Below are 57,671 nucleotides of genomic sequence, written 5' to 3'. Positions count from 1 at the left end.
GGGCGTCTTCAAGATCGACTACGCGCTCGACGGGCCGGTGCCGTGGACCGCGAAGGAGGCCCGCGCGGCCGGCACGGTGCAGGTCGGCGCGGACCGCAAGGAGATCGGGACCGCCCTGCGCGCCGCCTCCCGGGAGGAGCGGGCCCCCGACGCGCCGTTCCTGATCACCGTGCAGCCCAGTGTCGTCGACCCGTCCCGCGCACCGGCCGGAAAGCACGTGTTCTGGGCCTACGCGCACGTCCCGAGCGGCTGGACCGGAGACCTCACCGAAACGATCGAGCGCCAGCTGGAGCGGTTCGCACCCGGCTTCCGCGACCGGGTCCTCGCCCGTGCCACGGCGGGACCGCCCGAACTCGCCGCCCGCAACGCCAACTACGTGGGCGGTGACATCGGTTGCGGCGCGGCCTCCGGCCTGCAACTGCTGCTGCGGCCCACGCTGTCGGCGTACCCGTACAACACCCCGCACCCGGCGGTGTTCATCTGCTCCTCGGCCACCCCGCCGGGTCCCGGCGTGCACGGCATGTCCGGGCACAACGCGGCGAAGGCCGTATGGAAGAGGCTGCGCCAGACATGACCGGTATCGAACTCGTCCGCGGCGACATCACCCGGCAGAGCGTGGACGCCATCGTGAACGCGGCGAACTCCTCGCTGCTGGGAGGCGGAGGCGTGGACGGCGCCATCCACCGGCGCGGCGGACCCGAGATCCTCGCCGAGTGCCGCAAGCTGCGCGCCTCGCACTACGGCAAGGGCCTGCGCACCGGACAGGCCGTCGCCACCACCGCCGGCCGGCTCGACGCGCGCTGGGTGATCCACACCGTCGGCCCCGTCTTCAGCGCCGACGAGGACCGGTCCGAGCTGCTGGTCTCCTGCTACCGGGAATCCCTGCGGGTCGCCGACGAGCTGGGCGCGCGGACCGTCGCGTTCCCGGCCGTCTCCGCGGGCATCTTCGGCTGGCCGATGGACGACGCGGCGCGTGTCGCGGTCGGGACCGTGCGGGACACGGAGACCGCGGTGACCGAGGTCAGATTCGTCCTCTTCGACGAGCCGGCGTACGAGGCGTTCGCGGCGCGCGTCGGCTGACCGGACCGAGGGAGCCCCGGCGAGCACCTGACAGGAAGGGCATCCATCAACGCGGGAAGCCATCAGGACGAGCACCCGTCAGGACAGGCACCCATCAGGACCCGCACCCATCAAGGCGGGTGCCTCCGGACGGTTGCCCCTGCGGCGCAGCCCTCAGAAACACACAGAGTTCGACAGGGTCATTGCCGCTGTTGTGTTCGGGTTCTAGGGTTTCTGTGGCTCACCACGTGCCTTTGTGCCCAGTAGTCGCTTTACGCCCCTCAGTTCGCGCACCCCACTGTCGTACCGAGGAAGGGCCCCGCCATGCCGCACCCGCGCCCGTACCTGCCTCCGCACACGACTCCCGTCAGCCGTCGCCGACTTCTTGAGGGAGGGGCCGTCGTCCTCGGCGCGCTCGCCCTTCCCTCGTCCGCCTCCGCGGTCCACGCGGCCGACCGGCCCGTCGCGGCGGACGGTTCCCCGGAGTGGAACGGCGCCATCGACGTCTTCCAGGTCGGCACCGAGCCGCCGCACACCACCCTCACCCCGTACGCGGACGTGGCGCAGGCGCTGGACGGCGACCGCACCCGCTCGCCGTACCGGATGAGCCTCGACGGGAAGTGGAGGTTCGCCTACGTCGACCGCCCCGACGACCGTGACCCCGACTTCCACCGCACCGACGTCGACGACAGCTCCTGGGACACCATCCCCGTCCCCTCCGTCTGGCAGCTGCACGGTTACGACTTCCCGATCTACATCAACATCACGTACCCCTACTGGGGCCCCAACGGCCTGGGCGAGGAGCCGCAGCCACCGGCCGCCCCGACCCGCTACAACCCCGTGGGCCAGTACAGACGTACCTTCACCGTCCCGAAGGGCTGGTCGGGGCGGCGGACGTTCCTGCACTTCGAAGGGGTCAAGTCCGCCCACTACGTGTGGATCAACGGAGAACTCGTCGGCTACCACGAGGACTCCTACACCCCTGCCGAGTACGACATCACCCCGCACCTGAAGCCCGGCACCAACCAGATCGCGGTGGAGGTGTACCGCTATTCCGACGGGGACTGGCTGGAGGACCAGGACATGATCCGGCTGAGCGGCATCTTCCGCTCGGTCCACCTCTACTCCACCCCGGCCGTGCACCTGCGCGACTTCAAGCTGGACACCCCGCTGAGCGACGACCACCGGACCGCCGAACTGTCGGTCACCGCGAGCGTGCGCGCCTACGGCGACCGCGAGGGGGACGAGGGCGCCACGGGCTCGTACTCCGTCGAGACCCAGCTCTACGACGCGCGCGGCCACGCCGTCTGGCCCCGCCCGCTGCACCGGGCCGTGGACCTCGGCTCGGCCCCGGCCGGCGAGGACGTGACCGTACAGGCCGCCAGGTCCGTGCCCGCGCCGAAGCTGTGGTCGGCCGAGGACCCGTACCTGTACACGGCCGTGCTGCGGCTGCGCGATCCGGCGGGCAAGGTCGTCGAGACGCTCTCGCACCGCGTCGGTCTGCGTGAGTTCGCGCTGAAGGACGGGCTGATGCGCATCAACGGCCGGCCCGTCTCCCTGCGGGGCACCAACCGGCACGAGATGCACCCCGACCGCGGCACCGCGCTCACCCGCGCGGACCTGGTCAGGGACATCGAGATCATCAAGCGGACCAACATCAACACCGTCCGCACCTCGCACTACCCGAACAACATCCACTGGTACGAACTGGCCGACGAGTACGGCCTGTACCTGGTGGACGAGACCAACCTGGAGACCCACGGCATCCGTGACGAGTACCCGGGCGACCACCCCGACTGGAGCAGGGCGTGTGTGGCCCGCGCGCGGAACATGGTCCACCGCGACAAGAACCACGCCTCCGTCGTCATCTGGTCGCTGGGCAACGAGGCCGGCGGCGGCAGCACCTTCGTCGCCATGCACGACTGGATCCGCTCGTACGACACGACCCGTGTCATCCAGTACGAGGGCGACGACCGGCCCGCGATCAGTGACATCCGCTCCGAGATGTACGACAGCCCCGCGCGCGTCGAGGCCCGTGCCGAGGACACCTCCGACACCCGCCCGTACGTCATGATCGAGTACTCGCACTCGATGGGGAACTCGACCGGCAACTTCAAGAAGTACTGGGACCTCATCCGCCGCCACGACGTGCTCCAGGGCGGCTGGATCTGGGACTTCGTCGACCAGTCCCTGACCACGCCGGTCCCCACGCGCACCCTCTTCACGGAGACCGGGCCGGGCGCGGTGCGCGGCGAGATCCAGGCCGCCGCCGCGACCTTCGACCGGCGGAAGGGGCTGTCCGGCAGCACCGTCTTCGCCCGCGACCCCGGACTCGACCTCACCGGTTCCCTGACGCTGGAGGCCTGGGTCACCCCGGAGGTGACCGGCTACCACCAGCCGCTCATCACCAAGGGCGACACCCAGTACGCCCTCAAGCAGAACGGCGAGAACCTGGAGTTCTTCCTCTACGGCGACGGTCAGTGGATCAGCGCCACCTGGGCCCTCCCGGACGACTGGACCGGCCGGGAACACCACATCGCGGGCGTCTTCGACGCGGCGGCGGGCACCCTGACCCTGCACGTCGACGGCACGGTCCGGGCCACCCGCACCACCACCCGGCGGCCCGCGGTCAACACCGCGCCGCTCTCGCTCGCCACCGACGTCGACAACCCCACCCGGGAGTTCAGCGGCACGATCCGGCGGGCGCGCGTCTACGCCCGCGCGCTGTCCGCGGCCGAACTCGCCTCGGACGGACGCGGCCCCGGCGACGACGGCGTGCGGTTCTGGTTCGACGCGGCCACCGTGAAGGTGACGGAGAAGCGGCCAGGGAACCGCCCCGAGAGCCGCGACTTCTTCGCGTACGGTGGCGACTGGGGCGACCACCCGAACGACGGGGCCTTCGTCGCGGACGGCATCGTCACCGCCGACCGCGGACACACCGGCAAGGCCGCGCAGGTCAAGCGGATCTACCAGGCGATCAACGCCGCACCGGCGGCCTCCGGGAAGTCCCTGGCCGTCGGCGCCGCCGGAGTGGCCGTCACCCTCACCAACGAGTACCTGTTCACCAACCTCCGTGATTTCGACGGCAGTTGGACGCTCGTCGCCGACGGCCGGACCGTGCGGCGCGGACGGCTGAGCCGCGCCCAGCTGGACGTGGCGCCGCTCAGCAGCAAGAACATCACCGTGCCCGTCGGGCTGCCGGCTGACCCGGCGCCCGGCACGGAGTACTTCCTGCGGCTGTCCTTCACCACCAAGGAACGCACCAAGTGGGCCGAGGCCGGCTTCGAGGTGGCCGCCGAGCAACTGCCGGTCGACGCCGACAGCCCCGCCGTGCGGCCCGTTCCCCTGACCCGGGTGCCCGCCCTGCGCCACCAGGACGGCGAGCGGTCCGTCACGGTCCGGGGCGACGGCTTCTCCGTGACCGTCGACAAGAGGACCGGAGTCATCACCTCGTACGAGGCCCGGGGCGCCCGGCTCCTCACCTCCGGGCCCGTGCCGAACTTCTGGCGGGCACCGACCGACAACGACCGGGGCAACGGCCAGCACGTCCGCAACCAGACCTGGCGCGACGCCGGGACCCTGCGCAAGGTGACGGACGTCAGCGTGGACACCCTGCGCGACCGGGCCGTCCGGATCAAGGTCACCGGGACCCTGCCCACCAGCACCGAATCCGTGTACACCACCACCTACACGGTCTTCGGCAACGGCGAGATCAAGGTCGACAACACTCTCCACCCGGGCGCGGCCAACCTGCCCTACATCCCGGAGGTCGGCACCCTGCTCTTCCTCCCGGGCCGGCTGGAGCACCTGCACTACTACGGCCGCGGCCCCGAGGAGAACCACTGGGACCGCAACGACGGCACCGACGTGGGGCTGTACTCCGGGACCGTCTCCGAACAGTGGACGCCCTACATCCGCCCCCAGGAGAACGGCAACAAGACCGACGTCCGCTGGGCCGCCCTCACCGGCCGCGACGGCACCGGGCTGCTCGTCTCCGGCGAACCGCTCATCGAGGTCAACGCCTCGCACTTCACCCCCGAGGACCTGTCCGTCGGCACGCGCCACGACTACCAGCTGACCCGGCGGGACGAGGTCGTCCTGCGCGTCAACCACCGGCAGATGGGCATCGGCGGCGACAACAGCTGGGGCGCGCACACCCACGACGAGTACAAGCTCTTCGCCGACCGGGACTACGCCTACACCTACCGGCTGCGCCCCCTGACCGACGTCGACAGGGCGACGGCGGCCTCCCGGCGACCCACGGCCGAGGAGTGAGCCCCGGGGCCCGGGGGAGGGAACCGGGCTGAGGCAGATGTCGCATTCCCGCCAGCCATCGCCCTGACCGAGGGCGATGCTGGTGGCATGCAGAACGGGATGCACGCCGAGACCGAGCGCTGTGTGCGCGCCGTCCAGTCGAAGGACGCCCGCTTCGACGGATGGTTCTTCACCGCGGTCCTCACCACGCGGATCTACTGCCGGCCCAGCTGCCCCGTCGTGCCTCCGAAGCCGGAGAACATGACGTTCTACCCGAGCGCCGCCGCCTGCCAGCAGGCCGGGTTCCGGGCGTGCAAACGCTGCCGCCCCGACACGAGCCCCGGCTCACCCGAGTGGAACCAGCGCGCCGACCTCGTGGCCCGTGCGATGCGGCTCATCGGCGACGGGACCGTGGACCGCGAGGGCGTGCCGGGGCTCGCGACCCGCCTCGGCTACAGCACCCGGCAGATCGAACGCCAGCTCCTCGCCGAACTGGGCGCCGGCCCGCTCGCCCTGGCCCGCGCCCAGCGCGCCCAGACCGCACGGCTGCTCATCGAGACGACATCGCTCCCGATGGCCGAGATCGCCTTCGCGGCGGGCTTCTCCTCCGTCCGCACCTTCAACGACACGGTCCGTGAGGTCTTCGCCCTCGCCCCGAGCGAGTTGCGCACCAGGGCACCCAAGAACCGCGCCGACCGCGCCGACCCGACCGGCACGCCTGGGGTGTTGACGCTCCGGCTGCCCTTCCGGGCGCCGCTCAACCCCGACAACCTCTTCGGCCACCTCGCCGCCACCGCCGTACCCGGGGTGGAGGAGTGGCGCGACGGCGCGTACCGGCGCACCCTGCGTCTGCCGTACGGCCACGGGGTCGTCGCGCTCACTCCGGAGCCCGACCACATCGGCTGCCGGCTCACCCTCAGCGACCTGCGCGACCTGACCGTCGCCATCAGCCGCTGCCGCCGCATGCTCGACCTGGACGCCGACCCGGTCGCGGTCGACGACCAGTTGCGTACGGATCCGGTGCTGGCACCGCTCGTCGACAAGGCACCGGGCCGCCGGGTGCCCCGTACGGTCGACGAGGCCGAGTTCGCCGTACGGGCCGTGCTGGGGCAGCAGGTGTCCACGGCCGCCGCCCGTACGCACGCGGGACGCCTGGTCACGGCGCACGGGGAGACGGTCGACGATCCCGAGGGCGGCCTCACCCACCTCTTCCCGTCCGTCGAGGCCCTGGCGGCACTCGACCCCGAAGCCCTCGCCATGCCGGCCACCCGCCGGACCACCCTCACCACACTCGTGGGCCAACTGGCCGACGGCACCCTCCAGCTGGGCGTCGAGGGCGACTGGACGGAGACCAGGGCCCGGCTGCTGGCGCTGCCCGGCTTCGGCCCCTGGACCGTGGAGGTCATCGCCATGCGTGCCCTCGGCGACCCCGACGCCTTCCCGGTGACCGACCTCGGAATCCGTTACGCGGCACGGGACTTGGGCCTGCTGTCCACACCGGCCGCGCTGACGGCACGCGCCGCGGACTGGCGGCCCTGGCGCGCGTACGCCGTCCAGTACCTGTGGGCGACGGGCACCCACCCCGTCAACTTCCTCCCCGAGCAAGCAGCTCACGCACCGAAGGACACACAGTGAAGCAGCACACCGTCGTCGACAGCCCGTACGGCCCGCTCACGCTGGTCGCCACCGGAGGCGTCCTCTCCGGGCTCTACATGACCGACCAGCGCCACCGCCCGCCCGAGGAGAGCTTCGGCGACCCCGGCGACCCGGACGACACACCGTTCGCCGAGGTGGCCGAGGAACTACGGGCCTATTTCGCAGGCGAGTTGAAGGACTTCTCCGTCCAACTGCACCTCCACGGAACCCCGTTCCAGCGTTCCGTCTGGGCGGAACTCCGCAGAATCCCGTACGGCGAGACCCGTTCGTACGGTCAACTCGCCGACGCCCTCGGCAATCCGAACGCGTCACGCGCGGTGGGCCTCGCCAACGGCAAGAACCCACTGGGGATCATCGTGCCCTGCCACCGCGTGGTGGGCGCGGACGGCAGCCTGACGGGCTACGGCGGCGGCCTGCAACGCAAGCAGCAACTGCTGGACTTCGAACGGGGCGGACAGGGAGCGGGACAGGAGGGGCAGGAAGGAACCCTGGCACTCTTATGAGCCGCTGCGGGAGAGACGGCGGGGCGCGTCAGCCGACCGGGTCGCCGTTCTCCAGTTCCGCCGTGCCCCTGCCCTCCGTCAGTACGTCGAGTGCGGTGAGCACGCGGCGGCCCAGGGAGCCCGGCATGTGGTCCGCGAGTTCCTCGCGCGGGACCAGGCGCCAGGACAGCAGTTCCGACTCCTGGAGGCGGATCGACTTGAACTGCTCCTCCGTGAGGACTCCACCGTCGTACAGGTACGCCACGATCGGGGGCCGCTCCGTACCGGGCACCCAGTCCACCGCGAGCAGCCTGCCGATCTCCAGGTCGAGGCCGATCTCCTCAAGGGTCTCCCGGTGTGCCCCCTGCCTCGGGGTCTCCCCGGCGTCCGACTCCACGGTCCCGCCCGGCAGCGCCCAGCCCGCACGGTAGTTGGGCTCGACGAGCAGCACACGGCCCTCGGCGTCACGGAAGAGGGCGGCGGCGCCGACGAGCACTCGGGGGAGGCCCGCGATGTACGTGGCGTAGTCAGGGGTGGTCATCGGGCCAGCGTAGCGAGATCGACGGGAGGTTCCGCAAGATCGTCAACGCGTGGAGGACTTACACCCGGTCTGTCGAATTCCTCTCGGTCTCAGCTGTTTTGCATACGTACGGCACCGCACCACATGAGAAGGTCGTCAGGTTTTATTCGTATTGCGTGTTGGGAGTCCCATGAAGTCGTTGAGTCGTACGACGGCCCTCGCGGCCGGTGCCGTCGCGGTCGCCGCCGTCCTGTCCGGCCCCGGTGCCGCCGTCGCCCAGGCCGCTCCGGCCGAGCCTCTGGTCACCACCGGGGACGTCGGTGTGCGGACCGGGGACCTCGACCTGCTGGAGGATGTGCTGGAGCACATCAGCATCCCGTTCGGACACAAGGGAACGCTGACACACCAGCTCTACGACTCGCGCGGCACCGACGCCGGCTGACCCGCCGCCGTCCCGCCCAGCCTGTCCGACCGCTGTCCGGGTCCTGAGAACCGCCCTGGGCAGCGGCCCCCTCCTGCGGTTAGGGTCGCAGCGGCGCGACTGCCTTGACATGCGCAAGGCCCGAAGAGCAAGGGGAACACAAGGTGGCTGACGCTGCAGTGAACCGGACCGGAAGCCAGATCCAGCGCGTACTCGTCGCCGCGGACAAGTTCAAGGGCTCGCTCACGGCCGTCCAGGTGGCCGAGCGGGTCACCGCGGGACTGCACCGGATCGCGCCCCGGGTCGAGGTCGAGTCGCTCCCCGTGGCCGACGGCGGCGACGGCACCGTGGCCGCGGCGGTCGCCGCCGGGTTCGAACGCCACGAGGTACGGGTCGCCGGGCCGCTCGGTGACGAGGTCACCGCCGCCTTCGCCCTGCGCGACGGGACCGCGGTCGTGGAGATGGCCGAGGCCAGCGGGCTGCAGCGACTGCCCGCCGGGACCTTCGCGCCGCTCACGGCGTCCACGTACGGGTCCGGGGAACTGCTGCGGGCCGCGCTCGACGCCGGGGCCCGGACGATCGTCTTCGGCGTCGGCGGCAGTGCGACCACCGACGGCGGGGCCGGGATGCTGGCCGCGCTCGGGGCCCGGTTCCTCGACGAGGACGGCGAGCCCGTACCGCCCGGGGGCGGTTCCCTCGGAGAACTCGCCACGGCGGACCTGACCGGTCTCGACCCCCGCCTCGCCGATGTCGACGTGGTCCTCGCGAGCGACGTGGACAACCCGCTGACCGGGCCGAAGGGCGCACCGGCGGTGTACGGGCCGCAGAAGGGCGCCTCCCCGGACGACGTCGCGGTGCTCGACGCGGGGCTCGCCCACTTCGCCGCGATCCTGGAGAAGTCGATCGGGAGCCGGGCCGCGGAGTACGCCGTCGCGCCCGGGGCCGGGGCCGCCGGTGGCATCGGGTACGGGGCCCTGGTCGGCCTCGGCGCGAGTTTCCGGCCCGGTATCGAGGTCATGCTCGACGTGCTCGGGTTCGGGCCGGCGCTGGAGCGGGCGACGCTCGTCATCACGGGGGAGGGGTCGCTGGACGAGCAGACCCTCCACGGGAAGGCTCCCGCGGGGGTTGCGGCGGCGGCTCGTGCCGCCGGCAAGGAGGTCATCGCCGTGTGCGGGCGGTTGGCTCTTGCTCCTGAGGCGCTGGGGCGGGCGGGGATTCGGCGGGTGTATCCGCTCACCGATGTCGAGCCGGATGTGGGCCGATGCATCGCTGACGCGGGCCCGATCCTGGAACGGGTGGCCGAACGGATCGCACAGGATTTCCTGACCTGAGGGCTTTTCTCGCCCCCGCCGCCCCTACCCGTTCCCGTCCATGTATGGGGGCTGCGCCCCCTCGCCCCCCTTTGTCCTCAAACGCCGGACGGGCTGGAGGTATCCGCCGGTCCGCGAGGTTTTCAGCCCGTCCGGCGTTTGAGGACCGGGGGTTCGGGGGCAGCGCCCCCGAGTCAGTGACGGGAACGGGTAGGGGCGGCGGGGGCGAAAACAAGGCGCTCCCCCCTACCCCCCAACCCCCGCCAAGCGATACGCATCCAACGCCAACGTCATCTCGATCAGGTCCCGCGGTCGCGCCAACGACCGCGACGTCAGTTGTTCCAGCCGTCGCAGGCGGTTGAAGACAGTGTTCCGGTGGCAGTACAGCCGCCCCGCCGCCCGCCCGGCAGACCCCTCACAACTCAGCCACGCGTCAAGCGTCTCCAACAGCACGGCCCGATCCGGCGGTTCGAGTTCCAGCAGGGAACCGAACACGTCCGCCACCAGCCGCGACGCCAGCTCGGGCTGGCTGACGACGAGCGCGGTCGGCATCCGCTGATCGAGCCGCACGACGGCACTGGCGTCCGGCGGACACGTACGCAGGGCCAGTTCGGCGAGCCGCCGCGCCCGCCCGAGCTCGGCGAGCCCGGCGACCACGGGGCTGATCCCGCCGGGACCGGAACACCGCCCGTCGAGCGCGCGGGCGACCCCGTCGAGCCCCTGTCCGGGCCCGAGCGCCACCACTCCGACCTCGCAGTCGGCCCGCATCCGCCAGACGAACCGCAGGCCCGCCCCCTCCACGGGCCGCCGCAACGGCTCGCGCCGCTCCGAGCGCAGGACGACCACCGCGTAAGGACCCCGCTCGGGAAGGTCGAGACCGGCGGCGGCGCGCGCCGCGAGGCCGGGCGCCTCCTGGCCCTCCAGGAGCGCGTCGAGGAGCGCCTGGAGCCGTTCGTCGGTACGCCTCCGCAGCTCCATCTCGGTCGCCCGGTACGCCTCGGTCGCCGTCGCGGCCTGCGCGTCGACGGCGGACCACACCATGGTCGCCGACCGCATCAGCACCCCGAGACGCTCGGGCTCCCTGCCGGCCGCCGCCTCAAGCAGCGCGTCCCACACCAGATAGCCGGCGGAGCGGTACGCGTGCACCAGCAGCTCCAGCGGCAGGCCCTGTTGGGCCCGGCGCCGGCCCGCGTCCTCCGCGTACTCCAGATCGCGGCGGGGCGAGTCCCGGGGCGCGGAGATCGTCTCGATCCCGATCCGCATCGCGTCCTGGGCCTCCCGCCACTGCTGGTCGTACGGCAGGAACTCCCCGTAGACGGGGGAGTGTTCGGCCAGTTGCCGCATGTGCTCGTCGACGAGTTCCGGCAGCCGCTCCAGCAGCGCCGTGCAGGACTCGGCGAGCAGCTTCCAGTCATGACCGGTACGCCTTCTGCGGGCTCCCATGGCCGGAGGATGCCACCTGTGTGCCGCCCCGCACAGGCCCCTGACACGCGGTGTTGTGCGCGCGCACAACGCCTGCCCGCACCCGCTGGTCACCCGCAGCGATTCGCCCGCGCCCCGTGGACGGACGCCTCCACCGGTGCTGTGGTGAGCGCCACACCGGACGTGAACACGTCGGGTGCGAGGCGATCAGGAGCGCGATGACCGCGATGACAGGGGGAATGCCATGGGTGGGTCGGGGCTGGCCGTACGGGACCTGTCGGTCGGATACGGGCCCGTACGAGCACTGCGCCAGGTGTCCCTGGAGGTGCCGGAAGGAGCCGTCGTCACGGTCCTCGGCGGCAACGGCGCGGGCAAGACGACCCTCCTGCGGGCCATCTGCCGGACCCTGTCCTTCCACGGCGGCGCGGTCACCGGCGGCACGGTCGAGTTCGACGGCCGTCGGATGGACGGCCTCGCACCGGACCGGGTGGTGGCCGCCGGGATCTCCCAGATCCCGGAAGGGCGGCGGGTGTTCGCCCGGATGACCGTCGCCGACAACCTGCGCGCCGGGGCGCTCGGTGCCACCGGCGGCCGTGCCGAGCGGGCCGCCGCCCTGCGCCGCGTCCACGAACTGTTCCCCGTCCTCGCCGACCGCGCCCAGCAGCACGCCGGTCTGCTGTCCGGCGGGGAACAGCAGATGCTCGCGGTCGGCCGCGCCCTGATGGCCGCCCCGAGGATGCTGCTCCTCGACGAACCGTCCCTGGGGCTCGCCCCGTTGATGGCGGCGCGGATCGCCGAGACGGTACGGGAGATCAACACCCAGGGCACCTCGATCCTGCTCGTGGAGCAGAACGCCGCTCTGGCCCTGCGCCTGGCCACCCGGGCGTACGTCCTGGAGGTCGGCGAGGTCACCCTGTCGGGGCCGGCCGACGAACTGGCCGCCTCCGACGAGGTGCGCCGCCGCTACCTGGGCGTGGTCGACGAGGACGCGGCGGCCGACGCCGAGCGGGCCCGCACCTCGCACCCGGCGCTGACCCGATGGAAGGGGTGAGCACCTCACCATGACGAACGACGCGCCACCGCAGCCCACTTCACCCGGCTCCGACACGGACGTACCACCGCTTCAGGTACGGGACCTGACCGTGCGCTTCGCCGGTCTGACCGCCCTGGACGCCGTGAACTTCACCGTGCGCCCCGGCACCGTGCACGCCCTCATCGGCCCCAACGGGGCTGGCAAGTCCACCTGCTTCAACGTGCTGTCCGGCGTCTACCGCGCCACCTCCGGCAGCGTCCGCTTCGGCGAGCACGAACTCACCGGCATGCCTCCGCACCGCATCGCCGGTCTGGGCGTCGCCCGCATCTTCCAGAACCTCGCCCTGCCCCCGCTCGCCACCGTCGAGGACAGCCTCCTGCTGGGCCGCCACCGGCTGACCCGCACGGGCTTCCTCGCCGCGGGACTGAAGCTGCCCTCGGCGGCCCGTGAGGAGCGCCGTCACCGTGAACGCGTCCGTGAGATCGCCGAGTTCGTCGGCATCTCGTCCTGCCTCGGCCGTCCGGCGGGTTCGCTGCCGTACGGGCAGCAGAAGCTCGCCGAACTCGCCCGCGCCCTGTGCATGGAGCCCCGGCTGCTGCTCCTGGACGAGCCGGTCGCGGGCATGACCGCCGACGAGCGGATCCGCACCTCCGCCGTGATCGCGGGGGTCCGCGACAGCCTCGGCATCTCGATCGTCCTGGTGGAACACGACATGGGGGTGGTGATGCGGCTCGCCGACGCGGTGACCGTACTCGACTTCGGGCGCCACATCGCGGACGGCGCCCCCGCCGACGTACAGAACGATCCGGCGGTCGTACGCGCCTATCTGGGGGAGCGCTCCGAGGAACCCGAAGGGGCCGGGCGCTCCGGGAAAGAGGAGAGCACGCCGTGAGCACCTTCGCCGAACTCCTCCTCAACGGGCTGTCGATGGGGTCGGTCTACGCCCTCATCGCCCTCGGCTTCGTGGTCATCTTCCGGGCCACCGAGGTCGTCAACTTCGCCCATGCGTCCCTGCTGCTGGCCGGCGGGTACATCACCGCGGTCCTCCACGACGACATCGGCTTCTGGCCCGCCCTGCTGGCCGGGATCGCCGGGGCCGCGCTGGTCGGGGCGGCCGTCGAGTTCTTCGTGATGCGCCGCTACCGGGGCTCCGACCACAGCGTCCTCGCCATCGTCACCATCGGCGTGGACATCCTCCTCACCACGGAACTCACCCGCCGGATCGGCACCGACGTCCTGCCGCTCGGCGACCCGTGGGGCGACGACGTCCTCACCATCGGCTCCATCTCGCTCGCCCACACGCGCATCGCCGCCTTCGTCACCGCGGGCCTGCTCATCACGGCCTTCCTGCTCACCTTCCGGTACACCTCCTGGGGTGTGGCCATGCGGGCCGCCGCCGAGAGCACGGAGACGGCGGCGCTGATGGGCGTACGGCTCGGGCGGGTGTCGCTCGGCGCCTGGGCCGTGGCGGGCGGGCTCGCCGCCGTGGCCGCCCTGTTCCTGACCGTCTTCCCCACCCCGGGCCTGGAGCGGGCCACCTCGCTCGCCGCCCTCAAGGCCTTCCCCGCCGCGATCCTCGGCGGCCTCGACTCCACCACCGGAGCACTCGTCGGCGGTCTCATCGTCGGCGTCACGGAATCCCTCGCGACCGGCTACCAGAGCGAACTGTCTTTCCTTGGCCGGGGGTTGGGCGATGTCGCCCCCTACCTCGTGATGACCGTGATCCTGCTCATCCGGCCCGCCGGGCTGTTCGGCACGAAGGAGCTGGCCCGTGTCTGAGACACCCGTCTCCGAAGCACCGGTGTCCGAAGCACCCGCATCCGAGACCCCCGCCCGCCGCCCCCTGCGGCTCCCCACCCGCGCCCGTACGTACGTCTGGGCCGCAGGCAGCCTCCTGCTGCTCGCCCTGCCCTTCTACCTGGACCGCTTCTGGCTCCAGGCGGGTCTGTTCGCGATGGCCGCGGCGATCGGCGCGATCGGGCTCAACCTGCTCACCGGCTCCACCGGCCAGCTCTCCATGGGGCACGCCTTCTTCCTCGCGGTCGGCGCGTACGGCTACTGCGTGTTCGCCGCGGACGGCGGTGACGGGCTGACCGGCCTGGGCCTGCCGACCTGGCTCGCGGCCGTCCTCGCCGTCCTGGTCGCGGGCCTGGCGGGCGGCGTCTTCAGCCCCATCGCGGGACGCCTGCGCGGCGCCTATCTGGGCATCGCCACGCTCGCGCTGATCTTCATCGGCCAGCACGTGCTGTTCAACGCCAAGGACCTCACGGGCGGCTTCAACGGCCGTGACGTACCGCCCCTGAGCCTGTTCGGGCTGACCTTCGACGACAGTGAACTCCTCGTCGCCAACGTCCCGTTCGGCTCTGCGGAGAAGCTCTGGTACGCGGCGCTCGTGATGCTCCTCGGCGGCGCGCTCTTCGCCCGCGGGGTGCTGCGCGGGCGCCCCGGACGCGCCATGAACGCCATCCGCGACCACCGCATCGCCGCCGGTGTCATGGGCGTCCCGGTGGCCCGCTACCGGGCCGCCGTCTTCGTCCTGTCCTCCATGTACGCGGGCCTCGCGGGCGTCCTGCTCGCCCTGGTCTTCCAGCGGACGGTGCCGGACTACTTCGGCATCACGCTGTCGCTCGAATACCTCGCCATGATCGTCATCGGCGGGCTCGGCTCGGTCTCGGGGGCGGTGATCGGCGCGGTGTTCGTCTCCGTGCTGCCGCAGCTGCTGACCCGCTACAGCGATGCGCTGCCCCTGGTCTCCGCCCCCGGTACGGGCGGGATCGCACCGGGGGAGGCATCCCGGTACCTCTACGGCGCCGCCATTGTCGTGGTGGTGCTCTTCCTTCCCGGCGGCCTGGTCAGGGTGGCCGCCGGACGACGCTTCAGGACCGATCCAGGGGAGGAACGATGAGCACGTTGAACACGACCCGCACGACCAGGGTGGCCGCCGGTGCGATCGCGGCGCTGCTGCTGCTGTCCGGCTGCAGCTCCAAGGCCAAGGATGACGACAAGAAGGGCGACACCGCCGCGGGAGAGGTGAAGACCGGTGAGGGCATCTCCGGCAAGACCATCTCGCTGGGCGCCCTCACCGACATGACGGGGGTCTACGCCACCCTCGGCAAGAGCGTCACCCAGGCCCAGCAGCTCTATGTGAAGCAGCTGAACGACGGCGGGGGCGTGTGCGGCTACAAGGTCGAGCTGACCGTCCGCGACCACGGCTACGACCCGCAGAAGGCCGTCTCCGCGTACACCGAGCTGGCGCCCAAGGTGCTCGGGTTCGCCCAGTTCATCGGTTCGCCGTTCGTCGCCGCGGCCAAGCCGCGCATCGACGGCCAGGACAAGGGCCTGGTCCTGCCGCAGGCCTGGTCGTCCGCCCTGCTCGGCAGCCCGTACATCCGGGTCATCGGGTCCACGTACGACATCGAGACGATCAACGCCGTCGACTTCCTGATGAAGGAGAAGGGCCTCAAGAAGGGCGACAAGCTCGGGCACGTCTACTTCGAGGGCGACTACGGCGAGAGCGCGCTGGCCGGCTCCAAGCACATCGCGAAGGAGACCGGGCTGACCGTCGTCGAGCAGAAGATCAAGCCGACCGACAACGACATGACCGCGCAGGTCGCCGCCCTGAAGAAGGCCGGTGTCAAGGCGGTCGTCCTCAGCGCGGGCCCCCGCCAGGCGGCCTCCCTGGTCGGCGTCGCGGCGGCGGGCGGCTTCAACGTCCCGATCATCGGCAACAACTCGGCCTTCGCCCCGCAGCTGCTCGCCACCCAGGCGGGTCCGGCCCTGGCGAAGAACTACTGGGTGGCCTCGCCGTCGCTGCCCATCGGAGCGGACACCCCGGGCGCCAAGAAGCTGGTCACCGACTACCAGAAGGCGTATCCCAAGGACTCCCTGGACAACGGTGTGGTCGCCGGCTGGACGGCCGCGTCCGCCTTCGGTGAGGCGCTGAAGAAGGCCTGCGCGTCCAAGGACCTGACCCGTGAGGGCGTGGACAAGGCCCTGCTCACCATCGACGCCCTGGACACGGGCTTCGGCATCCCGCAGAACTTCACGGACCCCAAGGCCCCCTCCTCCAAGGAGAGCGTCATCCTCCAGCCGGACAAGTCGGTGACGGGCGGCATGAAGGTGGTCCAGGAGCCGGCGGCCTCGACGGTGGCGGAGGCATACACACCGAGCGCGTAGGACCCCTGGGGGCCCGCAGGGGCCCCTCAGGGGCGCGGGGAACTGCGCGACCGGCCCCCACGCACCCGCACCCGACGGCACTCCACACGAAGGGCCCCGAACCGATAAAGGTTCGGGGCCCTTCGACGTCACATCACGCACCGCCCGCTAGGGCAACTGCGCCGCCCGTGCATCCCGCCGATTGCCGCGGAAGTTGTTGACCCGCCGAGCAGTGGCGAAGAGGGGGATGACGGCCCCCATGACCAACTGCAACGCGCACCCGGTCTGCAGCAACAGCTGCCCACCCGGCGCATCGAAGGCCCACGCCGCCAGCAGCGCCATGCTGAGCACGATCCAGGAGAGCATCGCCCCCGCGAGCCGCCCGCGCGGCTTCGGGTACTCGACCCGGCTCACCATCAGCCACGCCGTACCGATGATCGCCATGAGCGTGGCGACGAACGGCAGCTCGAGCAGCACGATCGAGACGACCGTCAGAGCGCCGAACGGCGACGGCATGCCCTGGAAGGTGCCGTCCTTGACGGTGACGCACGAGAATCTCGCCAGCCGCAGCACGACCGCCAGCAGGACCACGATCCCGCCCACCGCCGCGACCCGCTGGTGCGCGTCGTCGGCGACCATGCCGTAGACGAGCACGAAGTACGCCGGCGCCAGACCGAAGCTGATCAGGTCCGAGAGGTTGTCCAGCTCCGCGCCCATCGGGGACGATCGCAGCTTGCGGGCGACCAGACCGTCGAACAGGTCGAAGACCGCCGCGCAGAGCATCAGGATCACGGCCGTGGCGGCACTGTGCCGCGCCATGCCGGTCTCCTGGCTGCCCGTGAGGTGCGGGATCAGGATGCCGGTGGTGGTGAAGTACACCGCCATGAAGCCGCACGTGGCGTTACCGAGCGTGAGCGTGTCCGCTATTGAGAGGCGGAGAGAGAGGGGCATCTCCTCCTCGTCGTCCAGCTCGTCGGCATCCGGCACCCAGCCGGTCTGCGTCTCGGGATCAATCACGGTCAATGCGAGTCACCCCCGCCACGGTCTTCTGACCGACCTCCACGTCGACCTCCACGCCCTCGGGGAGGTAGATGTCGACGCGCGACCCGAAACGGATCAGGCCGATCCGCTCGCCCTGCTCGACCTTCGTGCCCTGCGGGATGTACGGCACGATGCGCCGCGCGACCGCACCGGCGATCTGGATCATCTCGATGTCACCGAGCTCGGTGTCGAAGTGCCAGACGACGCGCTCGTTGTTCTCGCTCTCCTTGTTGAACGCCGGAACGAACCCGCCGGGGATGTGCTCGACCGACGTCACCGTGCCGGAGAGAGGCGCGCGGTTGACGTGGACGTTCAGCGGGCTCATGAAGATCGCGACGCGGGTGCGCCCGTCCTTCCACGGCATGATGCTCTGCACCACACCGTCGGCGGGCGAGATGACCCGGCCCTGGGTGATCTCGCGCTCGGGGTCGCGGAAGAACCACAGCATGCCCGCCGCGAGAGCGGTGGCGGGTACGGCCACGGCCTTGGCGGCGCCGGACTTGCGCGCGCGTACCAGGCTGAGGGCTGCGGTGGCGACGGTCGGGAGGAGCCACGGCGATGCTCCGCGCGCAAGACGTACGCCGGCCAGGCTGTCGCGTGGTGCAGAGGTTTGGCTGTGGGGCATGGATGACCTTCGTAGCGGATGATGCCGCGCTGTGACTGGGGACGGCGGCTTTCCCGGGATCGTACCGGTCGCGGGCCACAACTGGGTAAGCCAGGAAGCCGAGTCGGTGTCCGAAGAGTGCTGACGGGGTGTGATCTTCTTCTCGATGAAAACACCCCGAATCGGTATATCTAGCCCTGCAGTCGATACTCTTCGAGCAGCCTGCGTCCGATGATCATTTTCTGGATCTCGGCGGTACCTTCACCGATGAGCAGCATCGGGGCCTCGCGGTAGAGGCGCTCGATCTCGTACTCCTTTGAGAAGCCGTAGCCGCCGTGGATCCGGAAGGCGTCTTCCACGACCTCTTTGCAGTATTCGGAGGCGAGGTACTTCGCCATCCCTGCTTCGAGGTCGTTTCGCTCCCCGGAGTCCTTTTTGCGCGCCGCATTGACCATCATCGCATGGGCGGCCTCGACCTTGGTAGCCATCTCGGCCAGTTTGAACTGGATCGCTTGATGCTGGGCGATCTGCTTGCCGAAGGTGTGGCGCTGCTGGGCATAGGAAACGCCCAGCTCAAACGCACGCTGAGCGACGCCGCAACCACGCGCGGCCACGTTGACGCGGCCCACTTCGACGCCGTCCATCATCTGATAAAAACCTCGGCCGGTGGTGCCGCCGAGGACGCGATTGGCCGGAATGCGCAGGCCATCCATGATCAGCTCGGTGGTGTCGACACCCTTGTAACCCATCTTGTCGATCTTCCCGGGGATGGTCAGGCCGGGGCGGACCTCACCGAAACCGGGCTCCTTCTCGACGAGGAAGGTCGTCATCGACTTGTGGGGCGCGGTGCCCTCGGGGTGGCCTTCGTCACTCTTCACGAGAACGGCCACAAGAGTCGACGTACCGCCGTTCGTGAGCCACATCTTCTGCCCGTTCAGGACATATTGGTCGCCGTCCCGCACCGCCTTCGACGTGATGGCCGACACGTCGGAGCCGAGCGCCGGCTCGGACATGGAGAACGCGCCGCGCACCTCGCCCGCCGCCATGCGCGGAAGGAAGTACTCCTTCTGTTCCTGCGTGCCGTGCTGCTTGAGCATGTAGGCCACGATGAAATGGGTGTTGATGATGCCGGACACCGACATCCAGCCGCGCGCGATCTCCTCCACGCACAGCGCGTAGGTGAGGAGCGACTCACCCAGGCCCCCGTACTCCTCGGGGATCATCAGGCCGAAGAGGCCCAACTCCTTGAGCCCGTCGACGATCTGCTGCGGGTACTCGTCGCGGTGCTCCAGCTCGGTCGCGACCGGGATGATCTCCTTGTCGACGAAGTCCCGTACGGTCGAAAGGATCTCCCGCTGGATGTCGGTCAGACCGGCGGTCTGGGCGAGTCGCGCCATGGCTACTTCTCCGTCTTCTGGTCGGCGGAGGCCTTCTTCTCCGCGGCAGCCTTCGGCTCCGGGCGGCCGGGCTGCTCGCCGCCGCGCTCCTTGATGTACGTCTCGGTGGGCACCATCACCTTGCGGCGGAACACGCAGACCAGCGTGCCGTCCTGCTTGTAGCCCTTCGTCTCGACGTACACGATCCCGCGGTCGTTCTTGGACCGGGAGGGCGTCTTGTCGAGGACCGTGGTCTCGCCGTAGATCGTGTCGCCGTGGAAGGTCGGCGCGACGTGCTTCAGCGACTCGACCTCCAGGTTGGCGATCGCCTTGCCCGACACGTCGGGGACGGACATGCCCAGCAGCAGGGAGTAGATGTAGTTCCCGACCACCACGTTCTTCTTGAAGTCGGTGGTGTTCTCCGCGTAGTTGGCGTCCATGTGGAGCGGGTGGTGGTTCATCGTGAGCAGACAGAAGAGATGGTCGTCGTACTCGGTGACGGTCTTCCCGGGCCAGTGCTTGTAGACCGCCCCGACCTCGAACTCTTCGTAGGTTCGCCCGAATTGCATGTGCTCAGGCCTCCGGCGCTTCGAACTTGGACGTGCGTTCCAGGCCCGCGGCGCGGCCCTTGCCGGAGATGACCAGGGCCATCTTGCGGCTCGCCTCGTCGATCATCTCGTCGCCGATCATCGCGGAGCCCTTCTTGCCGCCCGCCTCGGACGTGTAGTACTCGTACGCGTCCAGGATCAGTTCGGCGTGGTCGAAGTCCTCCTGGGACGGCGAGAAGATCTCGTTCGACGCCTCGACCTGACCGGGGTGCAGCACCCACTTGCCGTCGAAGCCGAGGGCCGCGGCGCGCCGGGCGACCTCGCGGTAGCCGTCCACGTTGCGGATCTGCAGGTAGGGACCGTCGATGGCCTGGAGGTTGTTGGCGCGGGCGGCCATCAGGATCTTCATCAGGATGTAGTGGTAGGCGTCCGCCGGGTAGCCGGGCGGCTGCTCGCCCACGACCAGCGACTTCATGTTGATCGACGCCATGAAGTCGGCCGGGCCGAAGATGATCGTCTCGACGCGCTGGGAGGCCGTCGCGATCTCGTTGACGTTGTTCAGACCCTGCGCGTTCTCGATCTGCGCCTCGATGCCGATCCTGCCGACCTCGAAGCCCATGGTCTTCTCGATCTGCGTCAGGAGCAGGTCGAGGGCGACGACCTGCTGGGCGTCCTGCACCTTCGGCAGCATGATGCAGTCGAGGTTCTGCCCCGCACCCTCGACGACCGTCACGACGTCGCGGTACGTCCACTCGGTCGTCCAGTCGTTCACGCGCACGACCCGCGTCTTGCCCGTCCAGTCGCCCTCGTTGAGGAACTTGACGATGGTGTGCCGCGCCCCGGGCTTGGCCAGCGGCGCGCAGGCGTCCTCCAGGTCGAGGAAGACCTGGTCGGCGGGCAGGCCCTGGGCCTTCTCCAGGAAGCGGGGGTTCGAGCCGGGCACGGCCAGGCAGGAGCGCCGCGGGCGCAATCGGTTGACCTGGGGAACAGGGCTGGTCATGCGGGGACCTCCAGAGGGTCGAGCTTGTTCGCTTTCCGGATCTCGTCGACGATACGGCCGATGATTCCCGTGATGTCGAAGTCCTTCGGGGTGAAGACCGCGGCCACTCCCGCGGCCCTCAGCAGCTCGGCGTCGGCGTTCGGGATGATCCCGCCGGCGATCACCGGGATGTCGGCGGCGCCCGCCTCGCGCAGCCGTTCCAGCACGTCGGGCACCAGCTGGGCGTGCGAGCCCGACAGGATGGACAGGCCCACGCCGTGGACGTCCTCGGCGACGGCCGCGGTCACGATCTCCTCGGGCGTCAGCCGGATGCCCTGGTAGACCACCTCGAACCCGGCGTCACGGGCCCGTACGGCGATCTGCTCGGCGCCGTTCGAGTGCCCGTCCAGGCCCGGCTTGCCCACCAGGAAGCGGAGCTTGCCGACGCCCATGTCCTTCGCGGTCAGTTCCACCTTGCGGCGCACCGCCGCCATCGCGGTGCCCTCCTCGGCGGTCACCGCGACGGGCGCGGACGACACCCCGGTGGGGGCGCGGAACTCGCCGAACACCTCGCGCAGGGCGCCGGCCCACTCGCCGGTCGTGACCCCGGCGCGGGCACACTCCAGGGTGGCCGCCATGAGGTTGCCGGTGCCCTTGGCGGCCTCCTTCAGCCCGTCCAGCGCCTTGCAGGGGCGCGGGTGGTTGAAGGGCGGCTGGTAGCGGGTGTCGCGCCACTCCTGGAGGGCGGTGGTCACCCGGGCCTCGACCGCGGGGTCGACCGTCTGGATCGCGGCGTCCAGGTCGGCCGTGAGCGGGTTGGGCTCGGTCGACTCGAAGATGTTGACGCCGACGATCTTCTCGTCGCCCGACTCGATACGGGCCCGGCGCTCGGCGTGCGAGGAGACGAGCTGCGACTTCAGATAGCCCGACTCGACGGCCGCCATCGCGCCGCCCATCTCCTCGATCCGGTCGATCTCGGCGAAGGAGTCCTCGACCAGCTGGGCGACCTTCGCCTCCACGACGTGCGAGCCGTCGAAGATGTCCGCGTACTCCAGCAGGTCGCTCTCGTAGGCGAGCACCTGCTGCATGCGCAGCGACCACTGCTGGTCCCAGGGGCGGGGGAGCCCCAACGCCTCGTTCCAGGCCGGGAGTTGGACGGCACGGGCGCGTGCGTCCTTGGAGAGGGTGACGGCCAGCATCTCCAGCACGATCCGCTGGATGTTGTTCTCCGGCTGGGCCTCGGTCAGGCCGAGGGAGTTGACCTGGACCCCGTACCGGAAGCGGCGGTGCTTGGGGTTCTCGATGCCGTACCGCTCGCGGGTGATGCGGTCCCAGATGCGGCCGAACGCCCGCATCTTGCACATCTCCTCGACGAACCGGACGCCCGCGTTCACGAAGAAGGAGATGCGCGCGACGACGTCCCCCTTCTGGTCCTCGCGGATCTGCCCGGACGCGAACACCGCGTCGAGCACGGCGATCGCGGTGGACATCGCGTACGCGATCTCCTGGACCGGAGTGGCTCCCGCCTCCTGCAGGTGGTAGCTGCAGATGTTGATCGGGTTCCACTTGGGGATGTTGTTGACCGTGTAGCAGATCATGTCCGTGGTCAGACGGAGGGAGGGCACCGGCGGGAACACGTGCGTGCCCCGCGACAGGTACTCCTTCACGATGTCGTTCTGGGTCGTCCCCTGGAGCGTGGTGATGTCCACACCCTGCTCCTCGGCGACGACCTGGTAGAGCGCCAGCAGCCACATGGCGGTGGCGTTGATGGTCATCGAGGTGTTCATCTGCTCCAGGGGGATGTCCTGGAACAGCCGGCGCATGTCACCGAGGTGCGAGACCGGCACACCGACCCGGCCGACCTCGCCACGGGCGAGGATGTGGTCGGGGTCGTACCCGGTCTGGGTCGGCAGGTCGAACGCGACCGACAGACCCGTCTGCCCCTTGGCGAGGTTGCGCCGGTACAGCTCGTTGGACGCCTCCGCGGTGGAGTGGCCGGCGTAGGTCCGCATGAGCCACGGCCGGTCCTTCGCCGTGCGCTCCTGGGGCGTCTGGCGCTCTGTCATCTTCGGACCTCAGATGTTCCGGAAGCGGTTGATGGCGTCGACGTGCTGGGCGCGCTTGTCCTGGTCACGCACACCGAGACCTTCGGTGGGCGCCAGCGCCAGGACCCCGACCTTGCCCTGGTGGAGGTTGCGGTGCACGTCGTACGCGGCCTGCCCGGTCTCCTCCAGCGAGTACACCTTGGACAGCGTCGGGTGGATCTTGCCCTTCGCGATGAGCCGGTTGGCCTCCCAGGCCTCGCGGTAGTTGGCGAAGTGCGAGCCGATGATCCGCTTCAGGGACATCCACAGGTAGCGGTTGTCGTACTCGTGGTTGTAGCCCGAGGTGGAGGCGCAGGTGACGATCGTGCCGCCCTTGCGGGTGACGTACACGGAGGCGCCGAAGGTCTCGCGGCCCGGGTGCTCGAAGACGATGTCGACGTCCTCGCCGCCGGTCAGTTCACGGATGCGCTTGCCGAAGCGCTTCCACTCCTTCGGGTCCTGGTGGTGCTCGTCCTTCCAGAACCTGTAGTCCTCCGCGTTGCGGTCGATGATCGCCTCGGCGCCCATCGCCCGGCAGATGTCCGCCTTCTGCGGGCTGCTGACCACACAGATGGGGTTGGCGCCGCCGGCGAGCGCGAACTGGGTGGCGTACGAGCCGAGGCCGCCGCTCGCGCCCCAGATGAGGACGTTGTCGCCCTGCTTCATCCCGGCGCCGTTGCGGGAGACCAGCTGCCGGTACGCGGTCGAGTTGACCAGGCCGGGCGCCGCGGCCTCCTCCCAGCTGAGGTGGTCGGGCTTGGGCATCAGCTGGTTGGACTTGACGAGCGCGATCTCGGCGAGGCCGCCGAAGTTGGTCTCGAAGCCCCAGATGCGCTGCTCGGGGTCGAGCATGGTGTCGTTGTGCCCGTCGCTGGACTCCAGCTCGACGGACAGGCAGTGCGCGACGACCTCGTCACCGGGGTGCCAGGCGTTCACGCCCGGACCGGTGCGCAGCACGACGCCCGCGAGGTCGGAACCGATGACGTGGTACGGCAGGTCGTGGCGCTTGGTCAGCTCGCTGAGCCTGCCGTAGCGCTCCAGGAAGCTGAAGGTGGACACCGGCTCGAAGATCGAGGTCCACACGGAGTTGTAGTTGACCGAGGAGGCCATCACGGCCACCAGGGCCTCGCCGGGGCCGAGCTCCGGCACCGGCACGTCGTCCAGGTGGATCGACTTGCGCGGGTCCTTGTCGCGGGTGGTGAGCCCGGCGAACATCTCTGTCTCGTCCTTGTGCACGGTGATCGCGCGGTAGGACTCGGGGAGCGGTAGCGCGGCGAAGTCGGCGGACGTGGCGGTCTGCGACTGGATCGCGTCCAGGATTTCCTTCACGGTGTTGCCTCCGGCGATGAGCGTCCGAGGGGGAACGCTGAGGGTTACGTCGGGGTGGACAGCTGCTGGGTGAGGCGTGCCGTCGGTTCGGCAGAGGGTGGTGCTCGGCAGCGCTTTGTGGCGCGGAAGGTTGCCTGTGACGCAGGCGTCCGGGCTCGCAGGCATTGGCTTGCGGGGACAGCCGGCGTACGAAGGTTCTCTGCACGCCGGCCGCCCGGACCACTTCAACGTATGACACTGCGTGTCATCTATCAAGGCACCGAGTGCCAACAATTTCTCTCAGTTGTCATCTGCCCGTCACAGATGAGCGATGATCGATCAGAAAAGGGCGCCCCCTCCAAGAGGGAGCGCCCATATCCGGCCCGTCCGGCGTCTGAGGACGAGCGACGAAGTCGCGGTTACGTGAGGGAGGGCTCTACGACCGTTCCTTGAGAGCCTGCTCGATGGTCCGCATCACCTGGTGCAGCGGAGCGTCCACGCGGGCGACGGTCACCAGCACCTCGCCCTCCACCGACGCGGTGGACACGGGCGCCGCGTGCGCCGCGGTGTCCCGGCCGGCGCCTATCCCCGTGCCGAAGGTCTTCCTGACGATCGAGAAGGCGTGGTCCAGCTGTGCCTCCACGTCGCCCTGGGCACCCGCCCGCAGCCATCTCCGCAGCACGTGGTTGTGCGCGGTGACCACGGCCGACGCGGCGACCTCCGCGAGCAGCGGGTCGTCGTTGGCGTCGTCGTCGTGGGCGTGCTCGTCGAAGTGCCCCAGCAGATAGCGGGTGAACAGCCGCTCGTACCGGGCCACGGACGCGATCTCCGCCTCCCGCAGGGTCGGCACCTCACGCGTCAGCTTGTAGCGCGAGACCGAGATCTCCGGCCGCGCCGCGTACATCTGCATGACTTCCTTGATCCCGCGGCACACCGTGTCCAGCGGATGCTCGTGCGCCGGCGCGGCGTTGAGCACCGCCTCGGCCCGGATCAGGGTGTCGTCGTGGTCCGGGAAGATCGCCTCCTCCTTGGACCGGAAGTGCCGGAAGAAGGTGCGCCGGGCCACCCCGGCCGCGGCCGCGATCTCGTCGACCGTCGTCGCCTCGTACCCCTTCGTCGCGAAGAGCTCCATCGCGGCGGCCGCCAGCTCTCGGCGCATCTTGAGCCGCTGCGCCGCGGCGCGACCGCCCGCGGCGCTCTCCGGCGCGTCGGACGTGGCTGGTGTACGGGAGGACTTGGCGGGCTGGGACATGCCCCGAACGTACTGCATGTACGCGCCGGAGCGCTCCCGACCGGGTCTTTCTCCGCCGGGGTCCGGGGCCCCGGCGGAGGCGCCGGCGGGGTCGAGCAGCCCGCCCCAGTCCGCACGGTCGCCTCCGGGCCGGTCCCCTGGCCCGGAGGCGAGCATGCCGGGCCGGTCCCCGGGCCCGTCGTGGCGCGGCGGCTCAGCGCCGCGCATATTCGCGGAAGCCGCGGCCCGTCTTGCGGCCGAGGCAGCCCGCGGCCACCAGGTGCTCCAGGAGCGGCGCCGGGGCGAGACCCGGGTCGCGGAACTCACGGTGCAGCACCTTCTCGATGGCCAGCGAGACATCCAGGCCGACCACGTCGAGGAGCTCGAACGGCCCCATCGGGTAGCCGCCGCCGAGCTTCATCGCGGCGTCGATGTCGTCGAGCGTCGCGTAGTGCTCCTCGACCATCTTGATCGCGTTGTTCAGGTACGGGAAGAGGAGCGCGTTCACGATGAAACCCGCCCGGTCGCCGCAGTCCACCGGATGCTTGCGGACCTTCGCGCACAGCTCACGGACCGTGGCGTGCACGTCGTCCGCCGTCAGGACCGTCCGCACGACCTCGACGAGCTTCATCGCGGGCGCCGGGTTGAAGAAGTGCATGCCGATCACGTCCTGCGGCCGCGAGGTGGCCCGGGCGCAGGCGACGACCGGCAGCGACGACGTCGTCGTGGCCAGGATCGCGCCCGGCTTGCAGACCTTGTCGAACACCGCGAAGAGCTGCTGCTTGATCTCCAGGTCCTCGGCGACGGCCTCCAGTGCCAGATCGACGTCGGCGAAGGCCTCGTACGAACCCGCCGGCGTGATGCGCCCCAGCGTCTCCGCGGCCGTTTCGGCCGTCATGCGGCCCTTGTCGACGGAGCGTGAGAGCGACGTACCGATACGGGCCTTCGCCGTCCCGGCCTTCTCCTCGGTGCGGGCAGCGAGGACGACGTCGTACCCGGCCTTCGCGAAGACCTCCGCGATGCCGGACGCCATCGTTCCGGAGCCCGCGACGCCGACCGAGCGGATCGTCCGGCCGGCCGTCCCGGACCCCGCGGCGGACGGTGTCAGCGGGTCGGGGACGACGGTCGCGCTGCCCGGGGCGTCGTACGTGTAGAAGCCGCGTCCCGACTTGCGGCCGGTCAGGCCCGCCTGGCTGAGCTGCTTGAGGATCGGCGCCGGCGCGTGCAGCCGGTCGTGCGACTCCGCGTACATGGCCTCCAGGACCGTCCGCGCGGTGTCCACGCCGATCAGGTCGAGCAGGGCGAGCGGGCCCATCGGCAGGCCGCAGCCCAGGCGCATCGCGGCGTCGATGTCCTCGCGGCTGGCGTACTTGGCCTCGTACATCGCGGCGGCCTGGTTGAGGTAGCCGAAGAGCAGGCCGTCGGCGACGAAGCCGGGGCGGTCGCCGACCGCGACGGGCTCCTTGCCGAGTTCGAGGGCGAGGTCGGTGACGGCGGCGACGGCGCCCGGCGCGGTCAGCACGGACGAGACGACCTCGACGAGCTTCATCGCGGGCGCGGGGTTGAAGAAGTGCAGGCCCAGGACCCGTTCGGGATGGGCCGAGTCGGCGGCCAGCCGGGTGACCGACAGGGCGTTCGTGCCGGTCGCCAGGATCGTGCCAGGGCGCACGACACCGTCCAGCTCCCGGAAGATCTGGTGCTTGATCTCGTACGACTCCGGGGCCACCTCGATCACCAGGTCGGCGTCGGCCGCGGCCCGCAGATCGGTGAAGGTGCGGAAGCGGGCGAGGGTGTCGTCGCGTTCCTGCTCGGTGAGGCGCCCGCGCTGCACGGCACGGGCGGTCGAGGACTCCAGCGCGCTGACGGCCTGCGCCGCGGCGGCCTCGCTGATGTCGATGCCGACGACCTCGCGGCCGGCCCGGGCGAGGATCTCGGCGATACCGGTGCCCATCGTGCCGAGGCCGACGACGGCGACGGTCCGCAGGAGGGACACGGAGGACAACGAGGGGTCGGACAGGGGAGTGGCCATCGCGGGACTCCAGGAATGAGTGACGACTGAGGGACGCACGCGGATACGCCGACGGGCGCACGCAGTGCGGAGAGAAATGGAGAGGTGCACCGACAGGCCCTGTCCCGGAGCCGTGCCGTCATGTCGAACTGAGGTACCTGAAGTACCGAACCGACCAGCTCCCTCACGACCACGGGGTGTGAGGGTGTTCCCGCGGCGGCTGCGTCACCAGGCCATCACGGGCGGATCCACGAGTGGGTAACTCGCTCGATTGAGCTTAACCGGTGAGTAACGAGCGCGCCAGCCTGTATTCCTGGCCGGTCCATGTGACGTATGTCGCCGATAGTCTCTGCATCATGGACGAAGAGTTGCGATCGCTCACCCAGCGCTTACGGCAGGAGGCGGGCACGATGGCGTCCTTCTCGTACGAACGACTGGCGGCGACCGGCGATCTCGACGAGCTGGCCGCCGTGCTCATCGCTCCCGAACAGCCGCTCTGGGCGCGGGAACTGGCCGCGTTCCGGCTCGGTGTCGCCGGCGACAGACGGGCCTTCGAGGCGCTCGTCCTGCTGCTCAACCACCGGGATCCGCAGCGGTGCGCCTCCGCGGCCTACGCCATGGCCCGGCTGGGGGATCCGCGTACCGCCCGGGCGGCGGCGGCCCTCGCCACCAACGAGTTGCGCGTCGCGTACGCCCTTCATCCGGTGCGGCTGCTCGTGGAACTGCGGGCGCCCGAGTCCGTGCCCGCGCTGATCACCACGCTGGCGCGGCGGTTCCGGCCGCACGATCCGTATCGGCGGGTCGCGCTCGCGTGCGTGGAGGGCTTGGGGGTGCTGGGGGACGAGCGGGCTCGGCCTGTGCTGAACGAGGCGCTGGTGCATCCGGAGTTGGCGGGGGCGGCGGCCGATGCGTTGCGGCGGCTGCCGGCTCAGCGTGTTCCGCGGGGGCGGGGTTAGCGGGTTGGGGGTGGGGTGCGTGTAGGGGCCTGTTTGTGGCTGCGGGTCGGTGGGGGGCTTGGTGCGCCGTTCCCCGCGCCCCTTTCGGGGTGGGGTGGGTGCGGTTGTTTGTACGTGCGGGTTCGTAGGGGCTTGTCGCGCAGTTCCTCGCGCCCCTGATGGGGCGGGGTGGGGGGATGCGGTTGTTTGTATGTGCGGGGTTGGCGCGTCGTTCCTCGTGCCCCTGACGGGGCGGGGTGGGGGTGGGGGTGCCGGGGGTTTGCCCGGCGGGAGGCGGGCGAGTGGCAGGTGGGCGGACTTCGCGGATGTGGCCCTGGGCCTGCTCCCCGGCGGCCCCCGTCGTGCGACCGCCCGGCTGGGTGCGACATGGGATTCGGGTAGTCGCTCGGCAACGGTTCGCACCGTTACCGAGGGAGGTCGCACATTTCGCATCATAAGCGGCGGACGGCCCGCCGAAAATCCCCCAGGCGGGGCGAACGGCCCCCTCAGATGGGCTGATTCACCGTCCTACGGCATCTCGCGCGGCAGGATCCCCAGCCGGGTGGCCGTCACCACCGCCTCCAGCTGACTGTGCGCGCGCAGTTTGAACAGGACGCTCTTCACATGTCCGCGGACCGTGTGCCGGCTGAGGACGAGCCGGTCCGCGATCGCCTTGAGGCCGTGCCCCTGCGCGAGCAGGACCAGCACCTCGTGCTCACGGCGGGTCAGCCCGGCCCCGTTGCGCTGCCGCGGCGGCAGCCGGGCCGCCAGGGTCGACCCCTCCACGAGCAGCTTGCCGGTGGCCGTCGTCCGGATCGCGGTGAGGATGTCCCCGAACGGGCTGTACTTGGCGAGGAACGCCGAGGCGCCCGCCGTCACCGCCCGCGCGAGCTGGTCGGGGGTCGCATCCGCGGTCAGGACCACCACCCGGGCCGCAGGATGGACCTTCTTCAGCAGCCGCGTGCCCTCGATACCGTCCGTACCCGGCAGATGGATGTCCATCAGCACCACGGAGGGGGGCCGACGGGCCGCCTCCCGCAACGCCTCGTCGACCGTACCCACCGCTTCGCCGCAGTCCAGGTCCGGCTGTGCTCCGATGGCGATGGCCAGGGCGTCGGCCAGCGCGCGCTGGTCCTCGACCACGAGCACGCGGATCATGCCGGATCCTCCCCCTCCGGATGGCCGGCTCTCCCCGGGCCGGTGGTGGCGATGCGCTTTCGAGCGTAGTGCTGAAGGCCCCCGGCGGGTCCCGGCCGTACCCGGGAATCTGCCTCCCGTGTCTGGCCCAACACCCGCCGCACGGTGGAGAGTTGAACAGGAACGCCGGGGGCGGCCGGTCAGTGGCCGGTCAGCGGCAGGTGGCAGGGGGCGCCGGAAGGAGACCCGTGCGTTCCTCGTACCGCACAGGTCCGGGCCGACGGGGCGATCCCCGCCGTGTCGGCCGACGCGCGCCTGATGCGCCGTGCGTACCGCCTGTCCGACCGTTTGCGGACAGGGGGCGTCGACGCTGTGGGGAAGCCGAGACGGGCGGCCGGTGAAGGGTGGCTCGCCACCTCGTCGCCGGGTGCCCGGCGGGAGGAAGCGGGGGAGCATGAGAGGTACCGGTTCGCCGGACGGACCACTGGGACGGCGAAGGGGGCGCGGGGACGATCACGATGGCTGACGACGGGCGTCATGAGCTGTACGCGGCCATGATGCTGGCCGCGCCCGACGGCATCGTCGCGGTCGACGCCGACGGATGCGTGGGGCGTGCAACCCGGCCGCTGCGGCACTGCTGGAGCGGTCGGCGGACGAACTGATCGGCTCCGTGTTCGGCTTTCCGCTCGACGACGGGGAGTCCACCGAGGTCACGCTGGTCCTGCCGAACGGCCGCAACAAGATCGTCGAGATGACGGTCGCCCTCGCCCGGTTCGACGGCCGGCCGCTGTACGTGGCCACCCTGCGCGACGGGACCCGCCGGCAGCAGGCCGACCATGTGCTCCAGGCCGCGCTGGAGCACCAGAGCGTGGTCGTCGAGGTCGCCGCGCACCAGTTGCACAACCCGCTGGCCGCTCTGGGCGCCCTGGTGCACGTGCTCAGAGAGCCGCCGCCCGGACTGGCCGACGAGCGACGCGCGGAGGTGGTCGAGCGGATCGCCGAACGCACGGCCCGCCTGCAGGCGCTGGTCCGCAAACTCCTCACCGCCGCACGGCTCGACGGCGCCGGCCGGCAGGGCGTGCCGGAGCCGGTGCAGGTACTGGGCTTCCTGCTGGACCAGTTCGCCGAGTCCGGGGCCGCCCGCGACGGACTGAGACTCGCCGTCCCGCCCCGGCTGGTGGCGCGGGTCGACGCCGTGGGCTTCGCCGAGATCTTCGGCAACTACCTGGAGAACGCGCTCGCCTACGGCCGGGACCCCGTCGAGATCACCGCACGGGAAGCCGGCGGACGCATCGAGCTCCGGGTCGCGGACCATGGCTCCGGTGTGCCGGAGTCCTTCGTTCCGCACCTCTTCGAGCGTTACCGCCGCGACCCCGCCACCGCGGCGGCCACCGAGGGCACCGGCCTCGGCCTGTGGATCGCCCGCAGCCTGGCCCGGGCCAAGGGCGGAGACGCCTGGTACGAACCGGGCCGGCCGAGCGGCGCGGTCTTCTGCGTCAGCCTTCCCAAGGGGTGACCCGGCCCTCCAGCAGCCGGGCGTACCGCACCTCCGGCACCTCGACGCCCTCGACCTCGTAGGGCTCCTCGGCGCCGTCCGCGCTGAAACCGGCCCGTTCGTAGAAGCGGCGCGCGCCCGCGTTCTCCCGAAGGACCCAGAGCAGCATCCTGTCGTGCCCCGCGGCGGCGCACCGCTCGACCGACGCCCGCAACAGGGCACGGCCCACCCCGCGCCCGGTCCGGTCGGGGTCGACGTAGATCGCGTACAGCTCGGCGTCCCCGGCACCCCCGGTGTCCTGGGCTTCCTGGGTACGCGGTTCTCCGCCGCGGTAGGGCCCGTGGCAGGACCAGCCGACGACCTCACCGGCCGACTCCGCGACGAGGTTCACCACGCCCGTGCCGGTGGCCCGCTCGAAGTGGGCCCGCCGACGCGGGAGTTCGGCCGCCACGTCGAGGCCGTCGAGATACGGCTGGGGCATCAGCCCTCTGTACGCGCTCTGCCAGCCGCGTATCCGGATCTCCGCCACGCGGGGACAGTCGGACAGGGGCATCTCGCGGATGTGCTGCGGGGCACCGGTGCGGCTCATCCGGGCAGTATCGCGAACGCCTCTATCTCCATCAGGAACTCGGGGCGGACGAGGGCGGCGACCTGTACGGCGGAGGCGGCCGGGAGGCGGTCCTGCGGGATGTGTTCGGCACGGGCCGCGCGGATGGCCGGCATGTGGGCCATGTCCGTGACGAAGTAGGTCAGTTTGACCACGTCGTCGAAGCCTGCGCCGGCCGCGGCGAGGCAGCGGCGCAGGTTCTCGAAGACCTGACGGGCCTGCGCGGCCGGGTCGCCCTCGCCGACCGGCTTTCCGTCCTCGTCGAGCGCCAGCTGGCCCGAGACCGCCACGAAGCGGCCCGTGCCCATGACGACGTGCGAGTAGGCGGCGGCGGGGGCGACGCCGTCGGGGGCGGTGATGCGGATCGGTCCGGTCATGGATCAATCCTGCACCACGGCACTGACAACGCCCCCGACCAGCCCGGACCAGCCCGGATCAGCCCGGATCGGCCCGGATCGGCCCGGATCGGCCCGGATCGGCCCGGATCAGCCCGGATCGGCCCGGCTCGGTCCCGACTAGCCGCGGAAACCGAGCAGGCCGTGCAGGGTCGCGCCGCGCGAGGCCGTGCCCGTCTTCGCCTTCGCGGTCAGCGGCTCGGGATCGGGCAGCTTCGCGCACACCGCGTCGGCCTCGCCGTTCCCGCGCGGCACCCGGCCGTCGGTCAGATAGGCGGCCAGGTGCTTGTCCAGGCAGGTGTTCCCGCTCAGGGTGACGCCGTGGTTCCCGCCGCCCTGCTCGACCACCAGGCTGGAGCCGCCCAGCAGGTGATGGACCAGGACACCGCCCTCGTACGGGGTGGCCGCGTCGTCCGTCGCCTGGAACAGCAGCACCGGCGGCACCGAGTCGTTCGAGACGTCCACGGGCTCGGCCGAGCCCGTGGGCCAGAACGCGCACGGGGCGTTGTACCAGGCGTTGCTCCAGGTCATGAAGGGCGACTTCTTGTACACGTCCCAGTTGTCGTCGCGCCACTCGTCCCAGTCGCGCGGCCAGCTCGCGTCACGGCACTGCACCGAGGTGTAGACGCTGTAGCCGTTGTCGCCCGCGGCGTCGACGGCCCCGAAGTTCTCGTACGCCTCGACCAGCAGGTCGTCGTTCTTCGTCTTCACGTAGGCCGCGAACGCGTCGGCGAGATACGGCCAGTAGCCGTTGAAGTAGGCGCCGGGGGAGAAGGTGTCCTCCAGCTCCGAGGCGCCGACCGTCCCGTCCGCGGGCTTCTTCGCCAGCGCCGCCCGCATCGCGTACCAGGCCTCCTCGATCCTCTCCGGATCGGTGCCCAGCCTGTACGTCGCGTCGTGCTCGGCGACCCAGGCCATGAAGGCCCGGTGACGGGAGTTGAACGCGTGGTCCTGCGCGATGTTGTCGTCGTACCAGACACCGGTGGGATCGACGACGGAGTCCAGCACCATGCGCCGTACCCGCTCCGGATGGAGCTTGGCGTAGACGGCGCCCAGGTACGTGCCGTACGAGTACCCGAAGTAGTTGATCTTCCTGGCGCCCAGGGCGCCGCGGATCGCGTCCATGTCCTGGACCGCGCTCACCGTGTCGATGTACGGCAGCAGGTCCCCGTACTTGCTCGCGCAGGCCTTCGCGAAGGCCTCTACGCGGTTGAGGTTGGCCTCTTCGAGAGCGGGGGTCGTCGGCAGCGAGTCGGGGCGCACCGGCTTGAAGTGCCCGGGCCGGCAGTTCAGGGCGGGCCTGCTCGCGCCGACCCCGCGCGGGTCGAAGCCGATGACGTCGTACTGGGCCGCCACGTTCTTCGGCAGCGAGGCCGCGACGAATCCGGCCAGGGACAGACCGCTGCCGCCGGGACCGCCCGGGTTCACCAGAAGTGGGCCCTGGTAGTTCTTCTTGGAGGTGTGCGGGACCCGGGACAGCGCGAGCGTGATCTTCCGGCCGTGCGGGTTCGCGTGGTCGAGGGGCACCTTCAGGGACGCGCACTGGAGCGTCGGATAGTTCTTGGTGCCGCACTTCTTCCAGGTGGGCTTCGCCGCGTCGGCGGAGGGGGCGGTGCGCCGGGCGGTCGCGGAGGCCGGGTTCGCGTCGGCCGGGACCGCGGTGATCATTCCGGCAACCACGGCGGCGGCACCGCACAGAGCGGCTGCGCGTCGGTTCACAATGAATCGCCTCACATCGATGGACCGGACAGCGGGCCGTGCACCTCACGGCCCTGGCCGTATCGTCCCGGGGCGGGCGCCCGGAAGGACCGCTTCTGCCGAGAGTTGACCCCATTGGGCCGCGCTGTACGGCCGGATGCCGGGCAGGGAGTGCCGGCCGATGTGTGAGGGATGTCGGTGCCGGTGTGTGGGGGTGTGCCGTCACAGAAGGGTGAGCTGGGTGGGCCCCGTCGTGACCGGTTCGGGCACCGGGATCCTGCGGGGCATCCCCGCGCGCGTGGGGCCTATCCCGTACTCCTCGGCCAGCTCGTGCACCTGCCGGGTGATCCGCCGCTGGTACCACTTCGGGGCGTACGCGCCCTCCGCGTACAGCCGCTCGTACCGGCGCACCAGATGCGGGTGGTGGTGCCCCAGCCAGCCCATGAACCACTCGCGCGCGCCGGGCCGCAGATGCAGTACGAGCGGGGTCACCGAGGTCGCGCCGGACGCGGCGATCGCCCGTACCGTCGCACGCAGTTGGGAGGGATCGTCGCCCAGGAAGGGGATCACGGGGGCCATCAGGACCCCGCAGTCGATGCCGTGCGCGCTCAGGGTGCGTACGACGTCGAGGCGGCGCTCCGGGGCGGGCGTGCCCGGCTCCACGGTCCGCCACAGGTCGAGGTCGGTGAAGCCCACGGAGACGGAGATCCCGACCTCGGTGACGGCCGCCGCCTCCTTCAGGAGGTCCAGGTCGCGCAGGATCAGCGTGCCCTTGGTCAGGATGGAGAAGGGGTTCGCGTGGTCGCGCAGGGCCGCGATGATGCCGGGCATCAGCCGGTAGCGGCCCTCCGCGCGCTGGTAGCAGTCCACGTTGGTGCCCATCGCGATGTGGTCACCGAGCCAGCGCCGTGAGCCGAGCTGGCGCCGCAGCAGCTCCGGGGCGTTCACCTTCACCACGATCTGGCTGTCGAAGCCGAGGCCGGTGTCCAGGTCGAGATAGCTGTGGGTCTTGCGGGCGAAACAGTAGACACACGCGTGCGTGCACCCCCGGTAGGGGTTGACCGTCCACTCGAAGGGCATGCGCGATGCCCCCGGGACGCGGTTGACGATCGACCTGGCCCGGATCTCGTGGAAGGTGATCCCACGGAACTCGGGCGTGTCGAACGTCCTGGTGGTCACCGACTCCGCGCCGAACAGCGCGGGGTTTGTGGGGCCGGCCGACGGATTCCCGTCGGACTCCACTGCGAGGTTCTCCCACCGCATGACGCCTCCTCGATAGCACTGACCACAGAATAGAACACATGTTCCCTTGATCGTGCGACCCCGTAGTTCCGGACCCCGATTTGGGTGGCCCGGCCGCGTGATGGTTGGCTGAGCGCTGACGCCCGAGATCCCGAGTGCTGGAGGAACGCAATGGCGCAGGTCGAGGCCACCACCGAGCGAGTCGTGACGGGTCAGCCGGACGACGTGTTCGACGCGCTGGCCGACTACAACGGCACGCGTTCGAAGATCCTGAGCGAGCACTTCAGCGAGTACGAGGTCCGGGAGGGCGGCGACGGCGAGGGAACCCTCGTCCACTGGAAGCTCCAGGCCACCAGCAAGCGCATCCGCGACTGCCTGCTCGAAGTGAGCGAGCCCACCGACGGCGAACTCGTCGAGAAGGACCGCAACTCCTCGATGGTCACCACCTGGCGCGTCACCCCGGCCGGCGAGGGCAGGTCGCGCGTCGTCGTCACCACCGTGTGGGACGGCGCCGGCGGCATCGGCGGGTTCTTCGAGCGGACCTTCGCACCCAAGGGTCTCGGCCGCATCTACGACGAGGTGCTGGCGAAGCTCGCCGCCGAGGTGGAGAAGTAACTCCACGGGGCGACTCCCCGCCCTCCTGGACCCCACCGGCCCGGACGATTTCCACGCTCACCGTTTCGAGTGGTTTTCCGTACGGGCCCAGTTGTACGCCGTAGGGCTCCCACCGGCGGATACGTCCACCGGGGCCCGCCTCAGGGCGACTCGTCGCGCTTGCTCCCAGATGTCGCACAATGCGAGAAATGGGCCCCGCAGGCGCGACGAGGGGAGCAGCACGTGGGCGGAACGGCTCTGGCGGAGAGCGGACGAGACGTTTCCTCTCCGGCCCCCGACACACCCCAAGCGCCGCCCGATCACCCTCAGTTGGAGACACTGAGCCCGCGCCGCGTGCGCCTGGTCTTCTTCGCGCTCATGCTCGCGCTGCTCCTCGCGGCCCTGGAGCAGATGATCGTCGCCACCGCGCTCCCGAAGATCGTCGGAGAGCTGCACGGCCTGGACAAGATGTCCTGGGCGATCACCGCGTACCTGCTCACCTCGACCGTGGGACTGCCCGTCTACGGCAAGTTCGGCGATCTGTACGGACGCAAGGGCGTCTTCCAGTTCGCCATCGTCGTCTTCGTGATCGGCTCGGCGCTGGCCGGATGGTCGCGCACCATGGACCAGTTGATCGCCTTCCGCGCCCTCCAGGGAGTCGGCGCCGGCGGCCTCATGATCGGCGTACAGGCCATCATCGCGGACGTCGTGCCGGCCCGGGAGCGGGCCCGCTTCATGGGGATGATCGGCGCCGCGTTCGGACTCGCCTCGGTCGCGGGCCCGTTGCTCGGCGGCTACTTCACCGACCATCTCTCCTGGCGCTGGTGCTTCTACATCAACGTCCCCTTCGGCCTGGTCACCCTCGCCGTCGTGGCCGTCGTCCTCGAACTGCCGAAGCCCACCGCGAGGCCCCGCCTGGACGTCCTGGGCGCCCTGCTGCTCGCCGCCGCCTCCACCTGCCTGGTCCTGCTGACCAGTTGGGGCGGCACGGAGTACGCGTGGGGCTCGCGCGTCGTCCTCGGACTCGCCGCGGGAGCCGTCGCCTCGACCGTGCTCTTCCTCGTCGCCGAGCACCGTGCGGCCGAACCCCTCATCCCACTGCGGCTGTTCCGCGACGGCGTCTTCAACGTCACCGCTCTCGTAGGGGTGATCGTCGGCGTCGCCCTCTTCGGCGCGGCCAGCTATCTGCCCACGTACCTGCAGATGGTCGACGGCGCCAGCGCCACCGAGTCCGGCCTGCTCATGCTCCCCATGATGGGCGGCATCGTCGGCGCCTCGATCGTCTCCGGCCAGCTCATCAGCCGCAACGGCCGCTACAAGATCTATCCGATCCTCGGCGGAGCCCTGTCCGTCGTCGGCATGTGGCTGCTCTCACGGCTCGAAGCCGATACGCCCCGGCTGCACTACAGCGTGTGGATGGCCCTGCTCGGCGCCGGGATCGGCCTGGTCATGCCGGTACTGATCCTCGCCGTCCAGAACTCCGTCCACCCGCACGACCTCGGCACCGCGACCAGCGCCAACAACTACTTCCGGCAGATCGGCGGCAGCGTCGGCGCGGCCGTCTTCGGCACGCTCTTCGCCAACCGGCTCGCCGACTCCCTCGCCGACCGGCTGCCCGCCGGGGCCGGCGTGCCCGACCCCGAGTCCATCACCCCGCAGCTCGTCCACACGCTGCCCGCCGACCAGAGGGACGGCTACATCGCGGCGTACACCGACGCGATGCCGCGGATCTTCCTCTACCTCGTGCCGGTGCTCGTCCTGGGCCTGCTTGTCGCCTTCTTCCTCAAGGAGAAACCACTGGTGTCCCACCACACCCCCACCGCAGCCCCCGAGACCGCCGCGCCGCTCAACACCCCGCTGCCCGGCGCGCGTTCGTCGTACGCCGCCGGGATTCCCGTCTGCGGCACCGTGCAGCACCCCGACGGCACCGTCGTACCCCGAGCCGCGCTCACCCTCATCGACGTCGCCGGGCAGCAGATCGGGCGGGGCGCGAGCGGCGAGGACGGACGGTACGCGCTGTCGACGCCCGGATCGGGGTCGTACGTCCTGATCGCGGCGGCCGGCGGGCACCAGCCCCAGGCGGTCAGCGTCACCGTCGGGGAACGGCCCGTGGAACTGGACGTGGTCCTCGGCGGTGCGGGGCGGCTGGCCGGGAGCGTCGTCACGGCGGACGGGACGCCCGTACGGGACGCGACCGTCACGCTCACCAATGTGCACGGGGAGGTCGTCGCCGCGACGCGCAGCGGGCGCGAGGGCGGCTATGTCATCACCGAGCTGGTGGCGGGGGAGTACACGCTGGCCGGGAGCGCGCCGGCCTTCCGCCCGGCCGCCCTGCCGGTGAGCGTGCAGGCCGCGCGCGAGACCCGGCAGGACGTCGAACTCGCGGGCGGGGCGGTGCTGCGGGGCACTGTGCGGGCCAGCGGGGGGCGGCCGGTCGAGGACGCTCGGGTGACGCTGCTCGACGCGGCGGGCAATGTGGTGGACACGTTGACCACGGGGGGTGACGGAGCGTTCCGGTTCATCGACCTCTCGTCGGGCGAGTACACGGTGATCGCGGCGGGGTATCCGCCGGTGGCCACGGTGTTGCAGGTGGCGGGGGGTGGGCGCACGGAGCGCGACCTCCAACTGGGCCACGAGGACGACTGAGTCCGCGCCCTTTCCCGGGGCCCAGCGCCCACCGACCCGCGGCCGACGCTCTGCCCGAGGCCCGGCCCCCACCGGCCCGCGGCCAACGATCTGCCCGCGCCCCCGTCCCCTCAGGGGCGCGAGGAACGGCGAGATCAGCCCCCTCCGGTCCGCAGTCGACGGTCTGCCCGCGGCCCCGCCCCGTCAGGGGCGCGGGGAACTGCGCGGCCAGCCCCCTCCGGTCCGCAGGCAAAAGATTGCGCCGTTCCCCGCGCCCCTTGGGGGGCTTGGGCGGTACGTCGGGTGCAGGCCGGTGGGGGCGGAGCGCGCAGTTCCCCGCGCCCCTGGGGTGGGCTCGGGGAGTTCGTCGGGCGCGGGACGGTGGGGGCCGGTCGCGCCGTTCCTCGCGCCCCTAGGTGGTGGGGGGTGTGCGCCGGAGGCAATTCGGGGAATGGGGCACATCGCCGTCGGGTACGGACGTACCGTGGTCGGAGTGGTGGCACAGATCTTGCGGACCGTGGGAGAGAGGGCCTGAGCCATGGACCGTGGCACCGAGAGGGGCAACCCTCCGCACGGGGCAGCCGCGGCGGGGCGGATTCCGCTGGCCGTGGTCGTGGTGGACCGCCAAGGACTGGTCTCGCACTGGAGCCGCGGCGCCCGCCGCCTCTTCGGCACGGCGAGGGAAGAAGCCGTAGGCCGTCCCGTGGTCGACCTGCTGCCGGTCTCCGGCGCACTGCCCGAGGACGACGAGACCGCCCCCTACGGGGCGTACGCCGCGTACGACGGACTCGGCCCCGACCTCGAATCGTCCCTGGACGGGCGGCTGTTCTACCCGGCCGCGGGCCGTGCCCGGCTGACGGCGGCGGACAGCGACCGGATCGACGTCCTGTGGTGGGCGTACCCACTCGTGGGCCCGGGCGCCGAACGCCTGCTGGTCCTCGCCGCCGACGCGGGCGCGCTGCGTCCCGACGACACCGACGGGTCCGGCGCGTCCGGCGCGGGCGCCGCCGTGGAGCGCATCGCGCCCGGGTTCGCGCTGCACACCGACTTCCCCGGCGCCGAGGACCTGGCAGGCAGGCTGCCCGAGATCCTGCCGAGCATGAGCGTGGGCGAAAGCGCCCGCATCGTCTCCCAGGTCCTCGAACTGGGCTATCCGGTCCTGGAGTTCAGCCAGAACGACCGCGTCCCCGTCACCCCCGACTGGGGTGTCCCGCGCCGCACCGAGCGCATGGAGCGCCGACAGCGGGCGGCTGCCGCGGCCCTGTCGGGCGAGCCCCTGCCGCAGGACGCCGAGGACGAGGTCGAGGACCTCGAATACGCCGCCGTACGCGAGCGGCTGGAGTTCCTGAACGAGGTCAGCGGACGCATCGGCACCTCGCTCGACCTGTCCCGCACCATCGTCGAGGTCAGCCGGGCCGTCGTCCCGCGCTTCACCGACGTGGCCGGGACCTATCTGCGCGAACAGGTCGTCGCCGGTGAGGGCTTCTCCGACGGCGTGCCCGACACGACCACCATGTGGCACCGGGTCGCGCTGGAGCACACGGACGAACCGGGCCGCTGGGACGACGTCGTGCCGGTCGGCGAGGCCATGCCCTTCCCCGCGCACACCCCGTTCTTCCAGTGCATGACCACCGGCGAACCCGTCCTCGTGCCCCGCATCAGCGAGCAGATGGGCCACATGATCGCCGCGCAGTTCGAGAAGCGCGACATCCGGCCCCTGATCACCGGCCGTTCCATGCTGGTCGTGCCCCTCAAGGCCCGCAACGTCGTCCTCGGTTTCATGATCCTGCTGCGGCACCCGGAGCGCGTCGAGTTCAACGACATGGACCGCGTCACCGGCGCCGAACTCGCCGCGCGCGCCGGGCTCGTACTCGACAACGCCCGCATGTACACGTACCAGGAGAGTGTCGCCGAGACCCTCCAGGACAGCATGCTGCCGCACATCTCCCCGCGGATGTCCGGCTGTGACATCGCGACCCGCTATCTGCCGGGCACACTGCTCGGGCGGGTCGGCGGCGACTGGTTCGACTCCGTGAAACTGCCCGGTTCGCGCACCGCCCTCGTCGTCGGTGACGTCATGGGCCACGGGCTCAACTCGGCGGCGATGATGGGGCAGTTACGGACCGCCGTCCAGACCATGGCGGCCCTCGACCTGCCACCCTCCCAACTCCTGCGCAACCTCGACGACCTGGCGCAGCGACTCGGCGAGCACTACCTCGCGACCTGCCTGTACGCGATCTACGACCCCATCGCGAGCGAGCTGGAGATCGCCAACGCGGGCCACATCCCGCCCGTGCTGGTCCGCGCCGAGAACGGCCACAGCGATCTGCTGGAACTGCCCACCGGCGCGCCCATCGGAGTCGGCGGGGTGCCCTTCGAGTCGGTACGCGTGCGGGTGGCACCCGGCGACCGGCTCGTGATGTGCACCGACGGCCTGGTCGAGGTGCGTGGCGAGGACATCGGTGTCGGCCTCGCCACGCTCTGCGAGTCCGCGGCCCATCCGGCCGCCTCCATGGACGACGCCTGCGACACCATCATCCGGGCCCTCAACACCCGTGGTGGCCGCAAGGACGACGTGGCGCTCCTGATGGCGCGGCTCAACGGCATCGAGCCCGAGGACGTCGCCGAGTGGCGGATCGGGCACGACCCCCGGGAGGCGGGCCGGGCGCGTGCGGCGGTCCGTGAGCAGCTCCACGTGTGGGGCCTCGGTTCCGTCGCCGACACCGCCGTGCTGCTGGTGAGCGAGCTGGTCACCAATGCCGTACGGCATTCCCACAGCCGGCCGATCGACCTCCGGCTGGTCCGGGGCGACACCCTGCTGTGCGAGGTGGACGACGACGATCACACCCTGCCCACGTTGCTCAGCGCGGGGCGGCTCGACGAGTTCGGGCGCGGGATGCGGGTCGTGAGCACGCTGGCGCGTGAGTGGGGGACGAGTCGGACCGGCTCCGGCAAGACGGTGTGGTTCGAACTGACGTTGCCGCGGCGCTGACCGCTTGGCTTGGCTGGGCTGGAAGCGTAGAGATGACTCTGCGGGTCGGTGGGGGCGGGGCGCGCAGTTCGCCGCGCCCCTTCGGGGCGTGGCCCCGAGCGTGACCGCGTGCGGGAGCGAATGAGCCGTGAAGGTGTGCGCCCTGTTCTTGTCGCTGTGACCCCGGCGCGGTAAACCGGACTGCCCGTCACATTTTCCTGGGGAGCTGGCATGAGCGTGACTACTCGGTACAGGGAGGCCTGGGAGGGCTTCTGGCGGGAGGCTCCCGATGATCGGGGAGCCGTTTTCTGGGACGCCGAGCCCGTGCTCACCGTGGGCGTCCATCTCGGCCTGTTCGAGCCGCACTTGACCGCCCCGGGGCTGCCGCTCGTGGACCTCGGCTGCGGCAACGGCACCCAGACCCGGTTCCTCGCGGACCGCTATCCGCGGGTCATCGGCGCCGATCTGTCGGCCGCGGCCCTCGACCACGCCCGGCTCGCGGACCCGGCGGGCCAGGCCCACTACCGGATGGTCGACGCGGCGGAGAGGGCCGAGGCCGAGACGCTGCACGCCGAGATGGGCGACGCCAACGTCTATATGCGGGGCGTCCTGCACCAGTGCGAGCCCGCCGACCGGCAGTCGCTCGTCGACGGTCTGGCCATGCTCGTCGGCGACCGGGGCCGCGCCTTCGTCGTCGAACTGGCCGAGGCGGCCGGTGTCCTGCTGCGCGACCTCGCCCGGAGCCCCGAGGGGCCGCCCGCGAAACTCGCGCCCGTCCTCCGGCACGGCATCGCGCCCGGCGAGGTGGCCGACGCCGCCGTGCCGGAGTATCTGCGGGCGGCCGGTCTCGGGGTGGTGGCGAGCGGGGCGCTGCCGCTCGTCACCACGGAGCACCGGGCCGACGGCTCGCGCATCGAACTGCCCTCCCTGTGGATGGTCGTGGGCCGTATCCGGGAGTGACCGGAAGTCGTGCCAAGTCCCGGGGAAGTTCGGTCGTAGGTGCCGTTTGACATGGGCACGATCTAAACGGCGGTTCCCCGGCAGGCCGCCACCGCCCTTCCGCGCACGGCTTCCCCAGAGAGGCGATTCGTCATGGCGGCACGCCACCACCCCCTCGTCGGCGGACTCCTGGTCCTGTTCCTGGCCCTGACCGGCCTGGTCGCCCTTCCCCCCACCCCCTCCCACGCCGCGACACCGGTCTGCGCCCTGGTGTGCGACACGCTCGACCCCTCCAAGGCGCAGCAGGACACCTTCCCGGTGCCGAACCGGACCATCAACGGCAGAACCCTGCGCCTGCACGTCTCCGACCCGGACAGCGCGGCCTGGGCGAGCATCGACAACGGCGTGGCGGGCGACGCGGTCTGGCTGGACCGCTCCTGGGACCGGGGCGCCACCTGGGACGGCCTGCTCGGCAAGGCGAGCGTTCCCGGCTCATGGACCGGGACCCGCACCCTCATGTACAACATCACCGACCCCGTCGCGCACCGGCGCGGCTGGATCCGCGCCTGCGGCGACGCCGCCGGGGTGACCTGCACCGACTGGGTGTACCCCAAGGTGTGCGACGGCACGGCCTGCGACGGCGCCGACCCCGCCACGGCGGCCGGCGGCGACACCCCGGTGCCCGCCACCACCCTCTTCGGCCGCACCATCAGCCTGCACGTCGACCAGCGCGGCGGTACGGCCTGGGGCGTCATCGCGGGCGGCGGCGCGGGCGACGAGATATGGCTGGACCGCTCCTGGGACGGCGGAGCGAGCCATCCCGAGGGCTCCTCCCTCGGCCGTACGAGCGTGTCCTCCGGGGCCACCTCCACCCGGACCACCCTGTTCGCCACCCGGGACCCCCGCGGCCTGCTGTACGGCGGGGCGGTCCGCGCCTGCGGTCGCGAGGCCGCCCACCAGGAAGGCAGCTGCACGGCCTGGGCCAGGCCCGCACCGACCCGGGCGCGCGGCGCGGCGGACGCGCTGATGGCCTCGTACCGGACCGATGAGGGCTGGTGGCGCAGCAGTTGGTGGAACTCCGCCGTCGCGCTCACGACGGTCGTCGAGTTCGCCGAGCAGAGCGGGCGGCACGACTACGACTGGGCGATCGCCCGCACCTACGAACAGAACCGTGGCGTCTTCCCCGCGGGCGGGCGCAGCTCGGACCCGATCGAGGGGCACTTCATCAGCCGCGCCATCGACGACGCGGGCTGGTGGGCGGTGGCCTGGCTGACGGCGTACGACTACACGGGCGACCGGCGCTATCTGGAGGAAGCGGTCACCATCACGAACTACGTCCACCAGTACTGGGACACCGGTACCTGTGGCGGCGGTGTCTGGTGGGACCGGGAGCGCACCTACAAGAACGCCGTGACCAACGGGCTCTACCTGTGGCTCACCACCTCGCTGCACCAGCGGATCAGCGGCGACACCGTGTGGGGCGCCCGCGCGACCACGGCCGCGGACTGGTACCTCGCCAGCGGAATGATCAACTCCGCGGGCCTCGTCAACGACGGGATCACCTCGGGCTGCGCCAACAACGGCCAGACCGTGTGGAGTTACAACCAGGGACTCGCCATCGGAGCCTTCACCCAGCTGTGGCGGTCGACGGGGAGCACCCGGTACCTGGACACGGCCAAGCGGCTGGCCGACGCCGCGATCTCCTCACCGGCGCTGACCCGTGGCGGCGTACTGACCGAGTCCTGCGACCTGGGCACGGCCTCCTGCGACGACAACCAGAAGCAGTTCAAGGGCATCTTCGTCCGGCACCTCGCCGACCTCGCGGACGCCACGGCCTCGACCGCGTACAAGGCGTACGTCACCAAGCAGGCCGACTCCGTCTGGACGACCGACCGTGACCCGCTCAACCGCCTCGGTCAGCGCTGGTCGGGAACCGCGCCCAACGTCTCGGACTGGCGCACCCAGGCGAGCGCACTGGAGGCACTGACGGCCGCCGCACGGCTGGCGGGCTGACTACGGGGATTCCGGAACGCTGCGAAGGGGGGTGTGCATTCACGGGGCTATGTGACATATTACTGACGTGAGCAACTCGCTGACCTGCGATGTCGTGGTCGTCGGGGCCGGAATGGTAGGGGCGGCGACCGCCCTGTACGCGGCTCGGGCGGGGCTGAGTGCCGTCCTGGTGGACCGTGGTCCGGTGGCGGGCGGCACCACCGGCTCCGGCGAGGGCAACCTCCTCGTCTCCGACAAGGAACCCGGCCCCGAACTCGAACTCGCCCTGCTCTCCGGGAGATTGTGGACCGACCTCGCCGCCGAGCCGGGCGTGGGCGAGTCCGTCGAGTACGAGGCCAAGGGCGGACTCGTCGTCGCCTCCGCGTCCGAGGGGCTGGCGGCGCTGGAGGAACTGGCCGCCGCACAGCGCTCGGCCGGGGTCCGGGCCGATTCCGTCGGCCCGGACCAACTCCACGACCTCGAACCGTACGTGGCGCACGGCCTCGCGGGTGGCGTGCTCTACCCGCAGGACGCCCAGGTGATGCCGACGCTCGCGGCGGCCCGTCTCGTCCGGCTCGCCCGTACCGCGGGTGCCTCTCTGCGGACCGGCCGGACGGTCACGGACGTGCTGCGTACCGCGTCGGGGGCGGTGCGCGGCGTCCGGACCTCGCACGGCGACATCCACGCGCCCGCGGTCGTCAACGCGGCCGGGACCTGGGGCGGGGAACTGGCCGCGCTGGCCGGGGTGTCCCTGCCCGTACTGCCCCGGCGCGGCTTCGTCCTCGTCACCGAACCCCTGCCCCGCAGGGTGCGCCACAAGGTGTACGCGGCGGACTACGTGGCCGACGTGGCCAGTGACTCGGCGGCGCTGCAGACCTCCCCGGTGGTCGAGGGAACGGCGGCGGGCCCCGTACTGATCGGCGCCAGCCGGGAACGGGTCGGCTTCGACCGCTCCTTCTCGCTGCCCGTCACCCGGGAACTGGCGGCCGGTGCGACCCGGCTGTTCCCCTTCCTGGCGGAGGTGCGGGCCATGCGCGCCTACCTCGGCTTCCGCCCCTACATGCCCGACCACCTGCCCGCCGTCGGGCCCGACGCACGGGTGCCCGGCCTCTTCCACGCGTGCGGGCACGAGGGCGCGGGCATCGGACTCGCCACCGGTACCGGCCACTTGATCGCCCAGGTGCTGGCGGGCAAGAGGCCCGACCTGGACCTCGCGCCGTTCCGCCCCGACCGCTTCCCCGATCCCGCACCCGATCTCGCATCCGCACCCGCTCCCGATCCCGAGGAGTTCTGATCGTGACGCCGCGTACTCCCTTGAGGCTGGTCCGGGCCCGGCCCGAACCGCCGTTCACGGTCACGTTCGACGAGCGGGAACTGGCCGTTCTCCCCGGCCAGACGATCGCGGCCGTCCTGTGGTCCGCGGGTGTCCTGTCCTGGCGCACGACCCGGGGAAGCGGTGAGCCGCGCGGAGTCTTCTGCGGGATCGGGGTGTGCTTCGACTGTCTGCTGACCGTCAACGGACGCCCCAACCAACGGGCTTGCCTGGTACGGGCGGAGCCGGGTGATGTGATCCGAACCCAGGAAGGGACCGGACGGCATGAGTGAACGACCCCGCCTCGCGGTGATCGGCGCCGGACCCGCCGGGCTCGTCGCCGCCCTCGCGGCTGCCGCGCGCGGTGTGGCGGTGACCCTCGTGGACGCGGCTCCGCAGGCCGGCGGCCAGTTCTACCGGCAGCCCGCCACCGGGCTCGGTGCCCGCCGCCCCAGCGCACTGCACCACCAGTGGCGCACCTGGGAACGACTCCGCGACGGACTGGCGGCGCACGTCGGGGCGGGCAGGATCACGCACCTGACGGAACATCATGTGTGGTGTGTGGAGGGGGAGTCCGGTTCCTTCGCCGTGCACGCTCTGCTCGGGCCCGAGCAGGAGGAGTCCGTCGTGGCTCGGGCCGACGCCGTGCTCCTCGCGACCGGCGGCTACGAGAAGGTGCTGCCGTTCCCCGGCTGGACCCTCCCCGGAGTCGTCACCGCGGGCGGGGCGCAGGCCATGCTGAAGAGCGGACTCGTGCTGCCGGGCCGTACCGCCGTCGTCGCCGGGACCGGGCCGCTGCTGATGCCCGTGGCCGTCGGACTGGCCGCGGCCGGGGCGAAGGTGGCCGCCCTCGTGGAATCCGCCGACCCCAAGGACTTCGTACGGCATGCGCGGGTCCTCGCCGCCCATCCGGACAAGCTCGCCGAAGGCGCCCGGTACGCCGCCGAGTTGGCGCGGCACCGGGTCAAGGTCCACGTCCGGCACACCGTCGTTGCCGCGCACGGGACCGACCGCCTCGAAGCCGTGACCGTGGCCGCGCTCGACGCCGACGGACGCGTCAAGGGCGGCAGCGAGTGGCGCGTTCCCTGCGACAGCCTCGCCGTCGGACACGGCATGCTGCCGCACACCGACCTCGCCGAGACGCTCGGCTGCCGCCTCGACGGGGTGAACGTCGCCGTGGACGACGAACAGCGCACCGACGTGCCGGGCGTCTGGGCCGCAGGCGAGACCACCGGGATCGGCGGCTCCGCACTCTCACTGGCCGAGGGCCGGATCGCGGGCCTGTCCATCGCCGCGCGACTCGACTCCCGTACGCCCGAGCCCAGTTCGTACGCATCGGCCGCCAAGGCACGTGACGGGCTGCGGGAGTTCTTCGACGCCGTCGACAACGTCTGCACACCGCCCGACCGTTGGGTGGAGCGGGTCGGCGACGACACCCTCGTGTGCCGTTGCGAGGAGGTGCCCGCCGCCGCGATCCGGGAGGCCGTCGACGAACTCGGTGCGGGCGACGTACGTACCGTGAAACTGCTGACCCGGGCCGGGATGGGCTGGTGCCAGGGCCGGATGTGCGCTCCCGCGGTGGCGGGGCTCGCGGGGTGCCCGCCGACACCGGCACGGCGGCCCTTCGCGCGGCCGGTGCCGCTCGGTGTGCTGGCGCGCGAGCCCGATGAAGCCTCTTGACCCACCCCCATGCCCCATGACTTCAAGGATCGGACGGGAACCCTCATGACCGACAGGACCGGCAGGACCGAGATGGCCGACAAGACCTCCGACCGTCCCTGGCGCGGCGTCCTCGTCGCCACCGCCCTACCGCTCAGGGACGACCTCTCCGTCGACCACGACGCGTACGCCGACCACTGCGCCTGGCTCGTCGCGAACGGCTGCGACGGCGTCGTACCGAACGGCTCGCTCGGTGAGTACCAGGTGCTGACCCCCGAGGAGCGCGCCAAGGTCGTGGAGACGGCCGTGGCGGCGATCGGCGGCTCGCGCGTCATGCCCGGCGTCGCCGCGTACGGCTCCGCCGAGGCCCGGCGCTGGGCCGAGCAGGCACGCGACGCGGGCTGCGCCTCCGTGATGCTGCTGCCCCCGAACGCGTACCGGGCCGACGAGCGCTCGGTGCTCGCCCACTACGCGGAGGTCGCGAAGGCCGGCCTGCCGATCGTGGCGTACAACAACCCGATCGACACCAAGGTCGACCTGGTGCCCGAACTGCTGGCCACGCTGCACGGCGAGGGGTACATCCACGGCGTCAAGGAGTTCTCCGGCGATGTCCGGCGGGCCTACCGCATCGCCGAACTCGCTCCGGATCTCGACCTGTTGATCGGCGCCGACGACGTCCTTCTGGAGCTGGCGGTCGCCGGCGCCAAGGGCTGGGTCGCCGGTTACCCGAACGCGCTGCCCGCCGCGTCCGTCGAGCTGTACCGGGCCGCCGTCCGGGGCGACCTCGACACCGCGCTGCCCCTCTACCGCCAACTGCACCCGCTGCTGCGCTGGGACTCCCAGGTGGAGTTCGTCCAGGCGATCAAGCTGTCGATGGACATCGTCGGCCGGCGCGGCGGGCCGGTGCGTCCGCCGCGCGTGCCGTTGCGGGCCGACCAGGAGGCCGCCGTCCGGGCCGCCACGGAGAAGGCCGTGGCGGCCGGGCTCGTCTGAAGGCCGGGTCGGGAAGAGGCCGGGTTCGTCCGGGGAGAGAGGGAGACAGTACATGCGTAGCAAACTCGTCCTGCATGCCGTCGATTCGCACACCGAGGGCATGCCGACCCGGGTGATCACCGGTGGGATCGGCACGATTCCCGGCGCGACGATGAACGAGCGGCGGCTGTACTTCCGTGAACACCGCGACGACATCAAGCAGTTGCTGATGAACGAGCCGCGCGGGCACTCGGCGATGAGCGGCGCGATCCTCCAGCCGTCCACCCGGCCCGACTGCGACTTCGGCGTCATCTACATCGAGGTGTCGGGCTATCTCCCGATGTGCGGGCACGGGACGATCGGGGTCGCGACCGTACTCGTGGAGACCGGCATGGTCGAGGTCGTCGAGCCGGTGACGACCATCCGGCTCGACACACCGGCCGGGCTCGTCGTCGCCGAGGTCGCCGTGCGGGACGGGGCCGCGCAGTCGGTCACGCTCTGGAACGTGCCGTCCTTCGCCGTCGCCCTCGACCGGAAGATCGAGCTCGCGGACGGGCGGACGGTGACGTACGACCTCGCGTACGGCGGGAACTTCTACGCGATTCTGCCGCTCGACCAGTTCGGGCTGCCTTTCGACCGGGCGCGTAAGGACGACATCCTTGCCGCGGGTCTTTCGCTGATGGACGCGATCAATGCCGAAGGGGAGCCGGTTCATCCCGAGGACTCCAGCATCAGGGGCTGTCATCATGTGCACCTGGTCGCGCCCGGGTCGACGGCCCGGCATTCCCGGCATGCGATGGCGATCCATCCCGGGTGGTTCGATCGGTCGCCCTGCGGGACGGGGACGAGTGCGCGGATGGCGCAGTTGCATGCGCGGGGGGAACTCGGCCTGGAGACCGAGTTCCTGAACGAGTCGTTCATCGGGACGCGGTTCAGTGGGCGGTTGCACGGGACCACGGAGGTGGGTGGGGTGGCGGCTGTGCTGCCCAGTTTCACTGGGCGGGCGTGGGTCACTGGGACCGCTCAGTATCTTCTTGATCCTGATGATCCGTTTCCGGCGGGGTTCGTGTTGTAGGCGGGGGTGGGTGGTGAGTGGCTGGTGGGTTGGCTGGTGCGGCTCAAGGACTGCGCAGTTCCCCGCGCCCCTGAAAGCCAAAGCGAAAGACTGCGCCGTTCCGCGCGCCCCTGAAGGCGAAAGATCGCGCCGTTTCCCGCGCCCCTGAAAGCCAAAGCGAACGACCGCGCCGTTTTCCGCGCCCCTGAAAGACCGAAGTCCTAGGAGATCGTCCATGGTTGCCCAGCGTGTCGGCGCGCCCGCCCTTTCCGCGTTGGGGGGTAAGAAGCCCAGTTACCGGGAGCGGGTTGCGGATGCTTTGCGGGCTGCACTCATCGCGGGGGAGCTGCGACCCGGGGAGGTGCACTCCGCGCCCGCTCTCGCCGCGCGGTTCGGGGTCTCCGCCACCCCCGTGCGTGAGGCGCTGCTCGACCTCGCCAAGGAAGGGCTCGTCGACACCGTGCCCAACAAGGGGTTCCGGGTCACCGCCGTGTCCGAGAAGCAGCTGGACGAGTACACGCACATCCGCTCGCTGATCGAGATCCCCACCACCGTCGGCCTCGCCGCCTCCGCGGCCCCCGCCGACCTGGCGGCGCTGCGGCCCGTCGCGCAGGAGATCGTCACGGCCGCGGCGGCCGGTGACCTCATCGCGTACGTCGAGGCCGACGTCCGCTTCCACCTCGGCCTGCTCGCCCTCGCCGGTAACGAGCACCTCGTCGAGGTCGTCGGCGACCTTCGCAAGCGTTCTCGGCTGTACGGATTGCATGCCCTGGTCGAGGCGGGGCGTCTGGAGGCCTCGGCCGAGGAACACCTGGAGATCCTGGACGCGCTGGTCGCCCGCGACGAGGGGGCCGTACGTGCTGTCATGACGCGTCATCTCGGGCATGTACGGGGGTTGTGGGCGGCCGAGTGACCGTGACGGCGACACGCTGTCCGGCAACCTCGCGTGTGTGCGTCCTCATGCTCTCCTGAGTGCGGTTCGGGACCGGGAGCGCGAGGAGGACGCACGTGAGCGAGTGGATGCGCGGAGCGGTGGTGGTCGGTGCTGCCGCCGTGGCGCTTTCCGCCCTGGCCCCCGATGCTGCGGCACAGGCATGGGGGCTCCGCCCCCGAACCCCCGTTGCGCAGTTCCCCGTGCCCCTGAAAGAGGGGCACGGGGAACTGCGCAGTCTTTTGGGGGCGCGGGGAACTGCGCGGCCGGCCACAGCGGACCCGCACCCGGCGACGCGCGCGCCCGAGCCGACCCGCACGCGTGCCGTCACGCACCCGCACCCGGTGACGCGTGCCAAAGACAAAGTCTTCGTGCTGCCTGTCGAGTTCGCCGACTACGCGCACAATCGGATTCCGGAACCCGACCGTTCCGTCGACAACTCCACCGTCTGGGCCGCCGACTACAGCCCTGCCTACTACCAGCGGCAGATCTTCGGTACGGCGGATGGCGCGGGCGGTGGTCAGGACGGTTCCGGGGACAGCCTGAAGGGCTACTACCAGCGGCAGTCCAGCGGTGCCTACACCATCACCGGCACCGTCCATGACTGGACCCGCGTGGGCCACCGCCTCGCGCACTACGGCACCGACGCCTGCAAGAGGCAGGGCAAGCCGATCTCGACGTACTACTGCAATCAGCAGCTCGTCAGCGACGGGCTCGACCAGTGGTACGAGGACCAGCGCGCCGCAGGCCGCAGTGTCGCCTCACTGCGTAAGTACCTGGCCGCGTACGACACTTGGGACCGCCGCGACCACGACCGGGACGGGAACTTCGACGAACCCGACGGCTATCTCGACCGCGTGATGCTGATGTTCGCGGGGGAGTCGCAGGTCAACGGCGGTGGTGTCAACGGCTCCGACGCCATCGGGTCCCACCGCGGAAACGTCAGCCATCTGCAGACCGGCGCCGGCAGGCTGGGCCCGGCGGGCGGGCGCAAGGGCGGCGGCAGCGAGGTCGGCGACTCCGGGATCTGGGTCGACGACTACACGATGACGAATGAGAACCGGGGCCTCGGCACCCTGGCCCACGAGTACGGCCACGACCTCGGCCTGCCCGACCTGTACGACACCTCGGGCGCCGAGAACTCCACCGGCTTCTGGTCGGTCATGGGGCAGGGGTCGCTCCTGTCGGATGACGACGAACTTGCCGCCCACCCCGCCGACTTGGGCGCCTGGGCCCGGCTCCGGCTCGGGTGGCTCGACTATGTGACCGTCAAGGCCGGGGCCTCCTCCACCGTCACGCTCAACCCGCTGTCCGTGCCCTCCGCGACCGCGGGTCCTGAGGCCCTTCTGGTGAACCTGCCGGCCGACGCGGACGGCAACGCCCGCTACTACGTCGTCGAGAACAGGCAGTACGTGGGGGAGGACAGGTTCCTCAAGTCGAGTCCCTTTCACCTGGGTTGGGCGCCCGGGAAGCCCCGGTTCAAGGAGCGGCTGCACTACGAGAGCGGTGTTCTGATCTGGTACTGGAACACCAAGTACCGCGACAACAAGACCCGTGCGAAGGGCGGTTACGGCCGGATCCTGCCGATCGACGCCCATGCGGAACCCGCCCGGACCGCCTCCGGAGCGGTGATCCGGGGCCGCCTCCAGACGTACGACGCGCCCTTCGGTCTGCGGCCCACCACGCCGCTCGTCTTCCACCTGGGCGGTGTGCGGACGGTGATCCCCGCCCGGCCCGCCGTCCCGGTCTTCGACGACCTCAAGGGGGTCCACCACTACGACACCGCGCCCTACGGATCCAGCTACGACGCCGACTCCGGCACCACCATCACCGTGGACGAGGAACATGCCGACGGCCGAGTGAAGGTTTCGGTCGGTTCGACCGGCTGACCGCCCGGGCCTGTGGAGCGCATCGCGACTGCGATACAACTGGAACATGGTAAAGATCCTCATCAGTGCCGACATGGAGGGCGCCACCGGGGTGACCTGGCCCGCCGACGTGGAGCCGGGCGCACCCGAGTGGGAGCGGTGCCGTTCGATGTTCACCTCGGACGTGAACGCCGCAGTCCTCGGCTTCTTCGACGGCGGCGCCGACGAGGTCCTCATCAACGAGGCCCACTCGACCATGCGCAACCTGCTCCTGGAGCAACTGGACGAACGGGTCGAGATGCTCACCGGGCGGCACAAATCGCTCTCCATGGTCGAGGGCGTGCAGCACGGCGACGTCGACGGCATCGCCTTCGTCGGCTACCACGCGGGCGCCGGCATGGAGGGCGTCCTCGCCCACACCTACCTCGCCAACTCGATCACCGGCGTGTGGGTGAACGACGAGCGCGCCAGCGAGGGCCTGCTCAACGCGCACGTCGTCGCCGAGTACGGAGTCCCCGTCGTGCTGGTCACCGGCGACGACGTGGCCTGCGAGGACGCGCTCGGCTACGCGCCCGAGGCGCTGAAGGTCGCCGTCAAGGACCATGTCTCGCGGTACGCGGCCGTGTGCCGCACCCCGGCCCGTACGGCGGCGGACATCCGGTCCGCGGCCAAGGAGGCGGCGCGGCTCGCGGTGCGGCACGAGCCGCGCCGGGCGGGCCCCTTCACCGTGGCCCTGGAGTTCGACGCCGAGCACCTGGCCCTGTCGGCCACCGTCGTCCCGGGCGTCGAGCGGACCGGGGAACGCAAGGTGGCGTACACCAGCGCCACGATGTACGAGGGCATCCGGACCTTCAAGGCGGTCACCACGATCGTCTCGGCCGCCGTGGAGGAGAACTATGGCTGACATGAGCGTGATACAGCAGACCGCCGTCGACGAGCAGGCCCTGGACGAGGTCGTCCGGTTCACCTCCGACCTGATCCGCATCGACACCACCAACCGCGGTGGCGGCGACTGCCAGGAACGGCCGGCCGCCGAGTACGCCGCCGCCCTGCTCGCCGAGGCGGGGCTTGAGCCGACCCTCCTGGAGCGCACCAAGGGGCGTACGAACGTCGTCGCGCGCCTGGAGGGCACCGACCCGTCCGCCGACGCGCTGCTCGTCCACGGTCACCTGGACGTCGTGCCCGCGCAGGCGGAGGACTGGAGCGTCCATCCGTTCTCCGGCGAGGTCCGCGACGGGGTCGTCTGGGGACGCGGCGCGGTCGACATGAAGAACATGGACGCGATGATCCTCGCGGTCGTCCGGCAGTGGGCACGCGCAGGCGTACGCCCCCGCCGCGACCTGGTGATCGCGTTCACCGCGGACGAGGAGGCGAGTGCCGAGGACGGTTCGGGTTTCCTCGCCGACCAGCACGCCGGGCTCTTCGCGGGCTGCACCGAGGGCATCAGCGAGTCCGGGGCGTTCACCTTCCACGACGGCGCCGGACGTCAGCTGTACCCGCTCGCGGCGGGCGAGCGCGGCACGGGCTGGCTGAAGCTCACCGCGCGCGGCCGGGCGGGCCACGGCTCCAAGGTGAACCGGTCGAACGCGGTGACCCGGCTCGCCGCCGCGATCGCGCGGATCGGCGACCACGAGTGGCCCGTACGGCTCACCCCGACGGTCCGCGCGGCGCTCACCGAACTCGCCGCGCTGTACGGGGTCGAGCCCACGCTCGACGGCCCCGACGGGGTCGACCGGCTGCTGGACAAGCTCGGTCCCGCCGCCTCCCTGGTCGAGGCGACGGTCCGCAACAGCGCCAACCCGACCATGCTGGACGCCGGTTACAAGGTCAACGTGATCCCCGGGGAGGCCGTCGCGCACGTCGACGGACGCTTCCTCGCCGGTACGGAGGACGAGTTCCGGGCCACCCTCGACCGGCTCACCGGGCCGGACGTGGAGTGGGAGTTCGTCCACCGTGAGGTCGCCCTGCAGGCGCCGCTCGACTCGACGACGTACGCCCGGATGCGGGCGGCCGTGGAGGAGTTCGCACCCGAGGGGAACGTCGTGCCGTACTGCATGTCGGGCGGCACGGACGCCAAGCAGTTCTCCCGCCTCGGCATCACCGGCTACGGTTTCGCGCCGCTCAAGCTCCCGCCGGGCTTCGACTACCAGGCCCTCTTCCACGGGGTCGACGAAAGGGTGCCCGTCGAGGCACTGCATTTCGGAGTCCGGGTACTCGACCGCTTCCTGCGCACGGCCTAGGAAGAAACGGCCCGAGGGAAAACGGAAAAAGAGACAGAGGGACAAAGAAGAAAATGGGGGACACAGTGCAGACGCTGGCCTACGGTTCCTGGCCCTCGCCCATCGACGCGGCGCTCGCCGCCGCGCACGACGGGCACCCCGACTTCGTCGGCTTCGTCGGCGACGAGGCGTGGTGGACCGAGCCCCGGCCCTCCGAGGGCGGGCGCCGCACCCTGGTGCGCCGCCTCGCCGACGGCACGGAGGAGTCGGTACTGCCCGCCCCGTGGAACGTCCGCAGCCGCGTCATGGAGTACGGCGGACAGTCCTGGACCGGCGCGGTCGGTGAGGACGGCCCGCTGGTCGTGTTCGTGAACTTCGCCGACCAGCGGCTGTACGTGTACGAGCCCGCCGACCCCGGGAGCGGCCCGCGCCCCCTCACCCCCGTGTCCTCCGTCGGCGGCGGACTGCGGTGGGTGGACCCGCAGGTGCGCGTCGAACTCGGCGAGGTCTGGTGCGTACTGGAGGAGTTCACCGGCGACGGGCCCAGCGATGTGCGGCGGCTCGTCGCCGCCGTGCCGCTGGACGGCTCGGCCGCCGAGGACCGGACCGCGGTGCGCGAACTCACCGACGACCGGCACCGGTTCGTCACCGGGCCGCGGATCTCGCCCGACGGGCGGCGCGCGGCCTGGCTGGCCTGGGACCACCCGCGGATGCCGTGGGACGGCACCGAGCTGCTGGTGGCCGAGGTCGGCTCCGACGGGTCCCTGGGGGAGCCCCGGACGGTCGCGGGCGGCCCCGAGGAGGCGATCGCCCAGGCCGACTGGGGTCGCGACGGCTCCCTCCTGTACTCCAGCGACCGCACCGGCTGGTGGAACCTCTACCGGGCCTCCGGCGACGGCACCGCAGGTGACGGCACCGCCGGTGAGCCGCCCTTTCTGCTGTGCAACCGCGAGCAGGAGTTCGGCGGGCCGCTGTGGACGGTCGGCCGCCGCTGGTTCGCGCCGCTGGACAGCGGCCTGATCGCCGTCGTGCACGGCCGGGGCGCCACCGCGCTCGGCATCCTCGACCCGGAGAGCGGCGAGGTCGTCGACGCGGCCGGGCCCTGGAGCGAGTACGCGCCGACCCTCGCCGTCGACGGCAGCCGTGTCGTCACGGTCGCCGCCAGCCCGCGCAGCGCGTACGAGGTCGTCGAGCTGGACGCCCGTACCGGACGGGCCCGTGTCGTGGGAGCCCGGCACAACGACCCGGTGGACCCCGCCTACTACCCGGAACCGCAGATCCGTACGTTCTCCGGACCCGCCGGGCGGGAGATCCACGCACATGTCTACCCGCCACACCACCCCGGCCATGTGGCCCCCGGAGATGTGCTCCCGCCCTATGTGGTCTGGGCACATGGTGGTCCCACCGGCCGCTCCCCGCTCGTCCTGGACCTGCAGATCGCCTACTTCACCTCGCGCGGCATCGGGGTCGCCGAGGTCAACTACGGCGGCTCCACCGGGTACGGACGCGAGTACCGCAACCGGCTGCGCGAGCAGTGGGGTGTCGTCGACGTCGAGGACTGCGCGGCCGTCGCCCTCGCCCTCGCCGAGGAGGGCACCGCCGACCGCGACCGGCTGGCCGTACGGGGCGGCAGCGCGGGCGGCTGGACCGCCGCCTCCTCACTGGTCGCCACCGACGTGTACGCGTGCGGGACGATCCTCTACCCCGTCCTCGACCTGGTGGGCTGGGGTGTGGGCGAGACCCATGACTTCGAGTCCCAGTACCTGGAGGGCCTGATCGGGCCACGCGCCGAGGTGCCCGCACGGTACGCGGAACGGTCGCCCACCGAGCACGCCGACAAGGTCACCGCGCCCTTCCTGCTCCTCCAGGGCCTCGACGACGTCATCTGCCCGCCGGCGCAGTGCGAGCGGTTCCTCGCCAGGCTGGAGGAGCAGGCGCGGTCCGTGCCGCACGCCTACATCACCTTCGAGGGCGAGGGCCACGGGTTCCGCCGCACCGAGACGATGGTGCGCGCTCTGGAGGCCGAACTCTCCCTGTACGCCCAGGTGTTCGGCCTCAAACCGCCCGGCGTTCCCGCACTGGAGCTCGTCAAGTGACCGGCCGTTGAACGGCCGACCGACGAACGAACCTGTCAGGCCTCCGCGGCTGGTGGCCGGAGCGCGGGTCGCCGTCGTCGCGCCGAGCGGGCCCGTCCCGGAGGAACGGCTGCAGGCCGGGGTCGACATCCTGCGTGGCTGGGACCTCGAACCGGTCGTGGGGCCCCATGTCCTCGACCGGCACGGGACGTTCGGCTATCTGGCGGGCACGGACGCCGACCGGGCGGCCGACTTCCAGGCCGCCTGGTGCGACCCGTCGGTGGCCGCGGTGCTCTGCGCGCGCGGCGGCTACGGCGTGCAGCGCATGACCGACCTGCTCGACTGGGACGCGCTGCGGGCCGCGGGGCCCAAGGTGCTGGTCGGCTTCAGTGACATCACGGCTCTCCACGAGGCGTTCGCGGCGCGGCTGGGGCTCGTGACCCTGCACGGTCCCATGGCCGCGGGCATCGACTTCGTCAAGAACGCCCGCGCCCAGGACCATCTCCGGGCGACCCTCTTCGCGCCGGAGTCCGTACGGACGATCCGGTCGGCCGGACAGGCGCTGGTCCCGGGGCGGGCCGCCGGCGTCCTGCTCGGTGGCTGTCTGAGCCTGCTCGCCTCCGAGCTGGGGACACCGCACGCCCGGCCCTCCGCCAGCGGCGGGCTGCTGTGTCTGGAGGACGTCGGCGAGGAGGTGTACCGCCTTGACCGGTACCTCACGCAGCTCCTGCGGGCCGGCTGGTTCGACGGTGTCGCCGGGATCCTGCTCGGGTCCTGGGAGCGGTGCGGCCCGTACGAGCGGGTGCGGGAACTGCTCCTCGACCGGCTCGGCGGACTCGGGGTGCCGATCGCCGAGGAGTTCGGGTTCGGGCACGGGGAGGGGGCGCTGACGGTTCCCTTCGGGGTACGGGCGGAGCTGGACGCGGGCGCCGGGGTTCTGACGCTGGACGCGCCGGCCCTGGCCTGACGTCTCACCTCTCACCCGGAGGGACCGCTCACCGTGCGTGGCCTGCGCCTGTGAGCCCATCCTGGTTCCATGAGCCGGAAGAGTGCGCAGCAGAGTGGTGGCGGTGGTGGTGGCGCGGCGGCCGGGCGGGCGAGTCTGCTGACGCCCGGGCGGGTGGCGGTTGTCGCGCTGGCCGTGCTCGGGCTGGTCTTCATCTTCGAGAACACCCGGGCGACGAAGATCCGGCTGCTGATTCCCGAGGTGACCATGCCGTTGTGGATGGCGCTGCTCGCCACGGCGGTGATCGGAGCGTTGTGCGGGGCGTTCTTCGTGCGGCGCCGGGGGTAGCGTCCGGCGGGCCGGTTGCTCGACTGCGGGCCGGTGGGGGCTGGCCGCGCAGTTCCCCGCGCCCCTAAAAGACTGCGCCGTTCCCCGCGCCCCTGGGGTCCGCGCGCCCGTGGGATCTGCGGGCCGGTGGGGGTCGCTCGCGCAGTTCCCCGCGCCCCTGAAAGCC

48 protein-coding genes (1 of these 48 cut by a window edge) are annotated in these 57,671 nt (G+C 71.1%); 32 read left to right on the top strand and 16 right to left on the bottom strand.

Translation table 11 applies throughout. The features are described 5' to 3' along the window. The 5 genes from ACZ60E_RS08030 to ACZ60E_RS08010 form a co-directional block, all read left to right on the top strand. On the top strand, positions 1-574 hold the final stretch of the coding sequence (locus tag ACZ60E_RS08030) for a phytoene desaturase family protein (RefSeq protein ID WP_469439017.1). 836 nt of this gene lie to the left of the window's left edge; only the last 574 of its 1,410 coding nucleotides appear in the window; its start codon lies off the left edge, out of view; it ends in the stop codon at positions 572-574. Beyond that, positions 571-1,080 (top strand): O-acetyl-ADP-ribose deacetylase, encoded by a 510-nt coding sequence (locus ACZ60E_RS08025; protein WP_469438964.1) that lies wholly within the window; start codon positions 571-573, stop codon positions 1,078-1,080. Before ACZ60E_RS08030 ends, ACZ60E_RS08025 begins: the two co-directional genes overlap by 4 nt. Before the next feature lie 303 nt (positions 1,081-1,383). After that, positions 1,384-5,334, top strand: a complete 3,951-nt coding sequence (locus ACZ60E_RS08020) for a glycoside hydrolase family 2 TIM barrel-domain containing protein (protein ID WP_469438963.1) — start codon at positions 1,384-1,386, stop codon at positions 5,332-5,334. Positions 5,335-5,433: 99 nt separating this feature from the next. Continuing rightward, a complete protein-coding gene (locus tag ACZ60E_RS08015; RefSeq protein WP_469439016.1) occupies positions 5,434-6,948 on the top strand; it encodes an AlkA N-terminal domain-containing protein in 1,515 nt (504 codons plus the stop codon). Next, on the top strand, positions 6,945-7,472 hold the full coding sequence (locus ACZ60E_RS08010) for a methylated-DNA--[protein]-cysteine S-methyltransferase (RefSeq protein WP_469438962.1): 528 nt from the start codon (positions 6,945-6,947) through the stop codon (positions 7,470-7,472). Before ACZ60E_RS08015 ends, ACZ60E_RS08010 begins: the two co-directional genes overlap by 4 nt. 28 nt (positions 7,473-7,500) lie before the next feature. Here the strand turns inward: ACZ60E_RS08010 and ACZ60E_RS08005 are convergent, their stop codons facing one another. Continuing rightward, positions 7,501-7,992, bottom strand: coding sequence for an NUDIX domain-containing protein (locus ACZ60E_RS08005; protein ID WP_469438961.1), 492 nt, complete (start codon positions 7,990-7,992; stop codon positions 7,501-7,503). 169 nt (positions 7,993-8,161) lie between these two features. Here ACZ60E_RS08005 and ACZ60E_RS08000 point away from each other — a divergent pair, with 169 nt between their 5' ends. Continuing rightward, the gene (locus ACZ60E_RS08000) at positions 8,162-8,413 is read left to right on the top strand and encodes a hypothetical protein (protein WP_384807019.1); all 252 of its coding nucleotides are present in this window, start codon (positions 8,162-8,164) and stop codon (positions 8,411-8,413) included. Positions 8,414-8,556: 143 nt separating this feature from the next. Beyond that, positions 8,557-9,723 (top strand): glycerate kinase, encoded by a 1,167-nt coding sequence (locus tag ACZ60E_RS07995; protein ID WP_469438960.1) that lies wholly within the window; start codon positions 8,557-8,559, stop codon positions 9,721-9,723. Positions 9,724-9,948: 225 nt separating this feature from the next. Here the strand turns inward: ACZ60E_RS07995 and ACZ60E_RS07990 are convergent, their stop codons facing one another. Continuing rightward, the gene (locus ACZ60E_RS07990) at positions 9,949-11,145 is read right to left on the bottom strand and encodes a PucR family transcriptional regulator (protein ID WP_453795715.1); all 1,197 of its coding nucleotides are present in this window, start codon (positions 11,143-11,145) and stop codon (positions 9,949-9,951) included. A 223-nt stretch (positions 11,146-11,368) separates the two neighbouring features. Here ACZ60E_RS07990 and ACZ60E_RS07985 point away from each other — a divergent pair, with 223 nt between their 5' ends. Genes ACZ60E_RS07985 through ACZ60E_RS07965 form a run of 5 tightly spaced genes read left to right on the top strand, consistent with a single transcriptional unit; the run spans position 11,369 to position 16,333 of the window. Beyond that, on the top strand, positions 11,369-12,175 hold the full coding sequence (locus tag ACZ60E_RS07985) for an ABC transporter ATP-binding protein (RefSeq protein WP_384807024.1): 807 nt from the start codon (positions 11,369-11,371) through the stop codon (positions 12,173-12,175). 10 nt (positions 12,176-12,185) lie between these two features. Then, the gene (locus ACZ60E_RS07980) at positions 12,186-13,049 is read left to right on the top strand and encodes an ABC transporter ATP-binding protein (RefSeq protein WP_469438959.1); all 864 of its coding nucleotides are present in this window, start codon (positions 12,186-12,188) and stop codon (positions 13,047-13,049) included. After that, a complete protein-coding gene (locus ACZ60E_RS07975; protein WP_210888455.1) occupies positions 13,046-13,936 on the top strand; it encodes a branched-chain amino acid ABC transporter permease in 891 nt (296 codons plus the stop codon). The genes ACZ60E_RS07980 and ACZ60E_RS07975 overlap by 4 nt, the downstream gene beginning before the upstream one ends. Before the next feature lie 22 nt (positions 13,937-13,958). Next, complete coding sequence (locus tag ACZ60E_RS07970; RefSeq protein ID WP_384807092.1) at positions 13,959-15,062, top strand: branched-chain amino acid ABC transporter permease; 1,104 nt, start codon at positions 13,959-13,961, stop codon at positions 15,060-15,062. After that, the gene (locus ACZ60E_RS07965; protein WP_469438958.1) at positions 15,059-16,333 is read left to right on the top strand and encodes an ABC transporter substrate-binding protein; all 1,275 of its coding nucleotides are present in this window, start codon (positions 15,059-15,061) and stop codon (positions 16,331-16,333) included. Before ACZ60E_RS07970 ends, ACZ60E_RS07965 begins: the two co-directional genes overlap by 4 nt. 147 nt (positions 16,334-16,480) lie before the next feature. On the opposite strand, the gene pssA is transcribed toward ACZ60E_RS07965, so the two are convergent. The 9 genes from pssA to ACZ60E_RS07920 all read right to left on the bottom strand — a co-directional run bounded on the left by pssA (position 16,481) and on the right by ACZ60E_RS07920 (position 27,512). Continuing rightward, positions 16,481-17,299 (bottom strand): CDP-diacylglycerol--serine O-phosphatidyltransferase, encoded by an 819-nt coding sequence (gene pssA, locus ACZ60E_RS07960; protein WP_384807094.1) that lies wholly within the window; start codon positions 17,297-17,299, stop codon positions 16,481-16,483. Between the two features lie 22 nt (positions 17,300-17,321). Then, complete coding sequence (locus ACZ60E_RS07955; RefSeq protein ID WP_107016765.1) at positions 17,322-17,978, bottom strand: phosphatidylserine decarboxylase; 657 nt, start codon at positions 17,976-17,978, stop codon at positions 17,322-17,324. A 170-nt stretch (positions 17,979-18,148) separates the two neighbouring features. Next, the gene (locus ACZ60E_RS07950) at positions 18,149-19,354 is read right to left on the bottom strand and encodes an acyl-CoA dehydrogenase family protein (protein WP_453795711.1); all 1,206 of its coding nucleotides are present in this window, start codon (positions 19,352-19,354) and stop codon (positions 18,149-18,151) included. Positions 19,355-19,356: 2 nt separating this feature from the next. Beyond that, positions 19,357-19,902: a MaoC family dehydratase gene (locus ACZ60E_RS07945; RefSeq protein WP_469438957.1), complete on the bottom strand. Its 546-nt coding sequence runs from the start codon at positions 19,900-19,902 to the stop codon at positions 19,357-19,359. A 4-nt stretch (positions 19,903-19,906) separates the two neighbouring features. Further along, entirely contained in the window at positions 19,907-20,881 is a 975-nt protein-coding gene (locus ACZ60E_RS07940) for an HpcH/HpaI aldolase/citrate lyase family protein (RefSeq protein WP_469438956.1), read from the bottom strand. Continuing rightward, positions 20,878-22,926, bottom strand: a complete 2,049-nt coding sequence (locus tag ACZ60E_RS07935) for a protein meaA (protein ID WP_384807037.1) — start codon at positions 22,924-22,926, stop codon at positions 20,878-20,880. The genes ACZ60E_RS07940 and ACZ60E_RS07935 overlap by 4 nt, the downstream gene beginning before the upstream one ends. A 9-nt stretch (positions 22,927-22,935) precedes the next feature. After that, complete coding sequence (ccrA, locus tag ACZ60E_RS07930) at positions 22,936-24,273, bottom strand: crotonyl-CoA carboxylase/reductase (RefSeq protein WP_384807039.1); 1,338 nt, start codon at positions 24,271-24,273, stop codon at positions 22,936-22,938. Positions 24,274-24,688: 415 nt separating this feature from the next. After that, positions 24,689-25,504, bottom strand: a complete 816-nt coding sequence (locus tag ACZ60E_RS07925; protein WP_247706555.1) for a TetR family transcriptional regulator — start codon at positions 25,502-25,504, stop codon at positions 24,689-24,691. A 193-nt stretch (positions 25,505-25,697) separates the two neighbouring features. Next, on the bottom strand, positions 25,698-27,512 hold the full coding sequence (locus ACZ60E_RS07920; protein ID WP_453795708.1) for a 3-hydroxyacyl-CoA dehydrogenase family protein: 1,815 nt from the start codon (positions 27,510-27,512) through the stop codon (positions 25,698-25,700). Positions 27,513-27,847: 335 nt separating this feature from the next. On the opposite strand from ACZ60E_RS07920, the gene ACZ60E_RS07915 reads away from it, so the two are divergent. Continuing rightward, positions 27,848-28,447 carry an adenylosuccinate lyase gene (locus tag ACZ60E_RS07915; RefSeq protein WP_107016961.1) on the top strand — a complete coding sequence of 200 codons (600 nt, stop codon included), beginning with the start codon at positions 27,848-27,850 and terminating at the stop codon, positions 28,445-28,447. Between the two features lie 507 nt (positions 28,448-28,954). On the opposite strand, the gene ACZ60E_RS07910 is transcribed toward ACZ60E_RS07915, so the two are convergent. Next, positions 28,955-29,584 (bottom strand): response regulator, encoded by a 630-nt coding sequence (locus ACZ60E_RS07910; RefSeq protein ID WP_469438955.1) that lies wholly within the window; start codon positions 29,582-29,584, stop codon positions 28,955-28,957. Between the two features lie 497 nt (positions 29,585-30,081). Between ACZ60E_RS07910 and ACZ60E_RS07905 the strand changes: the two genes are divergently transcribed. Continuing rightward, complete coding sequence (locus ACZ60E_RS07905) at positions 30,082-30,225, top strand: hypothetical protein (RefSeq protein WP_469438954.1); 144 nt, start codon at positions 30,082-30,084, stop codon at positions 30,223-30,225. Positions 30,226-30,233: 8 nt separating this feature from the next. Next, positions 30,234-31,079, top strand: a complete 846-nt coding sequence (locus ACZ60E_RS07900; RefSeq protein WP_469438953.1) for a sensor histidine kinase — start codon at positions 30,234-30,236, stop codon at positions 31,077-31,079. Here the strand turns inward: ACZ60E_RS07900 and ACZ60E_RS07895 are convergent. The 4 genes from ACZ60E_RS07895 to ACZ60E_RS07880 all read right to left on the bottom strand — a co-directional run bounded on the left by ACZ60E_RS07895 (position 31,060) and on the right by ACZ60E_RS07880 (position 35,021). Beyond that, positions 31,060-31,647, bottom strand: coding sequence for a GNAT family N-acetyltransferase (locus tag ACZ60E_RS07895; protein WP_469438952.1), 588 nt, complete (start codon positions 31,645-31,647; stop codon positions 31,060-31,062). The genes ACZ60E_RS07900 and ACZ60E_RS07895 overlap by 20 nt on opposite strands. After that, positions 31,644-32,042 carry a RidA family protein gene (locus ACZ60E_RS07890; protein ID WP_469438951.1) on the bottom strand — a complete coding sequence of 133 codons (399 nt, stop codon included), beginning with the start codon at positions 32,040-32,042 and terminating at the stop codon, positions 31,644-31,646. The genes ACZ60E_RS07895 and ACZ60E_RS07890 overlap by 4 nt, the downstream gene beginning before the upstream one ends. 138 nt (positions 32,043-32,180) lie before the next feature. Next, the gene (locus ACZ60E_RS07885; protein ID WP_469438950.1) at positions 32,181-33,779 is read right to left on the bottom strand and encodes an alpha/beta hydrolase; all 1,599 of its coding nucleotides are present in this window, start codon (positions 33,777-33,779) and stop codon (positions 32,181-32,183) included. A 201-nt stretch (positions 33,780-33,980) separates the two neighbouring features. Further along, positions 33,981-35,021: an Rv2578c family radical SAM protein gene (locus ACZ60E_RS07880; RefSeq protein ID WP_469438949.1), complete on the bottom strand. Its 1,041-nt coding sequence runs from the start codon at positions 35,019-35,021 to the stop codon at positions 33,981-33,983. A gap of 150 nt (positions 35,022-35,171) precedes the next feature. Here ACZ60E_RS07880 and ACZ60E_RS07875 point away from each other — a divergent pair, with 150 nt between their 5' ends. From ACZ60E_RS07875 to ACZ60E_RS07795, 17 genes are all read left to right on the top strand, one after another. Next, the gene (locus ACZ60E_RS07875; RefSeq protein ID WP_384807056.1) at positions 35,172-35,615 is read left to right on the top strand and encodes an SRPBCC family protein; all 444 of its coding nucleotides are present in this window, start codon (positions 35,172-35,174) and stop codon (positions 35,613-35,615) included. A gap of 222 nt (positions 35,616-35,837) precedes the next feature. Continuing rightward, positions 35,838-38,240, top strand: a complete 2,403-nt coding sequence (locus ACZ60E_RS07870) for an MFS transporter (RefSeq protein ID WP_469438948.1) — start codon at positions 35,838-35,840, stop codon at positions 38,238-38,240. A gap of 517 nt (positions 38,241-38,757) precedes the next feature. Next, the gene (locus ACZ60E_RS07865) at positions 38,758-41,211 is read left to right on the top strand and encodes an ATP-binding SpoIIE family protein phosphatase (RefSeq protein WP_469438947.1); all 2,454 of its coding nucleotides are present in this window, start codon (positions 38,758-38,760) and stop codon (positions 41,209-41,211) included. Between the two features lie 210 nt (positions 41,212-41,421). Then, positions 41,422-42,150, top strand: a complete 729-nt coding sequence (locus ACZ60E_RS07860) for a class I SAM-dependent methyltransferase (protein WP_469438946.1) — start codon at positions 41,422-41,424, stop codon at positions 42,148-42,150. Positions 42,151-42,282: 132 nt separating this feature from the next. Continuing rightward, positions 42,283-44,142 carry a glycoside hydrolase family 76 protein gene (locus ACZ60E_RS07855; RefSeq protein ID WP_469438945.1) on the top strand — a complete coding sequence of 620 codons (1,860 nt, stop codon included), beginning with the start codon at positions 42,283-42,285 and terminating at the stop codon, positions 44,140-44,142. A 67-nt stretch (positions 44,143-44,209) separates the two neighbouring features. Then, positions 44,210-45,415: an NAD(P)/FAD-dependent oxidoreductase gene (locus ACZ60E_RS07850; protein ID WP_469438944.1), complete on the top strand. Its 1,206-nt coding sequence runs from the start codon at positions 44,210-44,212 to the stop codon at positions 45,413-45,415. A 2-nt stretch (positions 45,416-45,417) separates the two neighbouring features. Next, positions 45,418-45,726 (top strand): (2Fe-2S)-binding protein, encoded by a 309-nt coding sequence (locus tag ACZ60E_RS07845; RefSeq protein WP_453795544.1) that lies wholly within the window; start codon positions 45,418-45,420, stop codon positions 45,724-45,726. Continuing rightward, positions 45,719-47,113 (top strand): FAD-dependent oxidoreductase, encoded by a 1,395-nt coding sequence (locus tag ACZ60E_RS07840; protein WP_469438943.1) that lies wholly within the window; start codon positions 45,719-45,721, stop codon positions 47,111-47,113. The genes ACZ60E_RS07845 and ACZ60E_RS07840 overlap by 8 nt, the downstream gene beginning before the upstream one ends. Positions 47,114-47,158: 45 nt before the next feature. Continuing rightward, positions 47,159-48,085 carry a dihydrodipicolinate synthase family protein gene (locus ACZ60E_RS07835; RefSeq protein WP_469438942.1) on the top strand — a complete coding sequence of 309 codons (927 nt, stop codon included), beginning with the start codon at positions 47,159-47,161 and terminating at the stop codon, positions 48,083-48,085. Positions 48,086-48,137: 52 nt separating this feature from the next. Further along, the gene (locus ACZ60E_RS07830) at positions 48,138-49,139 is read left to right on the top strand and encodes a proline racemase family protein (protein ID WP_384807071.1); all 1,002 of its coding nucleotides are present in this window, start codon (positions 48,138-48,140) and stop codon (positions 49,137-49,139) included. A gap of 214 nt (positions 49,140-49,353) precedes the next feature. Continuing rightward, the gene (locus ACZ60E_RS07825; protein WP_469438941.1) at positions 49,354-50,031 is read left to right on the top strand and encodes a GntR family transcriptional regulator; all 678 of its coding nucleotides are present in this window, start codon (positions 49,354-49,356) and stop codon (positions 50,029-50,031) included. 107 nt (positions 50,032-50,138) lie between these two features. After that, entirely contained in the window at positions 50,139-51,938 is a 1,800-nt protein-coding gene (locus ACZ60E_RS07820) for an immune inhibitor A domain-containing protein (RefSeq protein WP_469439015.1), read from the top strand. 46 nt (positions 51,939-51,984) lie between these two features. Then, the gene (locus tag ACZ60E_RS07815) at positions 51,985-52,821 is read left to right on the top strand and encodes a M55 family metallopeptidase (protein WP_384807075.1); all 837 of its coding nucleotides are present in this window, start codon (positions 51,985-51,987) and stop codon (positions 52,819-52,821) included. A 1-nt stretch (position 52,822) separates the two neighbouring features. Continuing rightward, positions 52,823-54,157: a M20/M25/M40 family metallo-hydrolase gene (locus tag ACZ60E_RS07810; protein WP_469438940.1), complete on the top strand. Its 1,335-nt coding sequence runs from the start codon at positions 52,823-52,825 to the stop codon at positions 54,155-54,157. Positions 54,158-54,210: 53 nt separating this feature from the next. Next, a complete protein-coding gene (locus tag ACZ60E_RS07805; protein ID WP_469438939.1) occupies positions 54,211-56,232 on the top strand; it encodes a S9 family peptidase in 2,022 nt (673 codons plus the stop codon). Between the two features lie 7 nt (positions 56,233-56,239). Then, positions 56,240-57,178, top strand: a complete 939-nt coding sequence (locus ACZ60E_RS07800; RefSeq protein WP_469438938.1) for a S66 peptidase family protein — start codon at positions 56,240-56,242, stop codon at positions 57,176-57,178. Positions 57,179-57,247: 69 nt separating this feature from the next. After that, positions 57,248-57,505, top strand: a complete 258-nt coding sequence (locus tag ACZ60E_RS07795; protein ID WP_469438937.1) for a LapA family protein — start codon at positions 57,248-57,250, stop codon at positions 57,503-57,505. Positions 57,506-57,671: the final 166 nt, after the last annotated feature.

Source organism: Streptomyces sp. NPDC102514, assembly GCF_055584525.1.
This window is presented reverse-complemented; position numbering and strand designations above follow the sequence as displayed.

Bases quoted from the DNA above. Each gene is read 5' to 3' on its own strand.
- ACZ60E_RS07890 (WP_469438951.1), bottom strand. From the start codon at position 32,042: ATGACCGGACCGATCCGCATCACCGCCCCCGACGGCGTCGCCCCCGCC.
- ACZ60E_RS07920 (WP_453795708.1), bottom strand. From the start codon at position 27,512: ATGGCCACTCCCCTGTCCGACCCCTCGTTGTCCTCCGTGTCCCTCCTG.
- ACZ60E_RS07830 (WP_384807071.1), top strand. From the start codon at position 48,138: ATGCGTAGCAAACTCGTCCTGCATGCCGTCGATTCGCACACCGAGGGC.
- ACZ60E_RS07950 (WP_453795711.1), bottom strand. From the start codon at position 19,354: ATGGCGCGACTCGCCCAGACCGCCGGTCTGACCGACATCCAGCGGGAG.
- ACZ60E_RS07860 (WP_469438946.1), top strand. From the start codon at position 41,422: ATGAGCGTGACTACTCGGTACAGGGAGGCCTGGGAGGGCTTCTGGCGG.
- ACZ60E_RS08025 (WP_469438964.1), top strand. From the start codon at position 571: ATGACCGGTATCGAACTCGTCCGCGGCGACATCACCCGGCAGAGCGTG.
- ACZ60E_RS07795 (WP_469438937.1), top strand. From the start codon at position 57,248: ATGAGCCGGAAGAGTGCGCAGCAGAGTGGTGGCGGTGGTGGTGGCGCG.
- ACZ60E_RS07985 (WP_384807024.1), top strand. From the start codon at position 11,369: ATGGGTGGGTCGGGGCTGGCCGTACGGGACCTGTCGGTCGGATACGGG.
- ACZ60E_RS07810 (WP_469438940.1), top strand. From the start codon at position 52,823: ATGAGCGTGATACAGCAGACCGCCGTCGACGAGCAGGCCCTGGACGAG.
- ACZ60E_RS08020 (WP_469438963.1), top strand. From the start codon at position 1,384: ATGCCGCACCCGCGCCCGTACCTGCCTCCGCACACGACTCCCGTCAGC.
- ACZ60E_RS07835 (WP_469438942.1), top strand. From the start codon at position 47,159: ATGACCGACAGGACCGGCAGGACCGAGATGGCCGACAAGACCTCCGAC.
- ACZ60E_RS07820 (WP_469439015.1), top strand. From the start codon at position 50,139: ATGCGCGGAGCGGTGGTGGTCGGTGCTGCCGCCGTGGCGCTTTCCGCC.
- ACZ60E_RS07990 (WP_453795715.1), bottom strand. From the start codon at position 11,145: ATGGGAGCCCGCAGAAGGCGTACCGGTCATGACTGGAAGCTGCTCGCC.
- ACZ60E_RS07875 (WP_384807056.1), top strand. From the start codon at position 35,172: ATGGCGCAGGTCGAGGCCACCACCGAGCGAGTCGTGACGGGTCAGCCG.
- ACZ60E_RS08015 (WP_469439016.1), top strand. From the start codon at position 5,434: ATGCACGCCGAGACCGAGCGCTGTGTGCGCGCCGTCCAGTCGAAGGAC.
- ACZ60E_RS07955 (WP_107016765.1), bottom strand. From the start codon at position 17,978: ATGCCCCACAGCCAAACCTCTGCACCACGCGACAGCCTGGCCGGCGTA.
- ACZ60E_RS07915 (WP_107016961.1), top strand. From the start codon at position 27,848: ATGGACGAAGAGTTGCGATCGCTCACCCAGCGCTTACGGCAGGAGGCG.
- ACZ60E_RS07905 (WP_469438954.1), top strand. From the start codon at position 30,082: ATGGCTGACGACGGGCGTCATGAGCTGTACGCGGCCATGATGCTGGCC.
- ACZ60E_RS07815 (WP_384807075.1), top strand. From the start codon at position 51,985: ATGGTAAAGATCCTCATCAGTGCCGACATGGAGGGCGCCACCGGGGTG.
- ACZ60E_RS07825 (WP_469438941.1), top strand. From the start codon at position 49,354: ATGGTTGCCCAGCGTGTCGGCGCGCCCGCCCTTTCCGCGTTGGGGGGT.
- ACZ60E_RS08000 (WP_384807019.1), top strand. From the start codon at position 8,162: ATGAAGTCGTTGAGTCGTACGACGGCCCTCGCGGCCGGTGCCGTCGCG.
- ACZ60E_RS07945 (WP_469438957.1), bottom strand. From the start codon at position 19,902: ATGCAATTCGGGCGAACCTACGAAGAGTTCGAGGTCGGGGCGGTCTAC.
- ACZ60E_RS07805 (WP_469438939.1), top strand. From the start codon at position 54,211: ATGGGGGACACAGTGCAGACGCTGGCCTACGGTTCCTGGCCCTCGCCC.
- ACZ60E_RS07940 (WP_469438956.1), bottom strand. From the start codon at position 20,881: ATGACCAGCCCTGTTCCCCAGGTCAACCGATTGCGCCCGCGGCGCTCC.
- ACZ60E_RS07895 (WP_469438952.1), bottom strand. From the start codon at position 31,647: ATGAGCCGCACCGGTGCCCCGCAGCACATCCGCGAGATGCCCCTGTCC.
- ACZ60E_RS07935 (WP_384807037.1), bottom strand. From the start codon at position 22,926: ATGACAGAGCGCCAGACGCCCCAGGAGCGCACGGCGAAGGACCGGCCG.
- ACZ60E_RS07925 (WP_247706555.1), bottom strand. From the start codon at position 25,504: ATGTCCCAGCCCGCCAAGTCCTCCCGTACACCAGCCACGTCCGACGCG.
- ACZ60E_RS07910 (WP_469438955.1), bottom strand. From the start codon at position 29,584: ATGATCCGCGTGCTCGTGGTCGAGGACCAGCGCGCGCTGGCCGACGCC.
- ACZ60E_RS08005 (WP_469438961.1), bottom strand. From the start codon at position 7,992: ATGACCACCCCTGACTACGCCACGTACATCGCGGGCCTCCCCCGAGTG.
- ACZ60E_RS07980 (WP_469438959.1), top strand. From the start codon at position 12,186: ATGACGAACGACGCGCCACCGCAGCCCACTTCACCCGGCTCCGACACG.
- ACZ60E_RS07965 (WP_469438958.1), top strand. From the start codon at position 15,059: ATGAGCACGTTGAACACGACCCGCACGACCAGGGTGGCCGCCGGTGCG.
- ACZ60E_RS07865 (WP_469438947.1), top strand. From the start codon at position 38,758: ATGGACCGTGGCACCGAGAGGGGCAACCCTCCGCACGGGGCAGCCGCG.
- ACZ60E_RS07840 (WP_469438943.1), top strand. From the start codon at position 45,719: ATGAGTGAACGACCCCGCCTCGCGGTGATCGGCGCCGGACCCGCCGGG.
- ACZ60E_RS07855 (WP_469438945.1), top strand. From the start codon at position 42,283: ATGGCGGCACGCCACCACCCCCTCGTCGGCGGACTCCTGGTCCTGTTC.
- ACZ60E_RS07880 (WP_469438949.1), bottom strand. From the start codon at position 35,021: ATGCGGTGGGAGAACCTCGCAGTGGAGTCCGACGGGAATCCGTCGGCC.